Annotated in this window: 43 protein-coding genes (2 of these 43 cut by a window edge); 19 read left to right on the top strand and 24 right to left on the bottom strand. The window is 55.5% G+C overall.

Annotation, left to right across the window (positions count from 1 at the left end):
* Window positions 1-1,290, top strand: partial view of an arylsulfatase gene (locus RID21_RS10960; RefSeq protein WP_350188855.1) — the 3' portion only. 369 nt of this gene lie to the left of the window's left edge; 1,290 of the gene's 1,659 nt are visible here — the last part of the coding sequence; the start codon falls outside the window, past its left edge; the stop codon is at window positions 1,288-1,290.
* A 101-nt stretch (window positions 1,291-1,391) separates the two neighbouring features.
* Window positions 1,392-2,375, top strand: coding sequence for an HAD family hydrolase (locus RID21_RS10955; protein WP_350188853.1), 984 nt, complete (start codon window positions 1,392-1,394; stop codon window positions 2,373-2,375).
* A gap of 86 nt (window positions 2,376-2,461) precedes the next feature.
* Here RID21_RS10955 and RID21_RS10950 read toward each other — a convergent pair whose 3' ends face one another.
* Complete coding sequence (locus RID21_RS10950; protein ID WP_350188851.1) at window positions 2,462-3,373, bottom strand: hypothetical protein; 912 nt, start codon at window positions 3,371-3,373, stop codon at window positions 2,462-2,464.
* Between the two features lie 203 nt (window positions 3,374-3,576).
* Here RID21_RS10950 and RID21_RS10945 point away from each other — a divergent pair, with 203 nt between their 5' ends.
* Both RID21_RS10945 and RID21_RS10940 read left to right on the top strand, forming a co-directional pair.
* Entirely contained in the window at window positions 3,577-4,296 is a 720-nt protein-coding gene (locus tag RID21_RS10945; RefSeq protein WP_350188849.1) for a hypothetical protein, read from the top strand.
* An 11-nt stretch (window positions 4,297-4,307) separates the two neighbouring features.
* Window positions 4,308-5,363, top strand: a complete 1,056-nt coding sequence (locus RID21_RS10940; protein ID WP_350188847.1) for a hypothetical protein — start codon at window positions 4,308-4,310, stop codon at window positions 5,361-5,363.
* On the opposite strand, the gene RID21_RS10935 is transcribed toward RID21_RS10940, so the two are convergent.
* From RID21_RS10935 to RID21_RS10895, 9 genes are all read right to left on the bottom strand, one after another.
* Entirely contained in the window at window positions 5,349-6,599 is a 1,251-nt protein-coding gene (locus tag RID21_RS10935; protein ID WP_350188845.1) for a hypothetical protein, read from the bottom strand. The genes RID21_RS10940 and RID21_RS10935 overlap by 15 nt on opposite strands.
* Window positions 6,600-6,748: 149 nt before the next feature.
* Window positions 6,749-7,789, bottom strand: coding sequence for a hypothetical protein (locus RID21_RS10930; RefSeq protein WP_350188843.1), 1,041 nt, complete (start codon window positions 7,787-7,789; stop codon window positions 6,749-6,751).
* A 114-nt stretch (window positions 7,790-7,903) separates the two neighbouring features.
* Window positions 7,904-9,229, bottom strand: a complete 1,326-nt coding sequence (locus RID21_RS10925; protein WP_350188842.1) for a DUF1501 domain-containing protein — start codon at window positions 9,227-9,229, stop codon at window positions 7,904-7,906.
* Window positions 9,230-9,407: 178 nt separating this feature from the next.
* On the bottom strand, window positions 9,408-11,552 hold the full coding sequence (locus tag RID21_RS10920; protein ID WP_350188840.1) for a glycoside hydrolase family 71/99-like protein: 2,145 nt from the start codon (window positions 11,550-11,552) through the stop codon (window positions 9,408-9,410).
* 37 nt (window positions 11,553-11,589) lie between these two features.
* On the bottom strand, window positions 11,590-12,636 hold the full coding sequence (locus tag RID21_RS10915; protein ID WP_350188838.1) for an NHL repeat-containing protein: 1,047 nt from the start codon (window positions 12,634-12,636) through the stop codon (window positions 11,590-11,592).
* Window positions 12,637-12,666: 30 nt separating this feature from the next.
* Complete coding sequence (locus tag RID21_RS10910) at window positions 12,667-14,175, bottom strand: sulfatase family protein (protein WP_350188836.1); 1,509 nt, start codon at window positions 14,173-14,175, stop codon at window positions 12,667-12,669.
* Between the two features lie 36 nt (window positions 14,176-14,211).
* Window positions 14,212-15,648 carry a sulfatase family protein gene (locus tag RID21_RS10905; RefSeq protein WP_350188834.1) on the bottom strand — a complete coding sequence of 479 codons (1,437 nt, stop codon included), beginning with the start codon at window positions 15,646-15,648 and terminating at the stop codon, window positions 14,212-14,214.
* 212 nt (window positions 15,649-15,860) lie between these two features.
* On the bottom strand, window positions 15,861-18,065 hold the full coding sequence (locus RID21_RS10900) for a serine/threonine protein kinase (protein ID WP_350188832.1): 2,205 nt from the start codon (window positions 18,063-18,065) through the stop codon (window positions 15,861-15,863).
* A gap of 146 nt (window positions 18,066-18,211) precedes the next feature.
* On the bottom strand, window positions 18,212-18,403 hold the full coding sequence (locus RID21_RS10895; RefSeq protein ID WP_350188830.1) for a hypothetical protein: 192 nt from the start codon (window positions 18,401-18,403) through the stop codon (window positions 18,212-18,214).
* A gap of 99 nt (window positions 18,404-18,502) precedes the next feature.
* On the opposite strand from RID21_RS10895, the gene RID21_RS10890 reads away from it, so the two are divergent.
* Entirely contained in the window at window positions 18,503-19,333 is an 831-nt protein-coding gene (locus RID21_RS10890; protein WP_350188828.1) for a hypothetical protein, read from the top strand.
* Window positions 19,334-19,436: 103 nt separating this feature from the next.
* On the opposite strand, the gene RID21_RS10885 is transcribed toward RID21_RS10890, so the two are convergent.
* Both RID21_RS10885 and RID21_RS10880 read right to left on the bottom strand, forming a co-directional pair.
* Window positions 19,437-20,576 carry a WD40 repeat domain-containing protein gene (locus tag RID21_RS10885; protein ID WP_350188826.1) on the bottom strand — a complete coding sequence of 380 codons (1,140 nt, stop codon included), beginning with the start codon at window positions 20,574-20,576 and terminating at the stop codon, window positions 19,437-19,439.
* Between the two features lie 35 nt (window positions 20,577-20,611).
* Entirely contained in the window at window positions 20,612-21,130 is a 519-nt protein-coding gene (locus RID21_RS10880) for a GNAT family N-acetyltransferase (protein ID WP_350188824.1), read from the bottom strand.
* A 192-nt stretch (window positions 21,131-21,322) separates the two neighbouring features.
* Between RID21_RS10880 and RID21_RS10875 the strand changes: the two genes are divergently transcribed.
* From RID21_RS10875 to RID21_RS10855, 5 genes are all read left to right on the top strand, one after another.
* On the top strand, window positions 21,323-23,902 hold the full coding sequence (locus RID21_RS10875; RefSeq protein ID WP_350188822.1) for a plasma-membrane proton-efflux P-type ATPase: 2,580 nt from the start codon (window positions 21,323-21,325) through the stop codon (window positions 23,900-23,902).
* A 50-nt stretch (window positions 23,903-23,952) separates the two neighbouring features.
* A complete protein-coding gene (locus RID21_RS10870) occupies window positions 23,953-24,807 on the top strand; it encodes a polyphosphate kinase 2 family protein (RefSeq protein WP_350188820.1) in 855 nt (284 codons plus the stop codon).
* Window positions 24,808-24,953: 146 nt separating this feature from the next.
* On the top strand, window positions 24,954-26,591 hold the full coding sequence (locus RID21_RS10865) for an arylsulfatase (RefSeq protein WP_350188818.1): 1,638 nt from the start codon (window positions 24,954-24,956) through the stop codon (window positions 26,589-26,591).
* 209 nt (window positions 26,592-26,800) lie between these two features.
* Window positions 26,801-28,357, top strand: a complete 1,557-nt coding sequence (locus RID21_RS10860; protein WP_350188816.1) for a UxaA family hydrolase — start codon at window positions 26,801-26,803, stop codon at window positions 28,355-28,357.
* A gap of 554 nt (window positions 28,358-28,911) precedes the next feature.
* A complete protein-coding gene (locus RID21_RS10855) occupies window positions 28,912-30,555 on the top strand; it encodes a hypothetical protein (protein WP_350188814.1) in 1,644 nt (547 codons plus the stop codon).
* A gap of 91 nt (window positions 30,556-30,646) precedes the next feature.
* On the opposite strand, the gene RID21_RS10850 is transcribed toward RID21_RS10855, so the two are convergent.
* On the bottom strand, window positions 30,647-32,380 hold the full coding sequence (locus tag RID21_RS10850; protein WP_350188812.1) for an arylsulfatase: 1,734 nt from the start codon (window positions 32,378-32,380) through the stop codon (window positions 30,647-30,649).
* Window positions 32,381-32,546: 166 nt separating this feature from the next.
* Here RID21_RS10850 and RID21_RS10845 point away from each other — a divergent pair, with 166 nt between their 5' ends.
* Complete coding sequence (locus tag RID21_RS10845) at window positions 32,547-33,164, top strand: hypothetical protein (protein ID WP_350188810.1); 618 nt, start codon at window positions 32,547-32,549, stop codon at window positions 33,162-33,164.
* A gap of 30 nt (window positions 33,165-33,194) precedes the next feature.
* On the opposite strand, the gene RID21_RS10840 is transcribed toward RID21_RS10845, so the two are convergent.
* Window positions 33,195-33,491, bottom strand: a complete 297-nt coding sequence (locus RID21_RS10840) for a hypothetical protein (protein ID WP_145041735.1) — start codon at window positions 33,489-33,491, stop codon at window positions 33,195-33,197.
* A gap of 536 nt (window positions 33,492-34,027) precedes the next feature.
* Here RID21_RS10840 and RID21_RS10835 point away from each other — a divergent pair.
* Window positions 34,028-35,089 carry an Ldh family oxidoreductase gene (locus RID21_RS10835; RefSeq protein WP_155366838.1) on the top strand — a complete coding sequence of 354 codons (1,062 nt, stop codon included), beginning with the start codon at window positions 34,028-34,030 and terminating at the stop codon, window positions 35,087-35,089.
* Window positions 35,090-35,182: 93 nt separating this feature from the next.
* Window positions 35,183-35,467: a hypothetical protein gene (locus tag RID21_RS10830; protein ID WP_228030387.1), complete on the top strand. Its 285-nt coding sequence runs from the start codon at window positions 35,183-35,185 to the stop codon at window positions 35,465-35,467.
* Window positions 35,468-35,490: 23 nt separating this feature from the next.
* On the opposite strand, the gene RID21_RS10825 is transcribed toward RID21_RS10830, so the two are convergent.
* The 5 genes from RID21_RS10825 to RID21_RS10805 form a co-directional block, all read right to left on the bottom strand.
* Window positions 35,491-37,197 (bottom strand): serine/threonine protein kinase, encoded by a 1,707-nt coding sequence (locus RID21_RS10825; RefSeq protein ID WP_350188808.1) that lies wholly within the window; start codon window positions 37,195-37,197, stop codon window positions 35,491-35,493.
* Between the two features lie 272 nt (window positions 37,198-37,469).
* The gene (locus RID21_RS10820; RefSeq protein ID WP_350188806.1) at window positions 37,470-38,489 is read right to left on the bottom strand and encodes a DNA-binding transcriptional response regulator; all 1,020 of its coding nucleotides are present in this window, start codon (window positions 38,487-38,489) and stop codon (window positions 37,470-37,472) included.
* A gap of 73 nt (window positions 38,490-38,562) precedes the next feature.
* Entirely contained in the window at window positions 38,563-39,435 is an 873-nt protein-coding gene (locus tag RID21_RS10815) for a dihydroorotate dehydrogenase electron transfer subunit (protein WP_350188804.1), read from the bottom strand.
* Between the two features lie 38 nt (window positions 39,436-39,473).
* Window positions 39,474-40,460 (bottom strand): pseudouridine synthase, encoded by a 987-nt coding sequence (locus tag RID21_RS10810; protein WP_197993529.1) that lies wholly within the window; start codon window positions 40,458-40,460, stop codon window positions 39,474-39,476.
* A 114-nt stretch (window positions 40,461-40,574) separates the two neighbouring features.
* Window positions 40,575-41,627 (bottom strand): sigma-70 family RNA polymerase sigma factor, encoded by a 1,053-nt coding sequence (locus RID21_RS10805; RefSeq protein ID WP_350188802.1) that lies wholly within the window; start codon window positions 41,625-41,627, stop codon window positions 40,575-40,577.
* Between the two features lie 666 nt (window positions 41,628-42,293).
* On the opposite strand from RID21_RS10805, the gene aceE reads away from it, so the two are divergent.
* From aceE to RID21_RS10785, 4 genes are all read left to right on the top strand, one after another.
* Window positions 42,294-44,987, top strand: a complete 2,694-nt coding sequence (gene aceE / locus RID21_RS10800; RefSeq protein WP_350188800.1) for a pyruvate dehydrogenase (acetyl-transferring), homodimeric type — start codon at window positions 42,294-42,296, stop codon at window positions 44,985-44,987.
* A 70-nt stretch (window positions 44,988-45,057) separates the two neighbouring features.
* Window positions 45,058-46,386 (top strand): 2-oxo acid dehydrogenase subunit E2, encoded by a 1,329-nt coding sequence (locus RID21_RS10795; protein WP_350188798.1) that lies wholly within the window; start codon window positions 45,058-45,060, stop codon window positions 46,384-46,386.
* Window positions 46,387-46,445: 59 nt separating this feature from the next.
* Complete coding sequence (lpdA, locus tag RID21_RS10790) at window positions 46,446-47,873, top strand: dihydrolipoyl dehydrogenase (RefSeq protein WP_350189019.1); 1,428 nt, start codon at window positions 46,446-46,448, stop codon at window positions 47,871-47,873.
* 92 nt (window positions 47,874-47,965) lie between these two features.
* Window positions 47,966-49,066, top strand: coding sequence for a hypothetical protein (locus RID21_RS10785; RefSeq protein ID WP_350188796.1), 1,101 nt, complete (start codon window positions 47,966-47,968; stop codon window positions 49,064-49,066).
* Here the strand turns inward: RID21_RS10785 and bioA are convergent, their stop codons facing one another.
* From bioA to argH, 5 genes are all read right to left on the bottom strand, one after another.
* Window positions 49,067-50,434 carry an adenosylmethionine--8-amino-7-oxononanoate transaminase gene (gene bioA / locus RID21_RS10780; protein ID WP_350188794.1) on the bottom strand — a complete coding sequence of 456 codons (1,368 nt, stop codon included), beginning with the start codon at window positions 50,432-50,434 and terminating at the stop codon, window positions 49,067-49,069.
* A gap of 105 nt (window positions 50,435-50,539) precedes the next feature.
* Entirely contained in the window at window positions 50,540-51,532 is a 993-nt protein-coding gene (locus RID21_RS10775; RefSeq protein ID WP_350188792.1) for a malate dehydrogenase, read from the bottom strand.
* 244 nt (window positions 51,533-51,776) lie between these two features.
* The gene (locus RID21_RS10770) at window positions 51,777-52,955 is read right to left on the bottom strand and encodes a TFIIB-type zinc ribbon-containing protein (protein ID WP_350188790.1); all 1,179 of its coding nucleotides are present in this window, start codon (window positions 52,953-52,955) and stop codon (window positions 51,777-51,779) included.
* Window positions 52,956-53,051: 96 nt separating this feature from the next.
* Window positions 53,052-53,852: a tRNA pseudouridine(38-40) synthase TruA gene (gene truA / locus RID21_RS10765; protein WP_350188788.1), complete on the bottom strand. Its 801-nt coding sequence runs from the start codon at window positions 53,850-53,852 to the stop codon at window positions 53,052-53,054.
* Window positions 53,853-53,885: 33 nt separating this feature from the next.
* Window positions 53,886-55,265 carry an argininosuccinate lyase gene (argH, locus tag RID21_RS10760; protein WP_350188786.1) on the bottom strand — a complete coding sequence of 460 codons (1,380 nt, stop codon included), beginning with the start codon at window positions 55,263-55,265 and terminating at the stop codon, window positions 53,886-53,888.
* Between the two features lie 268 nt (window positions 55,266-55,533).
* Here argH and RID21_RS10755 point away from each other — a divergent pair, with 268 nt between their 5' ends.
* Both RID21_RS10755 and RID21_RS10750 read left to right on the top strand, forming a co-directional pair.
* Complete coding sequence (locus tag RID21_RS10755) at window positions 55,534-56,208, top strand: hypothetical protein (protein WP_350188784.1); 675 nt, start codon at window positions 55,534-55,536, stop codon at window positions 56,206-56,208.
* Between the two features lie 119 nt (window positions 56,209-56,327).
* Window positions 56,328-57,671: the 5' portion of a DUF1501 domain-containing protein gene (locus tag RID21_RS10750; protein WP_350188782.1), read on the top strand. It continues 57 nt past the right edge of the window; the window shows 1,344 of its 1,401 coding nt (coding positions 1-1,344); the start codon lies at window positions 56,328-56,330; its stop codon lies beyond the right edge, outside the window.

Here is a 57,671-nt window from a genome sequence, read left to right as displayed (position 1 = left end):
TCCATCCTCAAACAGGCCAACTACCGCACCTACTTCACCGGGAAATGGCACCTGGGAGAAGCCGACCACGCCCTGCCCAATGCGCACGGCTATGACGTGATGGAGCACTGTTTCCTCTACCACCTCAACGCCTACACCTATGGTGATCCAGAGCGGTTCCCCGACATGGATTTCAAGCTGCGGGTGATGTTCAATCTCGTCACAAAAGGGTCCCTCTCAGGCAAAGCGGGAGAGGCGCCCAGACAGGACTGGAAAGTCGTCGGTGAATACATCGACACGCCGGAAAAAGGATTCGTTGGCGTCCCCTATCTCGATCAGTACGTCGAACAGTCGGGCCTGAAGTTTCTGGAAGATGCCGCTCAACATCCCGATCAGCCCTTCTTCATCAACGTCAACTTCATGAAAAACCACCAGCCCAACCTGCCGGCTCCCGAATTCAAACACAAATCCATCTCCAAAACCAAATACGCCGATTCCATCGTCGAGCTCGACACGCGCATTGGCAGCCTCATGGACAAACTCAAAGAACTCGAACTGGAACAAGACACGCTGGTCTTCTTCACCACCGACAACGGTGCCTGGCAGGACGTTTATCCGGACGCCGGCTACACACCGTTTCGCGGTACCAAAGGCACCGCCCGCGAAGGGGGGAGTCGAGTCCCCGCCATCGCGGTCTGGCCAGGTAAGATCAAGGGCGGTGTCCGCAATCACGACATCCTCGGCGGTCTGGACCTGATGGCCACCTTCGCTTCCCTCGCCGGTCTGGAACTTCCGCAAAAAGATCGCGCAGGCGAACCGATTTGCTTCGACAGCTACGACATGTCCCCCGCCCTGTTCGGCACAGGCAAGTCCAAACGGAATACCTGGTTTTACTTCACGGAGAATGAACTCGCCCCGGGTGCCGCTCGTGTCGGCAACTATAAAGCCGTCTTCAATCTGCGGGGGGATGGCGGACAGGCGACAGGCGGACTGGCCGTCGACACCAACCTCGGCTGGAAAGGACCGGAAAAATATGTCGCCACCGTGCCGCAGGTCTTCGATCTGCTCCAGGACCCGCAGGAACGCTATGATGTCTTCATGAACAACTTCACGGAACGCACCTGGACCCTGGTGACCTTCAATGCCGCCATCCGGAACCTGTTGCAAAGTTACGTCGATTATCCACCACGCAAAATGCAGCGCAAAATCTATCACGGACCAATGACCCTGACGGATTTCCACAAATTTAAATTCATCAGGGATGCCCTCAAAGAGGAAGGCATGAAATTTTCGATACCGTTCGGTAACTGATGACCTGTGCTGACCGATATCCATGCGGACCACCTGTACTTCAGAAAGCCCGTTACTTTCAAACAATCCCGTTTCCCTCATCCGCCAGAGAGCATAAACAAATGAGAATTCAGCCACGTCTTCGCTTACTGACCCTGGTCCTTGTTCTGACCTGCTGCGTGTTTCAGCTAAACGCCGCTGACCCGCTCCCTTCCTGGAACGAATCTGCTACCAAACAGAACATCATTCAGTTTGTCGAAAAGGTAACGTCCAAGGATTCTCCCGATTACGTCCCTCCGGAACACCGCATTGCCACCTTCGACAACGATGGCACCCTCTGGACCGAAAAACCGCAGTACTTCCAGGTTTTCTTTGCCATCGATCGGGTCAAAGCCCTCGCCCCCCAGCATCCGGAATGGAAAACGGAGGAACCCTTCGCTTCGGTCCTCAAAGGTGATTACAAAACCGCCTTCGCCGGGGGAGAAGCAGCCGTCCTGAAACTGGTTGTCGCCACGCACACTGGCATGACCACCACGGAATTTGAAAAGATCGTCAACGAGTGGAGCAAAACCGCCCGGCATCCGAAAACCGGACGTCTCTTCACCCAGATGGTTTATCAGCCTATGCTCGAACTGCTGGCCTACATGCGTTCTAAAGGCTTTAAAACGTTCATCGTCTCGGGAGGTGGAATCGAATTCATGCGGCCCTGGACTGAACGTGTTTATGGCATCCCCCCCCAGCAGGTGGTCGGCAGCAGTGTCAAAACCAAATTTGAAATGCGTGAAGAGGGCCCCGTGCTGATTCGTCTGCCGGAAATCAACTTCATCGACGACAAAGCCGGCAAACCGGTTGGCATCAACTCGCACATCGGCCTGCGTCCTATCGCTGCCTTCGGAAACTCCGACGGTGACATCCAGATGCTCGAATGGGCCACCGGCGCTTCCGGTGCCCGCTTCGCCCTGCTCGTGCACCACACCGATGCCAAACGCGAATACTCCTACAACGTCGGTGCCGTACAGGCGCTGAAAGACGCCAGCGAAAAAGGCTGGACCGTCGTGAATATGAAGGACGACTGGAAAGTCATCTACCCGCCCCTCAAGAAATGAACTCCGTGGAATCATCAATCCCGTCGGTCCCTGCTGCTGAAACAGTAGAGGGCCGGCGTTCAGTTCATCGCATCAGCGTAATCGAGTCAGACACTCTCGACCGCCGGTTTCGGTGCCTGCGCTTCCTCGCGCACCGTTTCCGGCAGCATTAACACGGCCCCCAGAAAAAAACAGATCGCCCCCTGCAGCGTAAAGGCAACCGCGACAGTCCCCATCCACTCGACTGTCGGACCGGGAAGCGAAATCGCAAAACAGGCGGAGACCATAAAGCCCACGCAGCCCAGCAGGTTGATCACCACAATCCACCACGAAAGATTCTCCGATCGCCAGCCCCAGTAATGATGGCAGATCTCAATATACGCCAGGTAACCGGAGGCCAGAAACAGCACCGAGCCCGCAAAGTTGGGAACCCACACCAGAAGATCAGTCTGGAACCACGTGAGCCCGGGCCACAGTGCATCGAAGGTATTGATGTTAAACAGGATCGTTCCCACAAACTGCAAGGCACAACTCAACCAGCCCGCCTTCCACGGCTTCCACCCCAACAGACGGTATCGTTTCCCGAAATGATCGGGCTCGTCCGGCAGTGGCCCGGCATTCGCGGCCTGGTAGAGTTGCAGATAGGCGGCAGTCGTAAAGGGAAGCGAACCGGCAAAGTAAATCGCATTCACTTGAGTTGAACTCAATGCCAGCGCGTTCGCCAGCTCGGGTGCAAGTAACAGCACACTCGCCGTCGCAAACAGCAACGACCCGAATGCGAACAGACTTCCAATCCACCAGTTTAGCTCGCCCGGCATCCACAGACAGCGAATCAGCAGCTGGCCAATCGCTTCCGCCAGACCGATTTCACGGGCAATCAGAGCCTTGCGGTGCTTACGTGACAGCCACTCCCACAGAGTGCCGTCGGCGTGACGAAACAGACGGCGCGTAATAAACGGCCCCGCCCCCTCCTCTTCTAAACACTCCCACCCTTCAGTTTTCTGACGCGATTCAGACATACCCGCAGTCTACTGCAGCGCATCCCAAAATACGAATGCAGACCGGATGATGATTTTCAGATGCGCCAGTGATAATTTTCTTGACTCCCTGAAAGCGGCAATCAACAATGGCGAAATACACATCGGAACAAAAGTCGAGTCATGAACAACGTTCGTTTTCCTGTCTTTCCTGCACGTCAATTCAATGTAGAGCTGGATTCCCCATGAATGATGAACTCACGCCTGAAGCACTCGTACCCTCCGAATCTGCCACCGATATCACCGCGTCTGAGCATGACCCGACGGTCATGGTCTGGTCGACCAGTTCGGGTGACAGCACCCTGCTGCACGTGATGCAGATCGACCCCACGGGCATTGCCTGGCTGCTCGATATCAAAAAGCCGAAAGTCCTCGAAGAACTCGTAGGACGCATCAACGCACAACCGGATGAGGCAACCGCGATCATCGCCGCAGAATCCAAGGGAACCTTCCTGCCGCGCGCAGAGCTGGCCCGTATCACCTACACGGAAGGTCTGCAGCAGCTCACCATCATCGACCAGGCCGGCAAAAAACAGAAAATCACCGAGGGTAACGAAGGCGAACACAGACAGATTTTCGAAGCGGTCCGTCATCATCTGGGAGGCACCGCCGGTGAAGAAGAAGCCGATGCCTGGTCTGTCCTGCAGGGGCCCCTGCTCGGCCTGGTACTCACGGCGGCCATCGGCGGATTCATGATCTTCCTCTCCACCGAAGCCGATCCGAGTCGCGAATTCTCGGGACGCCGCAGTGGCATGAAAAAGCTGATCAACTGGCTGGGCTACACCATCGGCCCCACCTGGATGTCGATCATTGTCGGCGGCATCTTTCTGGTCATCTTCGCTTCCATGATGCACTCACTCATCAAACGTCCCCTGCGGGAATTCCTGACCTTCAGACCGGTTTGAAGGAGAATCATATGCTCCGTTTACTCTCAACAGTTGTCATCGTAACTATCTGCACACTGCAGTCAGTCGTTCCGGGATATGCGGAGGAACCCCTGACCGACGCCGCCCGGGCCAAACGGACGCAGGAACTGAGCGGTGGATTGAGGATGAGGCGAAAGTTTATCTTCCACACCGGCTATCTCTTCATCGGCGATCTGGCCCACGCTCACCGGAGCGGCAAACCACGCCTCCCGCTGACCGACAACCAGGAACAGACCATCGCCAGCCTGGATCGCCTGATCTTCCTGGCACAGTTGGAAACCTTCAGTCGGGACGCCGATTACCTGGCCGGCAACCCCCGGGACTTCACCGCCTACCTGGAACGGAGCAAAACACGTCAGGCTCAGGCTATCCACCACGGTCAGTTCATGACGTTCACCGGCCTGCTCTCCCCCACACAAACCCGCTACAGCCTGCAGCACTACATTGCAGTCCGTAAATGGCACGCTTTATACGTTGACCTGACCCAGGAACTCTTTGAACTGACAACAACTCAGAAACGTCAGCTGCAGCAGGCGCAGACGAATTACAACAAGAGTACCAAACCTCTGTTCCTCGGCTCAATGCGGCCCAAAGCGGATCAACGCGACATCCAGGCCGGCATCGATCTGTACAAGGAAGAATTTCGCCGTGCAACGCGTGCTGTCCTGACACCGGCCCAAAACACAAAATACAATGCACTACTCATTCAGCCACAACAGCCCGAGGTTCTGCCTGCCACGCCCCCACTCTCAAATGACGATCAACAGCGCCTGGCACTGGAATCGCGTTCCCCAATCTTCCGCAGCATCCGCCAGCAACAGAAGCAGCTCAACCTCTCTGTCAAACAGCAGGAATTCCTGCAGCAGTTGACCCAGGTCACACAACGCGGCTTACTCTGGATCGAAACTTCACAGACAACAGAGGCGAAACAGGACCTCCCCCTCGTCTCTCACAGCCAGGTAGCATTCCTGAAACACGCCGAACAGGTCGCCCTGCAGGGCATCCTCTCCGAACAACAGGCACAGCTGGTCTTAGACGCCAGCTGACACAGACTGCTCACGTTCAATCCGTTCCTGTCGACGAACCAGGTACCAGCCCAAAAGAAAGGTTGAGATCCCCACACAGGGAAACAGATATTTGAGAATGCCGGGACCAAACAGGCTCCCCAGATAGTAGCCATTCAGGTACGGAATCCCCTCGACCTCACCCTGCACGCCCCCCTTCCCGTCAGTGGTAAAACGAACGCCGTTAGTATAGTTCCTCACCTCCACCCCTGCAGGAAAGGTGAACGCCAGGTCTTCGGAAGTCACTGTCCCAAATGAGACAGACTCAACCTGAATTTCCAGTGCGGATCCTCCGGCTTTGGCCGTAGGCAACTCGGTCCCCTGAAGTAAATACAGTCGCTGCGGAAACCAGATCCCCTGCTGCTGTTCTGCCTGCTCAACACGCATGGCCTCAAACCAGCGCAATTTTCGACCTTCGATGCGTTGATCAAACCGCTCCAGCCGATAAGCCAGCGGAAGAAACTGACGCGCGGGATCAAAATTCACGCACATGATACCCGTCCAACTCTGCCGACGTTCGACCTTGATTGGATACGAAATCGAAATCGTTTTCCGATCACCAATCTGCCCCGACTTAATGCTTGGTGACGCCTCCAGATCTACCTCAGCTGTCTCTAATGCCTGCACCGCATCCTGAATGAAGAAAATCCGATGCTGCTCCGATGTCCCACGCCCCCAGCGTGTCAGCATCCCAGCCGGATTCTGTCCTTCTTTGAGGTGCGATATCTGCCCCCGCGACTGGGACTCTTCCTTCCCGTTAACCAGAGTTGCAGACCGAACTTCGCCCTGCTGCACATCACAGACTTTGATCATCGTGGCGTCTCGGATCTCCTCGTGCTCGGGGGTTTTCGGCACCGTGAATGTGAAATCATCCCGGAACGATTCGCCCAGGCGACGGGTCCGACCTTCAGCGCGTAAGATGATCTCATCAGCAGGATCCGGGATTGATCCCTGGTACGGAAAGGCAACCAGATCGGCGTGTACTTTATATCTGCGACTGCGGGCCTCGTAGGAAATATTCTCAAACAACCGCAACCGTTGTTCCAGGGCCTCAATCAGCACGGCCCGCTGCTCCTCCACCGGCAGCGCAAAAAACGCATCGGCGCTCATCGCAGGAATCTGAGGCAGCACAGCCTCCTCGGCCGCCACAGCTCTGTCACCACAACACAGACCCAAAGTCCCAGCCAGGATCAGCAGCAGCATATTCCAGCGTAACATCACATCCGCCTTTCGAGAGAATCACCAACTCAACAGAACAAGCAGAGATTGAATCTCTATGGTACTTTTGAACCGTCTGCATTTTCAAGCGGGATTATTCAGTGGAGCGTCTTTTCGAAACAGCATGCTGAGAGTAGCGAGCCTCACCTTCACTTCCGTACCGCATCATACTGCGTCAGATACCAGTTCTCCACGAGCTGATCTGATCGGACGAGGTATGAAGTCCAGTTGTCACCGCTAATTTCGAACTGCGGACCGCTGCTCCCTGGCGGATGATATTCCAGCAGGTACAGGTAGTGCGGCGACAGCGCAAAACTGACGCCGCCGTCAGGAAGCTGTTCAACGTCCGCACCGAATTGTTCGTAGGTTCGATACTGCGTCTTTCCCAAAGGGGTGAGTTTTCCTGGGCGTTTTTCATGCGCAAAATACCTGCCAATCTCTGGCAGTGTTCCAGGTCTCGTAGGCCACTCCTCTAATAACGGTTCCAGCGCTCTTTGAAACCGGGGTAAATCATTCGAAATACGGTATCGCGCCGCGTACCAGAGCAGATTGTCCTGCTGAGATGTGATAAACACGAGGCCACAGACAACCAATGTGAACCCGAGCAGATAGGTTTTACTCGTGCCCCTCAGAATGACGTGCATCCCAGCCAGCAACAAAGCAACTGCACTCCCACACATGATGAAGATCATCGCAGCAATTCGGGAACCGAGGACCGAAAAAGAATGCGTCCTCTGGTAAAATGAGGGTTCTTCCGTAACTGGAATCATCAGATCACTCAATGAGCTCAGCTTGAGATATCCCTCCCCCATGTCATCTGGGATACTCAAATCAACCCGTGCCCAGGTATACGCGGATTGAAAACTGGCATCCCACCAGAGCCAGACAGGCACGATGAGCAGCACCAGCCAGAGAAACCCCAGTGACCATTTGGAAGTCCTGACAGTAACCTTTCGAACCACCGCGAGCAGTCTTTTCACTTTCGCGCGGAAATTGTGTGTTGCCCAGACAAAGAGAACAATCCCAGCCAGACAAATCAGGCCCCCCTCCAGCCGGTATACCCGAAAACGCGACCATCCGTCCGCAAACATCCACACGGCAACCACTTGCAGAATCAGCCGCACCAAACGTCCCGACAACGGGATATGGCCGCACTCCTTGCAGACGTCGGACTGGATAATGCGGAACACCACCCTCCGGTTGCCGCCACATTTTTCGCATTTCAAAACCATAGTTTCGAAAACGAAAACGCCCGTCGCGGGATCAAACTAATTCAGAATTGCTGAAGCAAGATCATTGTCAGCTCAAATCAGCTCGCTGATCAACTCCCGGCGTTCCAGGATGTACCGCGGGCGGCCACTGTGATCCAGGAACGTGGTCGAGGGATCGATGCCCAGGTGGCGGTAGAGCATCGCCAGCACATTCTCAGGGCGATACGGCGCGTCGATAGGCGTCCCGCCTTCTGCGTCGGAGGCACCAATCACCTGGCCGGTTTTGATGCCGCCGCCCGCTAAAGCGACGCTCATCACACGGCCCCAGTGATCGCGGCCCGCGTTCTTGTTGAATTTCGGCGTCCGACCGAATTCGCCCATCGCTACCACCATCACCTTTTTATCGATGCCGCGGGCGTGCAGATCTTCCACGAGTGCCGCGAAGGCGCGGTCGTAGGGAATCGCTTTCTGCTTCATCCGTTTGACCAGATCACGATGGTCGTCCCAGCTGGGGCCGGTCACCCGTACCGATGCGACGGTCACCCCGTGTTCCACCAGGCGGCGGGCCAGCAGAATATTCTGGCCGAAGGAGTTCCTGCCGTATCGGTCGCGCGTCGCCTCATCTTCCTGGGAGATATCAAAGGCATTCCGCGCCGCATCGCCGGCCACCATCTCGAAGGCTTCCCGGGTGAACTGATCCATGGCATCGCCCACGCCGTTGTTGTCGATGATCTCGCGTGTGGCGTCAAACCCCTTTAGTAACTGCTTGCGGTCTTTGAGACGTTCTGAAGTCAGACCGCGTAACAGCGTCAGGTTGGGCACCTCAAAGTTCTTTCGGTCTGCATCGCGGGCGGTAATGAACGGGTTATACCCCTTGCCCAGCCAGGCGGCGCGACCAAATCGCATGTCGCGAGGCAGTGAAACGTACGCGGGAATTCCCTGTTCGTTACTGCCGCGGACCTTGGAGGTAATACAGCCGATGCTCGGCATTTCATTTTCGTTACTCTGTCGATCGCGCAGATAATACCCGGTCTGCGTCAGGTGACTGCTGGTCCGATGGCTGCCCGAATTGTGATGAATCGAGCGAATGACCGCCAGCTTATCCATCACCCGTGCCTGCTCTTTCATGAACTCACTGAACTGCACGCCTGGGACAGAGGTGCTGATCGGATTCAGCGGCCCACGATAATCGGCAGGTGCATTGGGTTTCGGATCGTAAGTCTCATGCTGCGTCGGTCCCCCCGCCAGTTCCAGAAAGATGATCGCCGTATTGTCCTGCTTTCGACCGTTCGTCGAGGCAGCCTGGGCTTTGAGACGCAGAATTTCGGGGAGAGACAGCCCCATCAGGCCGGTCAGACCTGCTTTAATGACTGAGCGTCGCGAGATTCCATCACAAAATTCAGAGGTTCGTCGAGACATTCCTGCTCCTTTCCCGGGTGTGTCAGGTGGGATGGTTGCGGGGGTCGGCACTCATTGCCGACAGGTGGGAAGGCGCTATTGTACACGATCCACGGCCATACATCAACAGCAATGCATATATCCAGCATAGTCTTCGACTTGTGATTCAATAGAGAGGACAGAGAAACTGCAGAGAAACTTACTTCAACCCCGCCGGTTCCCCCAGCACCTGAATACTCAGCAGATGATGCGACGGCATTTTGGTGCCGCGTTCGACCACGGGGACTTTGCCATCCTCTTCCAGATCCGTTTTCATCAACTTCCAGAGCACGCGTTTGTCACGAGTGATTTCAAACGCCTGCACGTCGTTATCCATCCCTTTGCGATGATGATAGTCGGAATTGATCACCACCAGGTTCCCGTTGTTCCGCACCTGCACACCCACCGGATACAACAGTTCAAAACCGAGGTCGTCCCGCTTGTCCAGAATCCAGGTGATCTTCCCCTCGGGATCGACTTCGATAATCTGATACGACGTAATACAGGGAATCAGCGTCCGCCCGTTTGCCAGACGGATCGCCGTAAACGGGCGGTCTTGCGGTTTCAAGTCGTACCGCCAGACCTCTTGCCCCTTAGAATCCAATTCCAGTATCACCTTGTTGTCACGATACGAAATCAGATACGTCCCCTGCGGCGTCTTGCGTGCCTGCATATACCGGTTGTGAACATTCTTGCCGCCATCGGGCAGATCAATCGACCACGTTACGTTCTGCTGCCGGTCCACTTCCAGCAACTTCTGATTGCCGCAATCCAGAATCAGCACCTTTCCATCACCCAACGGCTGACAGGAATTGATCTCCTGCTGCCCCTTGATCGGGGGGACTTTGTACTCCCACACCGTCTCTTTCGCCTGATTGACTTCCCGCACGCCGAACCGGTGCGCAAACAGCACATTCCCGTTCGGCAGCTTCCAGGCATCGTAGACGGTTTCAATGCCGGGCTGCTGGTAATGCCAGACAATGTCATTCTGCCCGTTCAGTTCCAGAATCCCTTCCCCATAGCCGATCAGGAGCCGACGTTCATCTTCCTTTTTCACGGGGGCCTTTTTGCCGACCCCTTTCATCAGCCGACTCGCCTTGCCGGCCAGCTTGAGATAATGATCGCTGGGCAACCCTTCGTACGTGACAAACTTGCCCCCGTTCCCGGTCGGCGGGTGATTGGTACATTTGAAAATCGCCGTCGCTTCGTCCACTTCATCGAACATCGCGATATACAGCATCCCACAGCCAATCCGCTCGGCCGCCTTGATCTGGGACCAGAGGAAATCCCCCTTCCGCCGCGGAATCTGATTCAGTTCCCCGCCCTGCAGGTTGTGCCAGCTGAATCCCGGAAACGCAACCGGCAGGAAATCGAGCCCCTCTTCTGCGCACCATTGACGATCCGGCTGCCAGACCCGTTCCGCATGCCGATTCGCCTCTTTGGGACTCCGATAGCGACCCACCGACCAGGGACTGATTACATCAGCGGCTTTGATAATCTCCTTCAGCAGCGGATCGTCAACCGCATCCCGCGTCCCCTCGCGCCAGTAGGACGGAACGCCCAGCATCACCGCGCAGCCGTTCCCCTTGAACAGTTTAACCAGTTCGAAACATTCCTGGAGTGAATACGGCCGATCATCACTGAAGCCGATACCCCACACCGCGACCAATGGTTTCCCGTTGTGCCGCTGGTATTGAGTATCCTCGGCCACGCGCTGTATCTCGCGCAGTTCCGTCCAGTCGTCAAAGACGCGCTCGACCTCGCCCGCCTGCAGACCACTCAGGTCATACATCACGGCGAACGTGCGTCCCGACTCTTTGGCTCCCTCGCGAACATGGTTCAACACCAGGTTCTTATTCTGAAGCAGTCTCATATTCGACAGCCCGGAAGCAAATCGCTGCAGGAAGGCCCCATCGATCCCGTATTCCTGCATCCAGCGAAAGTGTCGCAGCACGGTTTTACGATTCGCACTGCTGAAAACTTCCGCCCGGCTGCCGTCATCATGACGAAATCCGGTCGCATAGCGTTCATCGGCATCCAGTTCCGAAATATCGGGCCACAGATCCACGGTCACATTTCCCGGACCGAACTGCTTATGCCCCAGCCGGGCCCAGTGCTTCCAGCCCAACCCGGAGCCATCCTCAGGACAGTTAAACCAGCCCTGGTAACCCACCATGACTTTTCCGGTCAACGTCCCGGGATCGACCGGCTGCACAGCCTTCTCATCCTGGGCAGCCAGCGGTTGCACCAGGCAGGCCAGCAGACTGACCAGCAGCATAACAAATGGAGCAGCGTTTCGATTCATATCTCTATTTCCAGATCCTGTTCGGATAAACTAACAATCAGACTTCAGGCACCAGCTTGACCGGATACGTATTTCCGGACGCAAACTGCGGCACATAAATGGCTCCGTCCGCAGCAACCACCAGGTCATGCGGATGCCGGAAGAAGCCCCCCTGTTGCGACATCGGCTGCAACTTACCATTCACGTACTGCGGAGCCGTCCCGCCGATATTCGACACAATTTTATAATCGCGATCCAGCACCGAAATATACCCCTTGCTCTCCCGGTCTTTCGGCCAGTTATCCGCCAGATGGGGCACAAACATGTGTTCGCCCACAATCTGGATCATCCGCGGATTCGAACCGGGCAGCGATATCTCCTCGATCAGCTTCCCTTCCAGCGTGAGACGCTTGATCGTCTGCTGATCGCTCATCGCGATGACCAGTTCGGGCGCCCCCGGACCACGCGTATCAACCACGCCCCCGTGCGGTCCCCAGTGGGCGATGCCCCCTTCCGGACCGCCGAAGTAATCCAGCAACTTTCCCGCACGGTTGTAACGCAGGATGTAATCTTTGCCGTAGCCGTCGAGTACGAAAAAATCCCCGTTCGGCAGATGTAGCGTCCAGGCGGGGCGATACTCTTTCTCATTAGCATATTTGCCCGTCGACTTGGGATACGACAGCTCCATCAGAATTTCGCCGTCCAGCGTCGTCTTGAAGACCCGGTGCAGATTCAGATCGGTAATGAACAGCACCTCCCGACCCTCTTCCTGCACAATTTCCAGACCATGGGCTCCGGGAAACCGCGTCCCCCATTTCTGCAGCAGCTTCCCGTCCCGGTCATACACGATCACATTATTCGCACAATGATCGGTAAGTAAATAAATCCGCCCCCGTGCATCGACCACCATCGCACTGCAGTTCTTCACCGGCGTCCGCTCATCCAACACACCCCACCCGGCGACAGGCCGATAACGAAACTTCCCTTGCCCGAATACAGGCAGCGGCCGTTCATCTGCAGCCAGCCGCCCCGCCCCCAGCGCACAGGCTCCGGTGAGCAGACTCTGACAAAGAAAATCGCGTCGATGCAGTTGATGGTGGTACATGATTAATCCTTTTAAATTCAGATGCTTCTCTCATTTACCTGCAGCACGCCAGCGTTTCATCAAATTAATATTCGCTTCCAGGCTCTTCGCCTCAGCCGGATTCCGTTTGCGACTCTTCGCCAGGTAGGGCGCCATATCACTATCGTACATCGCCTCCGCTTCAGGAAAACGACCCCGGTCGTCCGTCTCGAGTTCCCAGTGGGTCAGCAGACATCGCATTTGTGCGACCTGCTGCTTAAATGCCGGGTCGCCAGCCAGATTGTGAATCTCCCAGGGATCTTGAGTCAGATCGTAGAGCTCTTCTTCCGGCCGCGTCTCAGCCAGGTGCAGAGACTGCACCGCATTCAACTTTCCCGCAGCATTTAATTCGCGCAGCACCGGCATGAACGGTTTCCCGTCCTTATATTTACACGGCTGTAGATACGGGCGTTGAGGCAGGTAATTACGGATATACTTGAAATTGCTTTTGCGGATACTGCGGATATGGTCTACGGTTTCATCACAACGGTCGCGGGCTGACACCACATACGCACGCGGCTTTGCCTGCGAACCAAACAGGGGACGTCCCTGCATCCACTTCGGAATTTCGATTCCCGCCAGTGCCAGACTCGTCGCGGAAAGATCAATCTGAGCAATCAGATCATCGCGTACTTCTCCCGCAGGTAAATACTCTGGAGCCCAGACAACAAACGGGATTTTCACCCCTTCCTCATAGAGGAACTGTTTGCCACGGGCATGACTGATGCCATGATCGGTCAGAAAAAAGACAATGGTATTGTCGAGTACATCTTCTTCTTTCAACTGCTGGAGGATGTTTCCCACCTGATAATCGGTGTAGGACACGGAGTTCAAATAGGCAGCCCAGTCTTCGCGGATCACGGGATGGTCCGGGTAGTACGGCGGCAGCGTGACTTCGTCTGCCGTTACGAGCTGTTTCAGACCGGCTTTGACTTCTGCATACCAGCGATCGACATTTCGCAGTTTCCCTCCCTGAAGTTGATACTGCGCAAAGAACGGTTGGCCGGGCGCCCGTTTTCTCCAGTCGAATCCATCATAGAGATCCGCTTTCTGGTAAACGAAGTTGTAATCTTCTTTTCCCGGGCGGGTCCCCTCCGGGTTGGCATTCGTGGTGAAATAACCGGCTGCACGAAACAGCTCAGGGATCGTCTGCATCCCTTCCGGCAAATGAATCTTTAATTCTCCCCGGGAGCTGCGATGATGATGCGCACCAATTGTGGTCTGATACATCCCCGTGATCACCGCTGAGCGAAATGCAGAACAGACCGGAGCCGTCGCATAAGCATTACTGAAGATGACCCCTTCCCGCGCGAGTTGATCGACCTGCGGTGTCTCAACCAGTTTTTCTCCCTGGTAACCAAAGTGACACGACATGTCGTCCACCAGGATCCAGACGATATTCGGCTTTCCCTCTCGCTTTGTACCAGGGTTCCTCACGGACTCTTCCGCCCGCACAGGAAACACCACAATCCATGTGAGCAATAGCAGAAACAGTAAGCCTTTGATGGGAGCGCGCTTCACGTTTACTTCTTTCTGGTCTGACTTCAGAAACAACCACTAATCATTCGGGTTCACAATATTCCGCCAGTCCGGGTAGTTGGGCCGCGCCCCTGCATTCGGACCTCCCTTGACCGGCGGCGGGGGGGGAATGGTCGACAGCGTCTGCTGCAGCATCCCGCGTGCCTTCTCTCCAACAGCTCCGGCCTGGCCTGCGGCGATGTTCTGACTCTCGGTCAGATCGACGGGCACATGGAAGAACCGCCCGTCGCGGTACAGTTTGAAACCCGCGTTCCGTACATACTGATCCCCCTGAAACCGGCCCCAGTAAGGCTGGTAGTGATTCAGTACCCACTTCCGGGGCTCTCCCGCTTGGCCATTGAGCTGAGGCAGAAAACTGCGTCCGTCGATGGGATCGTCTTTCCCCAGCTTGATCCCGGCCATCGCGGCGAACGTGGGATAGAAGTCGGTGAAATCAACCAGATCATCCAGCACCACACCCTGCGGCGTGTGTCCTTTCCAGTACGCGACCAGCGGCACATGCGTGCCCATGTCGGTAGTCGAACCTTTCCCGCCATGAATCGTCTGTCCGTTCCACTGTGAGGTAATTCTGACATTGGTGCCATTGTCGGCGGTAAACAGGATCAGCGTATTCTCCAGTTGGCCGACATCCTCCACCTGTTTAACCAGCTTCCCTACAATTTGATCCAGGTAATTGACCATCGCCACAAAGTTGGCTTTCCGGGCCGCTTTCCCTTTGGGCTGTTTGTTCGCAGCCTGTGTTCGCGGTGCCGATCCAATCGTGTCGGGCGTGGGCACAAACGGATTGTGCACCAGCGTACTCGGATAATAGACAAAGAACGGCTGATCCTTGTTCTTTCTGATGAAGTCACACAGGAAGTCCGACATGATGTCCGGGCCGTACTTCCCCTGGTTGTCTTCAATCGAAAAATATTTGCCGTTCTGTTCCAGCGGCGGGCTCCAGAACCGCTCGCCGCCCCCCTCTTTGACTTTCACCCCCGTCGTCACCTGCCACAGGCAATACTCATCAAAGCCCGCTTTGAACGGCCGCGTATTATCCTTGCAACCTTCCGCCTTGTGATACAGCCCGTTCAACTGCCACTTCCCCGCGATCGCCGTCTTATACCCCGCCGACTGCAGCAGCTGACCGAAGGTTTTCTCATTGGGATTCAGATAGCCGAAATGCGTGTAGTTGCGAAAATTGTATTTCCCCGTCATCAGCTTCACGCGGGACGGCGTGCAGAGCGGCGTGGAATAACAGTTCGTAAACCGGATGCCCTGCTTCGCCAGTGCATCGATGTGCGGCGTCTCGTAATCTTCCGCCCCGTAACTGCTAAAACATTCCCAGCTGACGTCATCCGCCATGATCAGAATAATATTTGGCCGTCGGGCTGTGCTCGCAGACTGGGGAACGGCTGCTGAGGTCGTCTCTGCCGCACAAAACACAAAACACAACATCAATGCAAACTGCTTCATCTCTGTTTCCTGTCCTGTAATCAACGGTCGCCGCGTTTCATTCAGCAGCGACGATTATGAAGAAAGCAATCGTAGTCTGTTATTGCTATGCTAGCTGGAAGCAGTAGACGAGAACAGGAACTTTCCTGTTTTTCATGTCTTTCGTAATTCAGGATCATTCCGCGCTTCACACGGAATCCACGTGAGATGCACAATCAGTGGAGTCAGCCCCCTCAGGGGGCAGCAGCCTCCGTCTCTGTATGCGGTGTAGGCAACAGCGGGAAGATCCGGATCCGTTCATACTCCACCTTCGTAATCTTTTCTCGGTTATTATTCAACGCCCCGACCAGCACACTGTACTTACCGATGTCAAAATCGAGCGTAAATGGTTCTCCACACTGTTTCCCATTTAAGAACACGGTGATCTTGCGGCCTTCGATCAGAATCAGTAACTGATCGATCTGGTTCACCCCGCGGGTCGGTGCTTCTTTCTCCAGTAGTTTGTACCCGGGCATCAACGTATTCTTCCGGTCCCCGAACAGAGAAGCTCGGGCGGCCATTTCCCCATTCTTCAATTCGATGAGAAAACCGATATCTTCAGAAGTATGCAGATTCACCAGCCAGCCGGCACCTTCCAGCAGCTTCACATCCACTTGAATCAGCCCCGATCCGTTCCCGTCGGCCCAGGGCCAGGCACCATCATGGAAACCCGAATTCATCTCGATCAACATACGACCGTTCCGAAAGGTAACATTTGAAACGCCAATCTTGTCCGGACCACGTTTAAAGTCAAACTCCTGAACCATGACCGGCTTCTGTCGCATCATCGCCAGCAGTCGGGCCAGCACGGAATCGGGTTCATTCAGGGGAGGACTTTCGCTGGCAGGTTTTGCCACTGGTTTTTCAACAGGTGGTGCAGTCTGATCCAGCACTTCGATGACCAGCGGTTCGTTCCCGTTTTCCGCAACCACAAAATGAAACTGATCATAGCCTTTGACGATAGTCCCGTTGTGGGTCACTGTCACTTCATGCGGGCCGATCGCCAGTTCGACCTCACCCTGCTTGCCTGAAAATCTGACTCGCTGTTTTCCATCGATGGTCACCACGGCTGACGGATCATCAATCGTCACCTGCACGGTCCGCTCACCGGCACGGAACAAAAGGACGATCGCCCCCAGCAGAAATACGATCGGCAGTGCAGCCGCCAGCAACACCGCCCGACCTGACACAGAACCATTCCGGAAACCAAACCAGTCAGACACCGGTTGCCGCTCCGCTGTCGTAGATGACTTTCGCTTACTTTTGGCTGCAGAGGTCTGTCCTGATTTTTTAAGGAAGGCAGTCAGCGCATCGACGACTTCCTGCATCGACTGATAACGATCGTCCATTTTCTTCGCCAGCATTTTCAGGCAGATCGCTTCGAGTTCGGGTGCCACTCCCTCTACCTGACGGGACGGGGGAACGGGCTCTGCTGTCAGAATTTGTCCGATCAGAACCACGGCTGGTCCCTGGAATGGCAGCCGGCCTGTGAGGAGTTCGAACAAGATGACACCCAGGTTGTAGATATCACTCTGAGGCCCCACTGCATCAAGGTCACCGGTGACCTGTTCGGGAGACATATACGCCGGCGATCCCATCACCATACCGGCAACCGTCAAACGTTCCGCTTCCTGCTTACCCAGCTGACGGGCCAGTCCGAAGTCCATGATTACGGGCTCGTTATCTTCATCCAGCATAATATTCGCCGGCTTAAGATCGCGGTGGATCACTCCCTGCTGGTGTGCCGCTTCGAGCGCCAGGGCCAGCTTGCGCATCACGATCCCGATCTTCCGCTGCGAATTGATTTTCCCCTGGGCGATACAAGTCGCCAGCGGCATCCCGGGAATAAAAGCCATGGAGATGTAACTCACCCCCTCCTCGCACCCGACATCATAGACAGGACAGATCCCCCGATGTCGCAGTGTGGCCGCGGAACGCGCCTCACGATAAAAACGCTCCAGCATCATCTCGGCTGACTCGGAATCATCCAGTCTGGGCACTTTCAACGCCACCTGCCGTTCCAGTTCCAGGTCCTCCGCCAGGTACACGGTTCCCATCGCCCCCTGCCCCAGCACCTTTTCAATCTGGTAGCGACCGAAACGCCCCTGCAACAGCTGGCTCTCTGTACCAGACTCAGAATGACCGCCCTGCCCATAATGGGCCGTCTGCTCTGCCTTCGCATTCCACTCGGAAGCGTAACACTGCTCCGATGCGGTGGGTCCGGCAAGTTTTTCGATCAGTGCCACGTCAGCCAGATAAGCTTCGAGCTCTGCCTGCAGATGCGGATGATCCATCACCAGCTGTTGAGCATCAATTTTCTCCCCCTGGTCGATCTTCCGCATCAGACTGGCAATAATCTGATCCAGATCACCTTCCATCAGCTCGTGCTCTTCCAACATGGTCACCTCGCAGTGAATGGCCCTCAGCATCAGACAGCAACTATTGCCTGAATTTAACGGTCGCTTAACCTGTGTCTCGTTTCTTTCTCTACTTTGAAATGGAGAGATTCTCCCAGGCCCCGGAACCAGAAACTGCCCGGGCCGAATCAGTCATTATGCACAAACGTCTCGCCCATGGAAACCGAATTCTCAGTTCGCAGACCGCGTCCACATCCTTTCAGGCGGAATGCTTCGCGAAACCGGGCGGTGAAATATCCTGTTTTAGAAAAAAAGCCGGAAAATGGCAGGTCGGCAAACGGCATTGATTCAATCGCCGGCACCTGAAACAATGTCCCCACACACTCCCCATCAACTGGTCAACCTGATGCCCGAGGTATACCTTGCGACCTTTCATCTCCCCCTGCTCACTTTTGATTTTGCTTCTCTCCCTGGTCGGCATGTCTGGCTGTTCAGACTCTGCCGATTCCGTAGCCACCGATCCCCCGCTGCCCGTTGCCCCGGCCAGTGACAATCAGGTTCCCGACGATCATTCATTACCGTTAGCTGAGTACCTGGAAGCCGGAGTCCCCGCCCACGATCGCAACTGGACCGGCAGTGACATGCAGCAGGCAGCCGAAGCCCTGGGCAAGCTGACCAAAGAGGACGCTGCGCTGCTCCCGCGTTACCAGAGCCCCCAGTCCGGCAAGCTCTTCGACCGGATCACCTCAGCCGAGAATCTGGACCTGTATCAGAACGAGGGTTCTCCCATCGAGGTCCGTGTGCATGAAGCCATCCTGCTGATGCAGTCCAGTAATCAGATTCTGGTCCTCTATGCCACTGCATTTGCAGACCAGAAAGTCGCCGACAGCGAACTGATCGAAATGATCGGCTCCACTTTGCGTTTATCCGCCACCATTGTGCAGCTCATCAACGAATTTCTGCCCACGCTGGACGAGAAGGATCCCACCTACCCCACGCGCATGGAAAGCCTGGACAACGTGCGAAAAAATCTGGCAACGGTGGTGATCGCCAATCTGAAAGTCCCGACCGAATCACACCTCTATCGCACCTCGGAACTCAAAAGGCTCCTCGGCTACATGCAAGACACTTACCCGGTAATCCTGCCCGCTCTGCCAGAAGCCAGCCGCGCCGAAGCCCTGCAACGCCTGCGGACATTAATCGAAGATCCAGAAATGCAGCACCTGCAGCCCGAACTAAAATCACTGCTCAAAGCCGTCGAAACGTCTGCCGAACAGGCTGAGTCTGCACAGCAGGAGCAACAGAATTAAGTGGCGTCTCATATTTCATTAATCACAGACTTGTGATCTGACGACAGAAGCCCTTCAATACTAATTGAAGTACGACTGGCATTTTATTCTGCTCCAGCAACGCTCATCTCCCTGCATCAGGCTTGAGCAGAATCAAAGTCCCATGAGTGCTGGCAGCCAGCATACCTGTTTTGTCAGCAAGATCGATTGTACCGACAGGAATCCCCAGTTCGATCTCCGCCAGCCGTTTGCCTGTAGAAATCTCCCACACACTGAGCTTGCCTTTAAGAGGAATGCTTTTAACTGGCTGAGGAAGTGCGTTCTTTTTTAAACTGGTGGAAGGTGGAAGAACCAGAAAGCCTCCCCCGGTCGCCAGCAACCGGTTATCACCTGAAAACGAAATCGAACCGACAAAGGTTTCAGTAGGTTGAATCGTATGTAGTTTTTTTGCCTGGTTCAGCTCCCAGATTTCAATTCCCTCCCCTTCATTGATTCCCAGCAGCTGGGCATCGTGGGAAAACTGAATCGGGGTCAGATCTTCGCCAGTTAAAGTAAAGCTATCAATGGTTCGCTTTTCAGAAGTTGATTCTCGAATTTTCCGACGGGAGTACGTCCCATCCAACTGCTCTCGCCAGAGATAAACATCATGGTCCCAACTGACTCCTCCCCCTTCCTCTTGTGTTTTAACTTTACGTGCAAATCCGACCAACTGAGTTGTCTTCCCCGGAATGAACCGAATGGCCCGAACATCCTTTTCTGCAGGCTTCCACAGATGCTTAAAAGTCTTATCCCTGATCTGCCCCAGATAAACTGTCCCCTGCTTTAACAAAGCGAGGGTTTCACCATCCGCAGATAGAGCACAGGGCCCCAGTAACTTATTCCCTGTGTCGAAGGACCAGATTAACTCCAGTCTGGTAAGATCCCACAGGGTAGCTTTTCCATGATCGTGAGCACATAACAGTATGCTGCCGTCACCTGAAATGACTGCTCTATCAGCATATTGCAGAAAAGTAATTGATTTCGCCCCCCAACGGGATCGATCAAGATCATACACATATACCCCTTCCACAGTCACAACTGTAATCCGTCTGTTATCTTCTGAAAAACGGATTACTAAGGCTTGTGGATACTGTTTTCGGGGTATTTTAAGTTCTGAGACAATGGCATAAGAGTGCTTTGTTTTTCCTGAAACCGGCTCTGCTCCCAGAACCAACTGAGCAGACAGCCCCCCCAACAACAGGATCATCATCCAATGGAACCGCATAGATACTCCTGTCTGTCAGAGAAAAACGAACTTGATTACCCCTGATAATCAATCGCACGAATCCGAAACAGACAGCTCTCCATCCCCGAACCATCGGTTCGGCTGCCGTCGCGAACACCGCCGATCTTTTCCACCGCCCGCTGCGAACGAATGTTTTCCGGACCGATCAGAAAGATCACCGAATCCACAAACTGAAATGCGTGCTGCAGCATCAGCTGCTTCATTTCGCCGTTGTACTGTCCGCCCCAGTGCGAACGTGCCAGGAAAGTCCAGCCGATCTCCACTTCGGAGGCACTCTCGTTATATCCGTGGTAGCGTGAAGAACCGATCACGGCACCGGTCGCCTGATCGATCGCCAGCAACGCCCCGCCCGATTCCATCGCGTCCCGGAAGAATTTCTGAAACACCTCCGGCTGGTAACGGTCAGACGCCGGATGCTGTTCCCAGATCAACGGATCAGAGGCGACCGCAAACAATGCGTCATAATCGTCCTCCTGCAGCGGACGCAGTTCCAGCAGCCTGCCGGTCAGTGTGGGTTGTGCCTCGAATACCATCTATCTTACCTCTCTGACTTTCACTCTGATTCAACTTCAAGTTGACAAAAGCATCATAGTGAGACACCTCAGATTCGGATAGACAAAAACAGTCCACAGACGTGTCGGTCGAATTTCGGGATGCTATACTGAAATGAAACAGCGAACGTATCGGACCATCTTCCCCCGTTGATGTTTCGGAGAGCACCCGAGATGAGTACTACCCAGCCCGCCTCCCGCAATCGTTCAGACAACTCACCAGACCTGGAACGGGAAGAACTGGACGCCGTCTTTCAGCAGCTCCAGACATCTCCCCAGGGACTGACCTCCACCGAGGCGGCATCACGCCTGGCACAGTACGGCCGCAACGAACTGGAAGATCACCAGCTCAGCGATCTGCAGAAGTTCCTGCGTTATTTCTGGGGACCGATCCCCTGGATGATCGAAGCCGCCGCCCTGCTCTCCGCACTCATTGGTCACTGGCCCGACTTCGGCATCATCATGGGCCTGCTGATCTATAATGCCGGCTCCGGATTCTGGCAGGAACGCAAAGCCAGCAACGCGCTGGCCGCCCTCAAGGCAGGCATGGCTCCCCGGGCCCGAGTGCTCCGCAACGGCCAATTCGCATCCATCGACGCCGCCGAAGTCGTCCCCGGCGACATTATCCGTATTAAACTCGGCGAAGTACTCGCCGCCGACGTCCGCTTCATTGCAGGTGACTACATCAGCATCGACCAGGCGGCTCTGACCGGAGAATCCCTGCCTGTCAGCAAGAAAGTCGGCGACAGTGGGTACTCGGGCAGCATCGCCAAGAAGGGGGAAATGACAGCCGTCGTCATCGGTACCGGGAACAAGACCTTCTTCGGCCGCACCGCCAGCCTCGTCGCAGCGGCAGGCGCAGAAGCCTCTCACTCCCAGAAAGCAGTAGGCCAGATCGGCGACTTCCTGATTTTCCTCTCGATGTCCCTCGCCTTTGTGCTGATGGGTGTCGAATTTTATCGGCAGGTTGTACTCCGGGATGACTGGCACCTGGAAGAGCTGGTCAACATTCTCCGCATGGTGCTGGTCCTGCTCATTGCCTCCATCCCGGTCGCCATGCCCACCGTTATTACCGTGACCAATGCCCTGGGCGCCCTGGCACTCTCCCAGAAAAAAGCGATCGTCTCTCGACTGGAAGCCATTGAAGAGCTGGCGGGCGTCGACATCCTCTGCTCCGACAAGACAGGCACTCTGACCAAAAACCAACTGAGCCTGGGAGAGCCGATTCTGTTCGCTTCCACCGATCCCCAGGAAGTCATCCGCGCCGGTGCCCTGGCTTCCAAACGGGACGACGACGATCCCATCGATCTGGCGGTCATCGCCGGTCTGCAACAACCGGACACTCTCGATCAGTATCAATTGCAGAAGTTCGTCCCTTTTGATCCGGTCAGCAAACGTACGGAAGCCACCCTGACCGACTCCGAGGGAACTTCCTGGAAATTCACCAAGGGCGCTCCGCAGGTCATCATTGAATTATGTCACCTCGACCCGGATACCCAGCACCGCGGCGAACAGTCCGTGCTCGACCTCGCCGAGCGAGGCATGCGGGCTCTGAGTGTTGCCCAGTCATCGGACGACGGACAGAGCTGGACGTTTCTCGGCATCCTCTCTCTGCTCGATCCACCCCGTGACGATTCCCAGGAGACCATCCGCCGTGCCCAGGAGCATGGACTGGGCGTGAAGATGATTACCGGCGACGACGTGGCCATCGGCAGCGAAATCTGTCGTCAGCTCGGCATGGGCACTCACCTGCAGCCCGCATCCGACCTGTTCACAAAAGAGATGGACATGAGCCACCTCCCCGAGTCGATCACCGCTTGCGTCGAACGGGCCGACGGTTTCGGGCGGGTCTTTCCCGAACACAAGTACGGCATCGTGAAAGCCCTCCAGGACCGTGGGCATGTCGTCGCGATGACCGGCGACGGCGTCAACGATGCCCCCGCCCTCAAGCAGGCGGACTGTGGTGTGGCCGTCAGCGGCGCCACCGATGCTGCCCGCGCCGCTGCGGACCTGATTCTGACCGAACCCGGACTCTCCACAATCGTCGATGCCATCGATGAAGCCCGCAAGATCTTCGAACGCATCATCAACTATGTCCTGTTCCGGGTCACCATGACCCTCGACATCATGTTCGTTGTCGTGCTCTCCACCATCATCTTCGGCTTCTCCCCCTTAACGCCGGTCATGATCGTCTTCCTGGCACTCCTGGACGACGTCCCGATTATGACCATCGCTTACGACAATACGCTGCTGCCCCCGAAACCGGTCCGCTGGAACATGCGACGCCTGCTGTTGATTTCCAGTTTCATGGGGCTGCTCTCAATCGTCCAGACCTTCGGCCTGCTCCTGATTGGCGAGGAATGGATTACGAACCCCGACTGGATGTCCCGCATCAGTCTCAATCACGATCAGCTGCAGACCATCATATTCCTGCAACTTGTCGCCGGGGGACACCTGCTGCTGTTCGTCATGCGTTCGCGGGGCGCATTTTTCATGCCCCCCTGGCCGGCCCTTCCGCTGTTTTCAGCCATCGTCGGCACACAGATCCTGGCCGTACTGATGTGCGGTTTTGGCTGGTTCGTCACGCCCATCCACTGGAAGCTGATCGGCCTGGTCTGGCTCTACATGCTGGTCTGGATGGTTCTGCTCGATCTGGTCAAGCAGGTCATTTATCGCAAAATATCAAACCACGAGAATGGTCGTCCGCCCTGGTATAAACGTTTTTTACACAGTCGCAGCGCAGGTCGAAAATAAGTTTTTGACTCTCACCGCAGCAGCCGTCTGTCTATCAAGGAAAGCACGTCATGGATTACATCAGCAGATTTCGTGTCGAACCGGGCAGCCAGGTCGATCTCTCTAAGATCGATGCCAGCTTTAAAGACCATCACGAATCGCATCAGCACGCCTTGCCCGAAATCGATGCGTATCGCCAAAAGCTCGCCGACCTGCAATACCTGATGTATGCCGAAAACAAACGATCGCTGTTGATCTGTCTGCAGGGCCGCGATGCAGCAGGCAAAGACGGCACCATCAAGCACGTACTGGGGGCCATGAACCCGCAGGGCTGTAAGGTCGCCGCCTTCAAAGTACCCACCAGGGAAGAAGCCGCCCACGATTTCCTCTGGCGTTACCATCGGGCCACACCCGCGAAAGGTGAAGTCGCGATCTTCAACCGTTCGCATTACGAAGATGTGCTGGTCGTTCGCGTGCATAACCTGGTGCCTCAGGATGTCTGGTCGCAACGCTACGCGCACATCAATCATTTCGAACAACAGCTGGCGGACAGCGGGACACACATCCTCAAGTTCTACCTGCACATCGATGCGAACGAACAACTGGCCCGCTTCAAGCAGCGAATCGACGATCCCGCCCGCCACTGGAAAATCAGCGACAGCGATTATTCAGAGCGTCCCCTGTGGGACGAATACACGACAGCCTTCGAAGCCGCCCTCAGCCAGTGCAGCACACCCCACGCTCCCTGGTTCATCATTCCCTCCAATCACAAATGGTTCCGCAACCTGGCAATCTCCCGCATCGTATCCGAAACCCTGTCAGCGCTGGACATGAAGTTCCCGGCCCCCACGGTCGACATCAATGAGATCCGACAGAAGTACCATCAGATTGTGAATCAGGGCCATCAAGAATCATCTTCATCCTGATCGGACAGAAAATCCTGGATTGCGGTTCCGATTGTCAACTCCCGTACGTCGGAGTTGACGCCCCCTCAGATGCAATCCACAATTAGGTTTGACCGTATTATTCACCTCCGTTGGTACTCGCGAGCGCTCAAGCGCAGGACAACTGAATGACCATGCTCCGATTCTCTCCCCTTTCTGCGTTCAGATGCAGCTTCAAATTCACGGCACTGTGGTTGACTCTCTGTTGTCTGATTCTGTCTTCAGAACGTTTGAGTTATGCAACACGCCCGAATATTGTCCTGATCATGGCCGACGACCTCGGCTTCTCGGATCTCGGCTGCTACGGTTCGGAAATCAAAACGCCCAACCTGGACCAGATGGCCAACGAGGGACTGCGATTCAAACGCTTTTATAATGCGGGACGCTGCTGTCCCACCCGGGCCTCGCTGATGACCGGCCTCTATCCGCACCAGGCAGGCATGGGCTGGATGAACCGCAACGATAACCTTCCCGGCTACCAGGGAGAACTGGGTAAGAACTGTGTCAGCATCGCCGAAGTCCTCTCCGCCGCCGACTATCGCTGTTATCATGTCGGCAAGTGGCATCTGACCTATCGCATGCGGGAAGCCAATGAAAACTGGCCCCTGGGCAGAGGCTTTGATCGCGCCTATGGTACCGGCGGTGGGGGCAATTATTTCGCACCCCGTCCGCTCTATGAAGACAATCAGCTGATCAAACCACCCAAAACGGGTTACTATATTACTGATGCCTTCAGTGACCGCGCGGTCGACTATCTGAAAGATCACGCGGAGCAGCACAAAACAGAACCCTTCTTCATGTATCTCGCTTATACGGCTCCTCACTTCCCGCTGCACGCACTTCCGGAAGACATCGCCCGCTATCAAGGACAGTATCAGGGCGGCTGGGATGCCCTCCGCAAAAAACGACACAAGCGCATGCAGCAACTCGGGCTGATCAACTGCCCGCTCTCTCCCCGCGATCCTGACGCCCAGGCCTGGGAGAGTCTCTCGGAAAAAGAGCGCGAGGAATGGGATCTGCGCATGGCCGTCTATGCAGCCATGGTGACCAGCATGGATCGAGGCATCGGCCAGGTCCTGAAGCAAATTGACCAGATGGGTCAGAAAGACAATACCCTCGTGCTGTTTCTCTCCGACAATGGCGCGAGTGCCGAGTACATCGACCGGGGACACCAGCCCGGCGCGATCACCGGTACCCGCGAATCGTTCCGCTGTGCTGAAGTCGGCTGGGCCAACAGCAGTAACACTCCCTTCCGCTTCCATAAAATGTGGGTCCACGAAGGGGGCATCTCCACGCCCCTCATCGTCCGCTGGCCCAACCAGATTCAGCAGACCGGAGGCTGGACCAACCAGGTGGGACACATCATTGATGTGATGGCGACCTGCGTTGACATTTCCGGTGCGAAATATCCCGCCACCAAAAACGATCAGGCCATTTTCCCTTACGAAGGCAACAGCCTGCTCCCTACTTTTCAGCATCCGGAAACAGCAAAGTCTCGCATGCTGTACTGGGAACACGAAGGCAACAAAGCCATTCGCCAGGGGGACTGGAAACTGGTGAAAGAAAACGGTCACAAGTGGGAGCTCTACGATCTGAGCCGGGACCGCAGTGAACTGCATAATCTGGTGAAAAGCGAACCGCAGCGGGTGGAAACCATGTCCCGCGAATGGGATGCCTGGGCCGAACGTGTCGGCGTCGTTCCCTGGGACGATCTGCCTCCCCCCGGCTACAGAAGTAAGGGGCCGGACTTCTACCGCAAGAAATAAGTGCTGGCTGTCCGTCTGCTGTGCCCCTGTCAGGCTCTATACGAGGCGGCGATCACACAGGAAAACAGCAGATCACTTGAATCTGCACGCCCGAAACGGGATAGTTGAAGAAATGTGACCTCAAGGTCGTCCATCAACCGGCTGGTGAGACCGCCACTCCTGCCTGCGTTGGTTTTTCCAACCTTATCAATAGAGAATGTCAGCCTTTCATGTCCACAGTCGCCTCTTCGCCGTTACTGAAACTGCACCCGGAAGATAACATCGCCATCGCCCGTAATTCTGTGGCAGAAAACCAGGAATGTGCGATCTCCGACACCGAGAACGTGACCGCCCGGGAAAGCATCGATCTGGGACACAAAGTCGCCATTCAACCCATCGCAAAAGGGGAACGGATCCGTAAGTTCGGTCAGGTCATCGGTTTCGCGACCTGCGACATCGAACCGGGCGACTGGATTCACAGCCACAACCTGGCAGCAGGCGAACTCAGCCTCGATTACGCGTTCTCCAGCGACGTCCCTGCACCGCCGGCACCTGTTGAGGGGCGGACCTTCATGGGCTATCGCCGTCCGAACGGCAAAGCAGCCACTCGTAACTACCTGGCGATCATCAGTACCGTCAACTGTTCGGCCACCGCATCCAAGTACATCGCCCGGGAACTGGCCCAGACCTCGCTGGCCGACTATCCCAATATCGATGGCATCATTCCCCTGGTTCATAAAGGGGGCTGTGCGATGCAGTATGATGGAGAAGACCACCATCAATTGATGCGGACTCTGGGGGGATTTGCGAAGCATCCCAACATCGGCGCTTATGTCATTCTAGGTCTGGGTTGTGAAACGGGGCAAGGCTCCTTCCTCTCCGACAATGAAGGATTGGTCCAGTTGCAGAACCTGAAAGAGCCTGATCCCATGGAGCCGCTGGTCCTCAACATCCAGGATATCGGGGGGATCAGAAAAACAGTCGACTACGTTTCAGACGTGCTCAAAGACTATTTACCGAAGGTCAACAATGTCAACCGGGAGCCGATCCCGGTTTCCGAGCTCATTCTGGGCACCGAATGTGGCGGCAGTGATGGGAACAGCGGGGTGACCGCGAACCCGGCGCTGGGAATCGCCAGCGACCTGCTCGTCGCTCACGGCGCAACCTCCATCCTGGGAGAAACCTCCGAAATCTATGGCGGAGAACACCTTCTGACACGGCGCGCCATCACGCCGGAAGTCGGTCAGAAACTGATCGACCGCATTAAATGGTGGGAAGAATACACGGGCAAATTCGGAGTGGTGATCGATAACAACCCCTCACCAGGTAACAAAAGAGGTGGACTGACCACGATTTATGAAAAATCACTGGGAGCCATCGCCAAGGGGGGCAGCACCGCCCTGCGTGCCGTCTACCGCTTTGCGGAACCGGTCACCGAAAAGGGCTTCGTCATTATGGATACCCCCGGCTACGACCCCGCCTCCGTCACAGGTATGGTGGCTGGAGGTGCGAATGTGGTCTGCTTTACCACAGGCCGGGGCAGCTGCTTTGGCTGCAAACCGGTCCCCAGCATTAAAATCGCCACCAATACCCCCATGTTCGAACGCATGCAGGATGACATGGACCTCGACGCAGGTCGTATTCTAAATGGCACCTCAGTGGAAGAAGTGGGCCGCGAAATCTTCGAGTTAATCATTGAAGTCGCGAGTGGAAAAAAGACAAAAAGTGAGGCCCAGGGCATCGGCGATGAAGAATTTTGCCCCTGGAGTATTGGTCCGGTGCTCTGATTTCCCGGATTTGAGCAGAATTCCCGCTCCCGTTCGTTCCGGACCTCTTCCAGGAGCGTTCCGAGCGGGTCTTTTGGCCCAGCATTCATCTTAACGTCTTATGAAATAACCAGTTCCCTGGCTTGCTCTATCTCTCGGATCAACCTGGAAATCAGCCAGGCCGACTTTCAAACGCCCGCCACAACTATACATTAAAACACCCAGATGCTTCCTCGATACAACCGCTAGAACTCTTGAAACAGGAAAATTCGGCATCTCCCGAATAATCGCTACAGTTTACCAGAAGCCCTGTCCGATATAACCAGCAACAGACTCCGCGCATTTCCGTTTTAGACGCGCGGATTGTTATCAGGTTTCCGCTGTTTGTTTGTAAGGACGTATAGATGCGGCTTCTTCATTGGCTAGCACCGGTTTTGAGCATCGTTCTGATCTCACACGCATACTCCACAGTACACGCGCAGGGATTTCCTCCAGCTGAAATGCAGACGCGTATGATACAACCTGTATCATATAACCCTGCCAGCTTCCCGGGATATCCCCAGAACGCTCAGGCCATGCCTGCACCCGTACAACCTGGATTCTTCCAGACTGCGGCAGGCAGCAATGGTTATCCGACTCCACCGGGAGTCCCCATGAATGCCGGACCCGAGTCGCCGTTGAGTGCGTTCCCTCGGATCTCGCCGTTCGAGCACCAGTTCCAGCAGCACCGTGTTGATAGTAACGGTCTCTGGTCTTACCGGGCTAGTAATAACGGTAAGCGGCACTTCCTGAGTATGGAAGCGTTGTTCGCCCGTTATCAGAACCCGGGTGGAGCCCTGATCGGTAATGTCGGTACTCAGTCTTACCTGGGCATGGTAGAAGATGAACTCATCGACGCCACAGACGATGAAGTCTTTGATCAATTCAGTGAAAATACAGGACTGCCTTACTTCGATCAGAAGTACTTCAATAATGTACCAAAACTGAATGCTCCCGGTTTCCGTCTCCGCTGGGGCTGGTACAACGATGATGAAAGTGGATTTGAATTCACCGGCTGGTGGATTTCCCAGGCTGATTCAGACTGGTCCGCGATTGAACAATCGACTCACAAACCAAATCCGGCGAATCAGGCCATTATGGATATCCTGCTCTCTCCGCCCAACTTTATAGACCCTGCAGGTACCGGTGTGGTCTCTTCGATCCCTGGTGTGACTACTGCTCAGGTCAACGAAGTGCTGCAGAACGAACTGATGAACCTGGGTGGGCTCCCACTGGATGACGGTACCATTGACGGTGTCACCGTACCTTACGACTTGGATTTCCGAGTCAAATCAGTCAGCCAGGCCTGGGGTACCAACGCCACCTGGTTGTCGACTCCGATTGTAGACAAGAAAGCCCTTAAGGTTCGCGGTCTGGCCGGTGCCCGCTATATGCAGGTACGCGAAGGCTTCAGCTTTGTCGGTCGCGACAGCGGTCTGCTCTACAGTGATGCCACCAACATCGCCGGTATCCGTCCTGACCTGAAACTCTTCTCGCTTCCCACCGGAACCGACGAAAACCAGGACGGAATCGTGGACAACGCAGGGGTTGTTGAAGATGACAGTACTGGTGGGGGAACCACGGGTACCTCAACCGCCTTCTTCGTTGCTCCTGTTGACCCGGTAACTGGTCAGCCCGTTCAGCCCTACACCACCTGGGTCAACAACACCGTTGATACTCATCTGGCTGGTCCTGAAATTGGTTTCCAGTTCGATCTCGGTGGCGACAAGTTCAAGATCTGGGGTCAGACCAAAGTCGGTATCATGGCCAACCAGGAAAAGATTAAATTGAACGGTAACAACGTCGGTATGGGCATTCGGGCCGACCCGGATGACATCGATCGTCCCAAGGCTCTGATCGACCCGACCCCGGCAGATCCAAACCCGAACGCCTTCAGCGATTCACAGACTCATACCCACGTTTCACCCATGTTCGAACAGTCGATCTTCATGGAAATGGCCATCTTCGACAAGGTGCCTGTCCTCAAACGCATGAAAATGCTGGAAGAAGCGAAACTGAAAGTGGGTTACACCTACATCGTTGCCGGCGAAATCGCCCGCCCTTACGACAGCATCCGCTGGCAGGGTATGCCGACCCGCGGCCTGTTCCCCTCGATCGATGTCGAGCGTGAATCATGGAGTGTCGGTACCTGGAGTGTCGGTCTCGACTGGCTCTACTAAAATCGGATTGAATTAACGAACCATCTCAAACGGTCGAGAATCACTCTCGACCGTTTTTTTATGCGCCTGACACTCGCTGCAGCCCGACCGCTCAATCCAGACGCTTGAGTATCACATCTCCCCGCGTACTGTTGTCGCCGGGATAAACACGATCGGCTCCCTCTTCCTGAAACCAGATATCCAGCATGCCGGTCCCCGCCTGCAACTCGAAACGGGCCGAGGTCTGATCTGCCGACAGAAATTCATGGGATCGCCCCCCCTGCCAGTTGACAGTCAACTTGCCCGGTTTGGTATCAGCGCCCCGCTGAATTTCCACCTCATAGCGTCCGGGAGTCTCTACCTGAACCATCCAGCCCTCTGAAGTTCCTTGCGTGAAGGTTCCATCCTGGTACCGACATAAGGTGGTGGGGTTCTCTTTGCCGCTGTTGATCACAATCAGTCCCGGCTGAAAATTGCGGGACTGTTTCACATCAGCAAACCAGCGTTCATAGTCCTTCCGTAAACCAGCGACGATGTCGGGCTCTGTGGAGATCAGATTCTTCATCTCCCCGGGATCGCTGGTCAGATCGTACAGTTCCAGTACCGGTTCGGCATCGCGCATCAGGTTTTCTTCTCCGAAGGTGCCGGGATACCCCACCAGTTTGTACCGTTGTGTCACTACGGCACAGTTTTGATAACGCTGCGGGGTCAATCCTCGATGTACCTGGAAGAACAGTTTCCGCTCAGGCAGTGCCTTGACTTTCCCCGTCAGCAGGCCAGTCAGATCGATGCCATCCAGTTTTAATGATTTCGGTTTTGGGGTCCCCGTCATGTCGAGCAACGTGGGCAGAAGATCGATGTGTGCGGCGATCTGAGCACTCTGTGTCCCCGCAGGAATATGTCCGGGCCAGGTCGCCACAAACGGCACGCGGATCCCCCCTTCATAAACCCACGACTTCCGCCCTCTCAACCCCGCGGTATAACGTTTCTGCTGAGGACCATTGTCGCCCAGAAAGATCAGGATCGTGTTCTCTTTCAGTTTGGTCTGATCCAGATGTGCCATCAGACGTCCCAGATTTTCATCGAGGTTTTCCACCATCCCATACACGCGGGCCGTCGTTTCATCCAGTCCCTGCTCTTGATAAGGCTTCCAGTAGGAGTCCGCAATTTCGAGTGGCGTGTGCGGGGCGTTGGTCGGCAGATAGACAAAGAATGGTTTCCCCGCCTTGGTCTGTCGATCCATGAACTCCAGGGCAGCGTCAAAAAACAGATCTGTGCAATAGCCCTTGCCCTGCTCTCGCTGACCGTTCTTCCACAACCAGGGATCAAAATAGCTGTTGGGTTTGTCGGGAGCCTGACCGATGCCGCCACTTCGATGCACCAGCGACTCCGCAAATCCCTGATCCTGCGGCCGCATCGGATAATTGTCCCCCAGATGCCATTTTCCGAAGATGCCCGTCGCGTAGCCTGCTCCCTGCAGCAGCTCGGCCAGCGTGGTCTCCTCTCCGTACATCTTCGCACCTCCGCGAGAGGTGTGTACGACTCCCGATCGATAGTAATAACGTCCGGTCATCAGACTGGCCCGGGTCGGCGCACAAACCGGACTGCAGTAGAAACGTGTCAGCTCCATTCCCTGACGGGCCAGATCGTCCATGTGCGGTGTGCGGATCTGCGCGTTGCCATGAAAGCCGACGTCTCCGTAGCCCTGGTCATCGGTCAGCAACAGAATCACATTTGGCTGTTTTCCCTCTGCTGCAATCCCCTTATGTGAGAACCCGCAGATCAGGAAAACCAGCAGACCACACGGAATCAGTCCCCGGTTTCTCTGTAACAGTGCTCGCAGCATCACGTTCCCCTTCACACGCTAAGCAATATCAGCGAGACCACTTACCCCCATTCAAGCTTAAGAAAGCACGCGGGCAGGCGACGCTGGTTGAAAAAACAGTTGTCCTCTTCGGCCTGAAATCATACGATAGAACAAAGCCAATCGTGTGACTCGGGAGGACGTACTGATGAATCGTAAACTGATCTGCCTGTTGATGTGCTGCGGAATGCTGGCTCTGATGAGTCTTCCCGCTCACGCACAGGTCCTGCGAATTCAACAACCCATCGTACAACAATTCTCGGTGGGAACAACAGTCACCGTGCCGGATCGAGGTACCGCTCTGTTGGGAGGCGTCAGTTCCGGACGGATCCACTCCCGCCAGGTTGGCCCTTTTCGTCGTGGCTCAATTTATGGACAGGAATTCCAGAGCACAACCAGCAGCGTCAGCGTCTATATTCACGACTTCGAAGCCATGGACCGTTACCTGCTTAACTCCGCTCCGCGCAGTATTCGTGAAGCAGCCGCCCATCCCAGTGATCACTGGCGCGATCAACTGCATGCCCCTGTGGCGCACAATCAGCCCGGCTCCTCAATCGCGCGAGAAAAGCAGGCTGCGTCGCAAGCCAGAACACAGGCCAAAGCACAACGGTTTTATGAACTGGGGAAGCAGGCCGAACAGAAACATGCCACGTCGAACATCGCAATCCTGCACTACACCGCCGCCGCCAAATATGGCAGCCTGCCGGCACAACAGCGACTCAAGGAACTGAAAGCCGAGTCGACCTCGATTTCAGCGACAGAGTGATCTCTGGCAGTGATGATGCTTTGAGGGGACCTAGGCGGCTTCTTCGTCGGCAAAGATGCGATTTGGCAGATTCACTTTCGCGTAGCGTTCGCCACGGGCATCGTAGAAATAGATCATGTTGGAGTCAGAAGCCCAGATGGCTCCCAGGCGAACCGAACGGGGACCGTTAATCGAAAACTGAAGTCCACATCCCCGACCCCGGCGTTGTAAAGCCATTTCAGACATCGTGAACTGCTCTTCAAGCAGGTTCTCTTTTTCACACAGTGTTTTGTGGATGTACTGACGTAGATCGTTAAGTGACTGGATATTATCGACACTGATGCTCATGCACGCTACCTCTTGCAAAGATTCTCGTTCACCTGTTTTTTCAGGTCTCTTCCCTGATTGTCAAAGGGGACCATTCTCGAATCGACAGGTTGACCTCACGAGTATCGTCCAACCGCAGAGGCATCTGTCACAAGAGTTTGTGTGCCGTTGTCTTTGTTAAAATTTGAGAAGATTATGGAGTTCCACTATTCGTTATCAGGACGGACTTTTTCCCTGTGCGATCCGCATTTTTAGAATTCCGACTGATGAATGACACAGCTGGCAATTCACTTAAGTCGTTTCCTGCCCCCTCAGAGGCATGGAATACCATGCCGCTTTTATCTAACCGGAACACTCCTGCTACATTGAAGTGCCCTGCTCAACGTGGTTGCCGGGCTGCGTACTGATTTTTCTGCTCAACAGGAAAAATCGGACGATTCACTAAATTTACCGGATCTGGATTTGTTTGTATGATGAAGGTCAACGTCAGCTTTACATCAGTTATGGCATGTAAATTTGCTCATTCAAACATCCATTAACATAGAGGGTCATCAGAAGTGCCTGTTATCTCTGCCGAGTCGCTGCAAAAATTTACCGAAACGCTCATGCTCAAAGGCGGCGCCACTGAAGAAGAAGCGCGCATCGTTTCCAAAAGCCTGGTCGACGCCAACCTGCTGGGGCACGATTCCCACGGCGTGATGCGTCTTCCGTTCTACATGGGCCGTGTCAAAGAAGGCATTCTCAAAGCCGGTGAAACTCTGAAGATCCTGAACGAAACACCGGCTGCAATCAACGGCGACGGCGGCTGGGGATTCGGTCAGACCGTGATGCATGACCTGATGAATCGCCTGATCGAAAAAGCGGGCAACCTGGGTGTCTCTGTCGGAACCCTGAAACACGCTTCGCACATCGGCCGCCTGGGAGAATACGCGGAAATGGCTGCCGCCAAAGGCATGGCATCCATCATCTGCGCCAACACACACGGCTCCGCCCCCCGCGTGGCGCCAGTGGGAGGCAAGCGTCCCCGTCTGGGAACCAATCCGATCTGTATCGGCATGCCCGGGGGAGAAAAAGGTCCCTTCGTACTCGACTTCGGCACTTCTGCCACTGCAGAAGGTAAAGTCCGCATCAAGAAAATTGCCGGAGAACAGGTTCCTCCCGGCCTGATTCTGGATCCGGATGGCAATCCCACTACCGACCCCAACATGCTCTACGGCGATCCTCCAGGGACAATCCTTCCCATGGGCGGCGATCAGGCCTACAAAGGTTTCGGTCTGTCCTTCATGGTCGAAATGCTCTGTGGTGCCCTCTCGGGTGGACAGTGTGCCTTCCCTGATCCTCCACCACCAAAGGGGAACTGTGTGTTTGTGGTCGTGATCGACCCGACTCACCTGGGTGGTCAAAATCACCTGTTGAACGAGATTACCAATCTCGAAAAGTATGTCCGCAGCGTGCCTCTCAAGGACGGCGTTACAGAAGTCTTTCTGCCGGGCGACCCGGAAAAGAAAACCGCTGCCACCCGTAATGAAACAGGCATTTCCCTCGATAAAGGGAACTGGGAAGCACTGACCAAACTGGCTGAAGAACTCGACGTTCCCGTTCCGGAAGTCCAGGACTGATCAGCCATCGATGACACAACAGCCTCGCGAATTGACCAGACAGTTCGTGAGGCTGTCTGATTTCAATCAGCCGACAAACCGGGAGCTTTAGCCATGGCGAATGAAATGGATCCGAATTCGAACCAGCCCGCTCCCGAGCAGGATGCGCGGCTCTATGTGCCCATCAATGATGCGGAAAACATCACGATTTTCGTGAAAACATCCTCGTCCAAGGAGTACTGCTTCTCCAAGTTTCCGGGCGAGGATCATTTCCACCTGCTGATGCACGGCGAGATCGTTGTCACCAACGGTCACGACCTGTATTGCGTCGACTGTGCCCTTCGGCACGGCTTTTTGACCCGCGATCGCCTCAACTGGCAACATAAGTCCCGCAGTTAGAACGCTGGCGATCCAGGTATCAATCAGACATTAACGGGGAGTACCGTCGTCGCTTTCAGATAATCGGACGCAAATTCGTCATCTTCGGATACATGCTGTACCATATGCTCGGCTTCAGACCACCACTCGGATGCCTGGGCCTGGGTCCAGCTATTGACCTGTAGCTGTTCCAGAGCCTCCAGCAGTTCGGCAGAGTTCTGGTAACGATCGTCCGGCTTCTTCTCCAGGCATTTCATAATGATCTCTTCCAGTTCAGGAGAGACCTCCGGATTCAGTTCCCGCAACGGTTTCACGGCCTGGCTCGCATGGGCGAACATCACCTTCAAAGCGTTATCCCCTTCAAAGACCGGTTTCCCGGTCAGCAGGTAATAAGCGCTCGCCCCCAGTGAGTAAATGTCGGACCGCGGTCCGGGACTGCCATCTCCGGTGACCACTTCAGGACTCGTATACAGCGGAGATCCCACCACGGCCCCTTCCATGGTTAACTCCAGCGAAACGTCATCGGTACGATGATACTTCACCAGACCAAAGTCGAGCAGTTTGGCCACATCGAACAGACCGCCACGCTCGGCTGAGAAAATGTTCCCCGGCTTGATATCGCGGTGAATCAGTCCCTTCTGATGTGCTTCCGCCAGGGCAGAACAGACCTGTCTGAGCAGGTACACAACCCGCTCCTGGGGCAGAGGTCCAAACCGCTCCACGATTTCCTGCAGGTTCAGTCCGGGCAGGAATTCCATCGCATAATAGAATGTCCCCTCTTCGGTATGCCCGTAATCGTAAATCTCAATTGTGTTCGGGTGCGTCAGGCCAGCGGTCGCCTGTACTTCGCTTTCAAACCGCAGCAGGACGTTTTCGTCATCGACCTTATCCCGCCGAATCAGCTTGATCGCACAGGGACGCTTCAGCAACCGATGCTCGGCCAGATAGACTTCGCCCATCCCGCCACTGCCAATCTGCTTGCGGAGCGTGTACATCCCCACGCTTTTCAAGTCGAAGGCTTCACGCCTCAAACTGTCAACCCGATGCGAACCATAGACGGCAGTGCTCCCGGCAATCAGCAGCAGGATGATTATCTCCGACAAACCGCCGCTATACAGTACTTCTGACACCTGAGGCACCTGCATCCCGGTCATGATCGCGCCCACAATCGGGCTGATGACCATCAGGCTCACCACCGAGATCACTCCCTTCAGCGAATTCGGTATAAAGATCCCGTAAGTGAAGATTAGTATCACCCAGGGGAATGCGGTTCTCAGGGGAAATTCAAAAGCGACTTTACCCAGTAAAACCGGATCGCAGGCGCAGAGCTCACTGAAGTGCCACCAGATGAAAAAACAGGCAGGTGCACCGAAAGTGATCGCTTCGCAGATCCGCAGGCGGTATTTACAGAGGCAGGGCTTCCACCACAGAAAGGCGGAGACGGAGAATAGAATCACCGCCAGAACGCCATCCAGCAGCAGCATCTGACTGTCGTGGGGGTTCTTGTACTCACCCAGCCAGAAACCGCGGATCAGGAATGCAGTTGCCCCCAGGCCTAACAGCAGGGAAGCCATCCGCAGACGCTGGAGCAGCAACGTTCGTCCCTGCTCCTGAAACATACTGCCTGAACCGCGAGAGACGACCCCGGCATGCGGACAGAATTTGCCGGCATCTTTTCTGATATCCTTGGAAATCAGAGTAGGCATCGATTGCGTGTTAGCAGCAGAATGGGGTGTTGGTTTTGAACTCATCCTCAAAGTTCCCCGGCAGAAACCTGGATTAGACAGGAGCATCGCTGAATACCGTCCTTGAGCGCCTCGTTGTCAGCCGCAGCGATCTGTCATTCCTGTCAGGTTTTCTTAAGGCTCGTACCGTCTGTTCGATATATCAAATAAACTGAACGTGGAGGGCAGCATATTGTCAACTATTATAGGTACTCGGAGATACGATTGACAGTAGTTTTTCTCCGGGAAGCTCAAATATGCGTTGGAGGGTATAAGCTGTTACAATCACGTAACTTATACTACTCAGACAATCTCTTCTGGTAACACTCCCCCAGGTGGACCATCATCTCCAGGGCCAGCAGGTCCGCACGCGACATGACATGCCGTGAACTTCGGTTCCCCAGCCCCCGGACAATCGTCTCCACACACTCCAGATGAAACTCCAGTACCTGACGCGAGGTCAATCGGGCTGCCGCCAGCAGTTCTGCGATCTGGATGATCTCATCCTTCAGACTCCCGGAGCCCATGATGACATAAGTCCGCAGCAGCTCATGATAGTATTCCGGGATGTCAGCAGGAATCTGTGCATCCGACATGGACACTTCGGGAACACTCTGTTCAGCCGCTGCTTCTCCTGCAGGCAGTTCCAGTTTTCCCGGGTAGACCAGTGTCTGCAGCTGTTCGACCATCGAGCGCTGCTGATTCAGCAACCGCTCGGCTTCATCCCGTTCACGGACCAGGCGACGATGATTTTCAACCTGCAGACGATGATGGTCTTCCTGCAGTTGCTGAACCCACAATGCCCGTTGCACATAATCCAATAATGCGGGTGAGTCCCAGCCGGCGGGGGAAACCAGCAGTTCTGCCTGGAATTCACAGGCAGCCAGAGACAGTCGATCATCGGGGACGGGGGAAATCAGAACAATCGGCTCATCACAACCACTGACGCGAATCGCCTGCAGCAGTTCGCCACAGTGATGACGTCCCTCAACATCGGCCTGAATCAACAGACAATCGTAGCTGTGATTGCTCAGCAGTTTGAGCATCTCTTCGGCATTCGAGGCCCACTCCAGTCGGGGCTCTTCACAACCGATGGCATCCAGCCGTAATGCAAAGCCCACCCACTCGGGGCGCTGATTGCTCACAAACAGCAGACGAAAGCGGGGGGGGATCACGGAAGAATGATTTTGCTCAGAGGAGACCCGAGAATCATCTGTCGGGGAAAGTCGGTCTGACTGCAGAGACCGGGACTGTCTTTCTGCGAAATCCGCGAAAGCTGCTGCCCCTGTCTGGTTGTGTTCATCATCCTGCACGTTCATGTCCCGACCTGAAATCAGCCTGAACTATAGGGTTTTCCGTTCAAAACTGTCAATACGAGGTCGCGTTCCGCGTCTAAAATATCAGCTGCTCGGCGTTAAACACGGGCCCTTCTACGCAGGTTCGCCGATAGTCCCAGTCGTCAGCACCGACGCGGACTTTCGCCACACAACTGAAACAGGCGCCAAAGCCACAGGCCATTGGTGTCTCCAACGACAACCAGCAGGAAATCCCTGCGTCCTGGGCGAGCTTGCTGACCGCTTCCATCATCGGTTCCGGTCCACAGCAGAAGATAGTCTCGGGTGGCGCATCGCTTTCAATCCGCTGCTTGAGCAGATCGGTGACATAGCCGGCATGTCCAAACGAGCCATCATCGGTAGCCACTTCGACTTCCAGGCCATCGAGGCGAAAATCATCCAGTCCCGCGAGGTAAGCTTCCGAACGCGCCCCGTAGAGCAGGCTCACCCGCTCGGGAAACGCTTCCAGTTTCCGCGCCGGCTCACCATAAGTACGTTGCCCCAGTGCTTCTCGGGCGGTCGCCAGAAACGGCGTCTGTCCGATCCCCCCCGCCACCATGACCAGCGAACCGGAACCGGGCTGCGGGAAGCCATTCCCCAGCGGTCCCCAGATTTCGACCTGATCACCGGGTTGCCAGTGCGTCATGCGGGATGTCAGTTTACCAACTACCACGTAGCCGAAGTCCAACCCGATCGGCTGTCCCGCTTCATCCAGGCAGGTATCGTAGAGTGCGAAGGGACGCCCCAGCAGCGGATCGTTCACGCCCGGCTCGCGGACCATGAAGAACTGGCCCGGCAGAATCACCCGCGCGATTTCGGGACAGTGGATTCGCAACCGCCACGTATCCTTTGCCATCTGGACCTGTTCGGTGACGGTCGCTGCCACATACTGGGGGGTTGCACAATCGCTGAATGCGTGAGTCTCTGTCATGTTTGCTTTCCTTGCCGGCGCTCAGTGGTGCCCGTTCATCAATCGCCGATAATACGGCGTCCAGTGGACTTCTTCTGAGCGGGTTTCTTGGGAACCGCAGAGGCCCCTCGTTTTCCTTTATTGCCGACAGACCGTTTTTTTCCACCTGTCTCTTTGTCTGAAATATTTTTTCCCGCACCACGCCGGGCCGGTTTCCCGCGACTGGGAGCCGCTTTCTTCTTGCTTTTGCGCTTGCGGAGATCGGGGGAATGCTGCTCATTCAGCATCTCCCGCAGTTTTTTAAGTTCGGTGTCCGACAGCCGTCGGTATTCGCCCGATTTGAGTTTCCCCAGGTTCAGCGGACCAAAGCGGACGCGAATCAGCTGCATGACTTTATGGCCGATGCGGGCCATCATTCGCCGGATCTCACGGTTCTGTCCTTCGTGCAGCGTCATTTCCAGAAAGGTACTTTTCCCCTGCTTTTTCAACGGTTTTAAACCGGAAACGCGGAAGACACCTTCTTTGAACCGCACCCCTTTTCGCAGTTCGTCCAGCTTTTCCCGGGTCGGATGACCGGCGACCTGCACATGATAGGTTCGTGCGACGCGATAACGCGGATGCGCGAGACGCTGAGCCATCGCACCGTCATTGGTCACCAGCAGCAGGCCTTCACTGTTTTCATCCAGCCGACCGACGGTAAACAGCCGCTGCCCTTCGCCGGGGAACAGGTCAATCACCCGTCGCCGGCCCGCCGGATCCTGGTTCGTACAGAGAAAACCAGACGGTTTGTTCAACAGAAAATAACGACGGGGTTCCATGCGGGCCCGCTCGCCATCCACAGTGATGACCTGCGTTTCGGGATCGATGCGGGCTCCCAGTTCAGTCACGATCTCCCCGTCGACGGTCACACGTCCGGTTTCGATGTATTCTTCACAATGACGACGGGAACCCAGACCGGTCGCTGCCAGATATTTCTGCAAACGAATCAGGTGGCTGTCGTCTGTGGGGGAATCGGATTCGGACGGGGTGGGGTTATCGGAACTCATGATCTTTCAACTATGGTAAAATTTTCAGGTCAAAACAGGCCTGCTGGCCGCGTACCTTATACCACAGCAGAGAGATGATACCAATTATGCAGAACCGATTTCTTGGCAGGGAACTCAAAGGATTTCAGAAATATCCGGTATTTCCAGACTCTGCTCCTCAATCACGTCCCGCATCCGCTGCAGCGAGCGGATGGTCAGTTGACGCACCCGTTCGGTACTCACGCCGAAGTCTTCCGCAATTTCGCGGAACTTTTCCGGCACTTCAGCCGGCGGCAGTCCAAAACGTCGTTTGAGAATCTGCTGCTCGCGCTGGTCCAGGGAACACAGTACCTGATCGAGGACCTGTTCAATCGACTTATGATAGGTTTCCTGCGAGCGGAGTGTCGAACGGATATCACTCAGTCCTAACGCGAGGGTCTCAGCCCCGTTAACAAAGTTCTTGCGGTACTTACGCCCTTTTTTCGTAGTACGAAACAGATAATTTCGCACGGCCCAGGTTCCGTAAGTACTGAACCGGTTGCCGCGATCGATATCGAAAATCTCCACCGCCCGAATCAAAGGCATATAGCCGTCACTGACAATATCTTCGAATGAATTTGCCCGATCGGTCAGATTTTTGGCAATCGAGACCACCAGCCTCAAATTCGCCTGAATGATGTAGTCCCGCAGGCTGTTCGCATCTTTCAGTTTCTGTTCAATCCGGTCCAGCACGCCAACGCAGGGTGCTTTGAGATCAACCTGTTTCTGCAGCATCGCCGCGCGATACTTCAGATAATTCATCCCGCGGAAGAGAATGATTTCCTGCTCTTTGCTCAACAGGGGAACCGCATACAGACGCGTCTGCAGCAGACCCGCATCGCTGGTCAGGTCATCCTCGGTATCTGGCTTGAGCTCCGCGCAGAGTTGTTGCAGGGGAATCAGCACCTGATCCATGGCTTCGGGTTGATCGAAGCGTTCGCTGTGAACGTATTCGATTTCTTTCGAGCACAGACGCTCAGCACGAGCCTGTAATTCACGTGTCACACAGACTTTTCGCATCCGCGCCGCCTTTTTGACCGCCAGCAGTTCGCACTGGCAGGACTGCGACTGATCCAGGTGCACAGCACGTTCGCCCAGATCGGAAAATGTGTCCAATTCTGATGCGGGATAACTTGGTTCGTATGACATATATCCGAGACTCACTGAGAGAAATTTTCTGGCATATCGATTCTGTAAAACAGAACCTGCGGGTCCTATCTTAGAGAATTGGATCCAATAAAACAATTTTAACAATCTAAATTGCTTAAATTGGACAATTTTTATACAGACGTTTCACATCGATCATGACTGATGTATTTCCTCCCCATCCAGAGAACACATTAACACAAGCACACAGGAACACCACGCGAAATTCCAGTCAGACTCACGCCCTCTCACCTCAAAAGCCGATCATAACAACAGGGATACTCTTCCCGGCCCGCCTGAAAACACACGAAAACCCTGCCTCATTTCCTTCAAAAAGCCTGTCTCCGGCGCCGTCTCAGCTATATATGACGTTTGCTATGTCTATTAAAGAGTTTAGACCGGTTGCTATCACTCGCAAAACCGAGGGAAATCAGCTAACATTTCGATTAACGAGATCAGTCACCGCTTTCGCGATGTATTCCAATCTGAATCTGCGGCGGGATGGCCTCAAAAAAGCCCCGGTTTAGTTCCCTTAACAGCGGTGCATTCCTAGAATTGTTTTATTACTCAGCTGCGTGATTTCTTCCAGATCGTGAACTGGAAAGTGATCTGAGAGAAGTTACGCTCAACGAACGAATATACTCAGTCAGGTTGAAAGAACCTTATCTCATGGCAGAACAGACAGTTACAGGTGCAGTGCCTGGAGTTGATCCGGCAGAACTGGAAGAATGGTTTGAGTCACTGGATGATCTCATCATCCGCTATGGAAAGGAACGCGTACAACACGTTCTGGCTACTCTTCAGGAACGTGCCTATCGTCAGGGCGTGACGATGCCTTTCACTGCCAATACGCCTTACATCAACACCATTCCCCAAGATGATCAGCCGATCTTCCCCGGCAACCGGGAAATCGAGCGGCGCATTAAAAGTATCATCCGCTGGAATGCGATGGCGATGGTCGTTCGTGCCAACAAAGATCATGACGGCATCGGCGGTCACATCTCCACCTACGCGTCTGCAGCCACCCTCTGGGAAATCGGGTTCAACCACTTCTTCCACTCACGGACAGAAGACCATTCCGGAGACGTCGTCTACTTCCAGGGTCACGCTTCTCCCGGCGTCTATGCCCGGGCATTTGTCGAAGGGCGGCTGACCGAAGAAAACCTGCAGCGGTTCCGCCAGGAACTCCCGCGCGGTGGTGGACTCTCTTCCTACCCGCACCCCTGGCTCATGCCTGATTTCTGGCAGTTCCCCACCGTTTCGATGGGCCTCGGTCCGATCATGTCCATCTACCATGCTCGCTTTCTGCGTTACCTGCACAACCGCGGCATTATGGATACATCACAGTCGAAAGTCTGGTGTTTCGTCGGTGATGGCGAAACGGATGAGCCCGAAACACTGGGGGCGATTACCCTCGCTTCCCGCGAGCATCTGGACAACCTGATCTTCGTCATCAACTGTAACCTGCAGCGTCTGGACGGACCGGTTCGCGGGAACGGCAAGATCATCCAGGAACTCGAAGCCGCCTTCCGCGGTGCAGGCTGGAACTGTCTCAAAGTCATCTGGGGCAGCGACTGGGATCCCCTGCTCTCCGAAGATGAAGACGGCCTGCTCGTCAAACGCATGGGCGAAGTCGTCGACGGTCAGTATCAGAAATACGTCGTCGAATCCGGGTCATACATCCGCGATCACTTCTTCGGCGAAAACCCCGAACTGCTTAAGATGGCCGAGCATCTCTCTGACGAACAGATTAAAAAGATGAACCGCGGCGGTCACGATCCGGAAAAAGTTTACTCGGCCTTCAAAGCAGCCACGGAACACACCGGTTCGCCGACAGTCATTCTCGCCAAAACCATCAAAGGCTACGGTCTGGGTGAAGCCGGCGAAGGCCGCAACGTGGCGCACAACGTGAAAAAAGCCAACGAAGAAGAACTGCGCGACTTCCGCTCCCGCTTCGGTATTCCCATTCGCGACGAAGACGTCAAGAACACACCGTTCTACCGTCCCGAAGAAGGCAGCCCCGAAATGCAGTACCTGCAGGAACGGCGGAAAGAACTCGGCGGTTACCTGCCCGAACGGAAACCCACGGAAGAACGTCTGGAAACACCCACACTGGAATCGCTGGGTAAGTTCATGGACTCCATGGCCGGCAAAAAAGGTTCCACCACCGGTGCCCTGGGCATCCTGCTGGCCACCCTGCTGCGTGACAAAGTCGTCGGCAAACGTATTGTGCCGATCATCCCCGACGAAGCCCGTACCTTCGGTATGGAAGGCCTCTTCAAGCAGTGCGGTATTTACGCCAGCCAGGGACAATTGTACGAACCGGTCGACCGCGATCAGCTGATGTACTACAAGGAAGCTAAAGACGGCCAGATCCTCGAAGAGGGGATCAACGAAGCCGGTGCGATTTCCTCGTTCATCGCTGCAGGAACCGCGTACTCGAACCAGGGCGTGAACATGATTCCGTTCTACGTTTACTACTCGATGTTCGGTTTCCAGCGTGTTGGCGATCTCGTCTGGGCCGCCGCTGATTCCCGTACCAAGGGCTTCCTGCTCGGCGGTACTTCCGGCCGCACCACCCTCAACGGAGAAGGTCTGCAGCACCAGGACGGGCACAGCCACATCATGGCTTCTACCGTTCCCACCCTGCACGCCTACGATCCTGCTTACGCTTACGAGCTGGCGGTCATCATTCAGGACGGCATGCGACGCATGTATCAGGAAGGCGAAGAGATCTTCTACTATCTCTCCGTCTACAACGAAAACTACGAAATGGCTCCGATGCCCGAGGGCGACGACGTCGTCGATGGGATCATCAAAGGGATTTACAAATTCCGTTCACTGGAAGCCGACAAACCAGCCGTCGACGCTCGTCCGCAGCTGTTCGGCAGTGGTCCGATTCTCCGCGAAGTACTGCGGGCCCAGGAAATCCTGGCCGAGAAATACCAGATCGCTACCGATGTCTGGAGCGTCACCAGCTACAACGAGCTGGCCCGCGACGTCAAAGATGCGGAACGTTACAACCGTCTGCACCCCGATGCAGAACCTCAGAAATCCTTCCTGGAAACGACCTTTGAAGGCGTCGCAGGACCCTTCATCGCTTCCAGCGACAATATCAAAGTTATCGCCGACCAGATCCGTGAAGGCATCCCCGGTAACTACTGTGTACTGGGAACCGATGGCTTTGGTCGCAGCGAAACTCGTGAATCGCTCCGCCGTCACTTCGAAATTGACGCAGAGAACGTGGTGCTGGCAACACTCGTCGAACTGGCCGACGAAGGCAAGTTCGATAAATCGAAGTTAGCCGCCATCATCCAGGACCTGGGCATCGATCCGGAGAAAGTCAATCCCCGGCTGGCCTGATCCCGGTGCACCTGACCCTGTGACAACGGTTCAAACCAAACATTACCATCATCAGATAGAACGATAAGACATGGCTACTGAATTTAAACTTCCAGAAGTAAGCGAGGGCGTGGAAACCGCCGATGTCGGACAGATCTCTGTTGCCGTCGGCGATACCGTCGAACAGGGACAGCTCCTGATGGACATCGAGACCGACAAAGCGGTCGTCCCTCTTGAATCACCCTATGCAGGTGTGATCAAAGAACTGAATGTCTCCGAAGGAGATTCCGTCGCGATCGGCACCGTGCTGCTCTCCATTGATGAATCCAACGGGGAAGCCCCTGCTCCTGCGAAGGAAGAAGCCAAAGCAGAAGCACCCGCTGAAGCGAAAGAAGAAAAACCAGAACCGGCAGAATCCACATCGGCTCCCGCAGCCGAAAGCAAACCGGAACCGACACTGTCTGCACCTGCCAAGTCGCAGCCTCAACCGGCTGCCGGTTCTTCCGACGACAAAGCACCTGCTCCGGCAGGTCCCGCGACCCGGAAAATGGCCCGCAAACTGGGCGTCGATCTCTATCAGGTCGCTGGTTCCGGCCCCGGCGGTCGTATCACTCAGGAAGATGTGGAAAACTACGTCAAGAACCTGATCTCCAACGGCGGTTCCTCAGGTGGCGGTGGTGGCATTGCCGTGCCGCCCCTGCCCGACTTCAGTCAGTTCGGGGAAATCGAACGCAAGAAGCTCAACAAGCTCTCTCGCGTTTCTGCCCAGAACCTGAGTCTTTCCTGGCAGGTCGTGCCCCATGTCACTCAACATGACCTGGCGGACATCACCGATCTGGAAACGGCCCGCAAGCTCTTTATCTCCAAACCCAAGTACTCCGGTCCCAAGGTCACCATGACCGCCCTGGCGATGAAAGCCATCGCCATCGCGCTGCACGAGTTCTCCGTCTTCAACTCCAGCTTCGACACGGAAACAGAAGAGATCATTTACAAGCAGTACATCAATATCGGCGTCGCCGTCGATACCGAAAACGGACTGGTTGTTCCCGTGGTCAAAGATGTTGATAAGAAAAACATCATCACCATCGCCAATGAAATGAACGAACTGGCCGTCAAGGCCCGCGATCGTAAACTGGAAATGAGTGACATGCAGGGCGGCACCTTCACCATCACCAACCTGGGTGGTCTGGGTGGCACCTCGTTCACACCGATTGTGAACTATCCCGAAGTCGCCATCCTGGGCATGTCCCGCTCACGCCATGAATTCCAGCTGATCGACGACAAACCGGTTTCGCGGCTCATGCTGCCTCTGTCGCTTTCCTACGATCACCGGGTGATCAACGGTGCCGACGCTGCACGCTTCATCGTGCGACTCTCCGGCCTGCTGTCTGATCCGTTCAACCTGCTGGTCGACTGCTAAGCCCAGAGACATTGCTACCACGTTAAAGCATCAATAAACAAAGAAAGTTAATGCACATTATGTCTGGATCTGCAACCAGAGAAACCGATATTGTTGTCATCGGCGGTGGTCCCGGCGGTTACCCGGCAGCGTTTGACGCAGCCGACAAAGGGTTCAAAGTCATCATGGTCAACGACGACGTCGCCCCCGGCGGCGTCTGCCTGAACCGGGGCTGCATCCCTTCCAAGGCACTGCTGCACGTGGCCAAGCTGATCAATGAAACCAGGGAATCCTCTGACTGGGGCGTCACCTTCGAAAAACCGAAGATCGACCTCGACAAGCTCCGCGAATTCAAAGAGAAAGTCGTCACCCAACTGACCGGTGGCATCGGACAGCTCGCGGGAGCCCGCAATGTCGAAATCGTCAAAGGCTTCGGTCGTTTCAAAGATTCCCGCACCGTCGAAGTCACCAGACACGACGGCACCACGGAAGCAATCGGCTTCAAGTATGCCATCGTTGCCACCGGTTCTTCACCCGCGGTTCCCCCGGTCTTCGATCTTGATGATCCCCGGATCATGGATTCCACCGGTGCCCTGGAACTCGCCGACATCCCCGAAAAACTGCTGGTCGTTGGCGGCGGCTATATCGGTCTGGAAATGGGCAGCGTCTATGCCGCCCTGGGCTCAGAAGTCACAGTCGTCGAAATGACAGGTGGTCTGCTCCCCGGTGCCGACCGCGATCTGGTCAAACCGTTGCAGAAACGACTCCAGGAAAGTTTCGCTGCCATTCACCTGAATACCAAGGTCGAAAAACTGACTCCCACTGACAGCGGCATCGTCGCCGACCTCAGTGGTGAAGGAGTCGAACCACAGCAGACTTTCGACCGCGTGCTGATCTCGATCGGCCGACGTCCGAACAACAAAGGCATCGGACTGGAACACACAAAGCTCGAACTCGACGAGCGTGGTTTCATCAAGAACGATTCCAATCAGCGGACCGCCGAATCCCACATCTTCGCCATCGGTGATATCGCCGGCGAACCGATGCTGGCTCACAAAGCAACCCGCGAAGCCAAAGTCGCCGTGGAAACCATCGCCGGTGAACCGGCTGAATTCGATAACATCGCGATTCCCGCTGTCGTCTTCACCGACCCGGAACTGGCCTGGTGTGGCGTCACCGAGCAGGAAGCAAAAGATCAGGGACTGGATGTCGAAATCACCCGCTTCCCCTGGGCCGCCTCCGGTCGTGCTCAGACCCTGGCCCGCACGGAAGGTCTCACCAAAATCATTTTCGATAAGAAAAAAGGACGCGTACTCGGTGTCGGCATTGTCGGTTCGGGGGCAGGCGAACTGATCGCCGAAGGGGTGTTGGCCGTCGAGATGGCTGCCGTCGCCGAAGATGTCGCCGAGAGCATTCACGCTCACCCGACTCTCTCGGAAACCCTGATGGAAGCCGCGGAAAGCTTCCTCGGTCAGGCGACCCACATGTACCGACCAAAACGAAAGTAAACTTCGAACAGGGCAGCATTCGACACCACGAAGTCTGACTGTCGAATGCCTGCCTGCCAACGGGAACTTAACTCAAGAAAGGGCGTTTCTGCATGCGATTTCACAATCGATCTTCAACGCCCTCTTACTTCAGTCGTCGAGATCAGGTCCGGCTCTTTCGTCTGGTGGCCGCCCTCGGAGTGATCCTGCTGGCGATCCTCTACGCCTCCCGTGAATCAACCTGGTACTGGCTCACCGGTCCCCCGACAGAACAGCGACAGGGAGAGCAACAACTCGATCCCGATCGCGACGTCGATTATAACGTCAAAGAAGACTCAAACCTCAGACCAGGTGAATTCCGTTCTCAGCCGGAACCGGAAGTGGATATCCCGGCGTCGGTCAATCCGCAGCTGGAAAACGGCGAATACGATGTCCGCGTCGATCCCCGTCTGCTCAAACAGGTCACCGACAGTGTTTCAGGCATTCGACCTTACGAAGCCAACGCCCTCTATTATCTCCTCGCGAAAGCAGCTTCGATTCCGCAGAACATTCTCGAACGCTCCGCCGAACCCGCCCCACCATTCGTGGTGGTCATGAACGAGTCCAGTAAATACCGGGGCGAACTGATGACCGTCAAGGGGCAGCTCAAACGCCTGGTGCCTCTCAAGCCGGAAGAGAATAAGTTCGGCATCAAAACCCTCTACGAAGGCTGGTTCTTTTCCAAAGATTCCGGTACCCATCCCTGGCGATTTCTCTGTACGCAGTTACCCGAGGGCATTCCCACGGGCCCCGATCTCCAGGAGATGCCTTCCGTCCAGATCACGGGTTATTATTTCAAGAAGTACGGCTACCCCTCGCAGGCAGGCAAGCTGCAGACGGCACCCCTGTTGATTGCAGGCCAGATCCGCTGGTTCCCCGCTTCCGAGACGCCACAGGCTCCCAGCTCTTCCGGAGCCGTGAAATACATCGTCATTCTGTTCCTGGTGATCAGCATCACCCTGGCTTTTCTGATCTGGCGATTCACCATCAACGATCAGGAATTTGCCCGCAGTAAGACCGCTAAACTGATGGAACGTCCCGACATGTCGATGGACGATCTGAAAAACATCAAAACCGTCGATATCGGCGAGGTGCTCAAACAGCTGGGAGAGCAGGCGGACTCGGATTCAACCGACGAGCCCGGCAAGACCGACCCCGACTCTGACAAAACCTGATCAGGCCACCTGCAGGCTGATTGCTTTATCGATGGCCGCGAACACCACATCGCACAACTCGTGGATCTGGGCGCCCGGCATACCCGGCGCGGGCATCAGAATCACCACGTCTCCCAGCGGTCGAATGATAACACCCTGCTCGCGTGCTGCCAGGGTCACCTGGTGCCCCATGCGGCGGTCGGCAGGAAAGGCTTCACGGGTTTCCCGGTTCGCCACCAGTTCGATCCCCACCATCGTTCCTTTGTGACGAACTTCTCCTACGTGCGGATGATCTTTCAACTCCGCCAGCCGGTCAGCAAGGATCTGCTCGTTCGCTTTCACGTTCGCCAGCGTGTTCTGAGAATCGAACAGCTCCAGCGTCGCCAAAGCGGCCGCACAGGCCAGGGCGTTCCCCGTATAGGTATGCCCGTGGTAAAACGCGTTGTAGTCGGTATGCTCACCTTCAAACGCCGCCGCGATTTCATCGGTGGTCATCGTGACCGCCAGGGGCAGATAGCCGCCTGTAATCCCTTTGGCCAGACAGAGGAAATCGGGCGTCACCCCTTCCTGCTCGCAGGCGAACATGGTCCCCGTCCGCCCCAGCCCGACTGCCACTTCGTCGGCAATCAGCGGAATGCCATAGCGGGTTGTGAGCTCCCGTACCCGTTTTAAATAACCGGGCGGATGCATCTGCATGCCGGCGGCTCCCTGCACCAGCGGCTCGATCACAAACGCCGCCAGCCGTGTATGGTTTTCTGCCAGCAGTCGTTCCAGCTCCGCGTAGCAGTGTGCATGATACTCAGCTTCGCTCATCCCTTCAGGACGATGATAGGCCGCCGGACAGGGCATCTGCACCGAATGGAACAGCAGTTTCCCGAAGATCTCGTGAAAAATGGAAATCCCGCCGACACTCACGGAACCAATTGTGTCACCGTGATAAGCGTGCTGCATGCAGGCAAATAGATCCCGCGACTGGGCATCAGGCTTTGGTTTCTGATTGTGATACTGAAACGCCATCTTGAGGGCAATTTCAACCGCGGTAGAGCCGCTGTCTGAGTAAAAGACTTTGGTCAGCCCTTCCGGCGCCCGTTTAACCAGTTCTCCCGCCAGCTCGATGGAGGGCACGCTTCCCAGCCCCAGCAGTGTGGAATGGGCAATGCGGTCGAGTTGATCCCGCACAGCCTGATCCAGTTCCGGCACGCGATGCCCGTGCACGTTACACCACAGTGAAGAGACGCCATCCAGGTAGCGTTGTCCTTCGACGTCGATCAGGTAAAACCCGTCCCCGGATTCAATCAGGGGGACGTTTTCCGCACGATGCCCCTGCATCTGGGTAAACGGATGCCAGAGGTGTTCGTTATCGATTTGGCGTAATTCTTCAGGCTGCATGAGCGTCTCACATCGAGAAATCAGAAAAAACAGTAAGTGTAAAAAGAGAAAGAGCCACGCCGGGAGATCGTGACTCTTTCACTAAGACTGAAACGCGAAACCGAATTACTCCGGCAGCAGGTCGCGAACGACGTCCCGTTCTTCCCGCAGTTCCTGCAGGGTCGCGTTGAATTTTTCCATGGCGAAGTCATCGTGCTCGATGCCTTCGACGATCTTCCAGGTGTTGCCGTCGCTGGTCAGCGGGTAACCGAAGATCAGACCTTCATCCACACCGTAGCTGCCATCACTGCAGACAGCAGCACTGAAGCTCTCGCCCAGCGGGGTAGGAGTGATGATGCTCTTGATCGTATCCAGGGCAGCATTCGCAGCGGAAGCGGCGCTGGAAGCACCACGGGCCTGGATCACAGCCGCACCACGCTTCTGGACAGTTTCGATGAATTCGCCCCGCAGCCAGTTGTGATCTTCGATGATTTCCGGAACCGGGTTGCCGTGAATAGTAGCGTGATAGAAGTCCGGGAACTGAGTCGCGGAGTGGTTACCCCAGATGTTCATGTTCTTGATTGCGGTCACAGGCTGACCGGATTTTTTGGCGATCTGGGTGACGGCCCGGTTTTCGTCCAGACGGGTCATCGCGTACCAGCGATCGCGGGGAACCTTGGGAGCATTGGCCATTGCGATCAGGCAGTTGGTATTACAGGGGTTTCCGACAACCAGAACCCGCACGTCATCGGCAGCAGCGTTCTGAATCGCCTGTCCGGTGCTGGTGAAGATCGGACCGTTAACCCGGATCAGATCGCCCCGCTCCATACCTGCTTTACGCGGTACACTGCCCACGCAGATCACGAAGTTACAGTCAGCGAATGCGTCTTCCAGATGATCACTGTCTGCTTTGACGACACCTGCCAGGGTCGGGAAAGCACAGTCTTCCAGTTCCATTTCCACCCCGTCCAGAGCGGACAGAACCGGAGGAACTTCGACCAGATGCAGGATTACCGGCTGATCGGGGCCAAAGATCTGCCCGGAAGCCAGACGGAATAACATGGCGTAACCAATCTGGCCAGCTGCCCCGGTAACTGCAACTCGAATCGGATGATTCATCTCTTTATCGCTCCTTAACTTATGAATGTGGCTCAGTGAACCTGTCTCCAGGTGGAAGTTCGCAGATTTATTCTGTTTTTTGTACCTCCACACTGCCGGATCGGCAACCGACTGGGGGCATCAGTTTCCAATTTCTGAAGACTCGCCACAAATGCGATGCTCCCGCACGTCACAGCTTGTGAAAATGGACGATTTCTACCCGTTCTGCCCCCTGACGAACGCCTTCATAGACGGACGAACGCGATCATTGATTGAACAGATACGTGCCACCACCGATGCCCAGGGCAGCGGCCAGGCAGGCCAGCGTGATTTTAATCCAGCTGTAAGGCCGTTCCCCATTCACTTCTCCCGTCGCTGCATTGACGGCCACCTGGTACAGTTTGCATTTATACTTGTAGCTCATCAGCCAGAGCGGCAACAGCAGATGTTTATAGGTAATCGCATCATACTGGCTCTGGACCGTATCCACCCGCTGGGTGTCCCCACCGATCCGGCTGCAGACTTCCGAATACAGGGCATCGTCCATCCGCTGCTTCCCCAGCACAAAACCGTCTTTGAGCTCGACATCGTATGTCCGGGCCGTGAAGCCCGCCAGATAAGCGTGTTTGAAAGGGACCAGCAGATGCATGGGGAACGGCTCCAGAGCCCGAATCAGCGGTCGCGGCAGACCCCATGATGCGAGAATCACCACATCGTCAAAGAATCTCTGGAAGTTGCCGGAGGCGGGATACCAGCGGGTCCGGCGTTCGCGCCGTCGATTCTTCCCGGTCCCGACCGTCACGTAATAATATTCGCCCCGTTGTCCGGAGTAATACGTGCTCGTCAGGCTGTCAAAAGTGAAGTAAGGCAGATAGACGCCATGAAACTGTCCCTCGGCCCCCTTCTCCACAAAATCATTCGGTGCAAACCAGAGTGACTTCACCCAGGCCTTGAGATTCAGCCGCGATCGATCTTCATCCACCTGAAACGGCAGCACCGCATCCACGGGCACCCGCTTCTCCGAAGTGTGCACTTTATCCAGCTGAATCGGCGAGGCACAGTAAGGACATTCCGAACTGGTCAGCGTTCCCACAAAGCGGAGCGTCGCCCCGCAACTTTCGCAGCGGACCTCCTGCTCCTCCTCCTCGTCTTCCACATCTAACTGTTGTTCGCGCAGCTCCTGCAGATGAGCCAGCATGCCGTAGAAATCCTGCTCTTCGATTTCCTTATCGGGATCGATGCCGATCACTTTTTCAAACCCGCAATGCTGGCACTTCAGCTTCTGGGTATGGATATCGAAGATCAGATCAGACCCGCAGCCTTCGCAGGGGAAGATATGCCCCTTTTCGCCATCAATCCGCTCCCCCTCTTCCCCGAACGGCTCTTCGAGGAAAATCGGCTCATCAGCATCATGCGGAGGCAGAGGCGGTGGTTGCGGACTCATAATTCCCTTTTGGTCTGATTAAAACTCGTGTTGGCGATCACCGGTCAAAGGTTCAACGTCAATTCAGGACGTCTGGATTAATCTACTTTGAAAAAATCAGTCGCCGTAGTCAACCTGAACCAGATAGAGCCCGCTTGCCGGCGCTGTGGCCCCCGCCTGGGAACGATCCATCGATTCGACAATCTCCCGTACTTTCCCGGGTGCCCAGCGTCCCACGCCCACTTCAAACAGGGTCCCCACAATCGCCCGCACCATATTGTACAGAAAACCGTCCGCGACAATATCGACCGTAATAAACTCCGCCGACGAATTCGAGGCACTGTGTGATAGCCCGGGATCCGTGCCCCACACCGGCCAGACCGAAGTCCGCTGTACCGTCAGTTCCTTCACCGTTCGTACGCTGGTCGCCTTGTTCGGGAAATGCGATTCAAAGCAGCGGAAATCATGTTTGCCTAAGAGATGCTGTCCCCCAACATGCATCTGCTCCGCATCCAGCGGCCGCCCGAACTCACAGACATAACGTTTCAGAAATGGAAAATTGACGCTGCTGTTATGAATCACATAGCGATACCGCTTTTGTACCGCCGAGTATGTTGCATGAAAGTCCGGGGCAACTTCGGCTACTTCCCGAACGCAAATGCTGTCCGGCAGAAACCGCTGCAGCCCCGTCTGGATATTCTTGCAGGGAATCTTCGACTCGGTCTGAAAACTGGCCACCTGCCCCAGCGCATGCACGCCGGCATCGGTGCGTCCCGCCACCAGTACCCCGGTTTTCTGCTGCGTCAGCTTTTCGATCGCCGCTTCCACACAGCTCTGTACCGAAACACCGTTCGGCTGGACCTGCCAGCCCGCATATTCCGATCCGTCATAAGCCAGTGTCAGTTTGATATTTCTCATGACCATTGTTTCGTCGGCACCAGTCAGTCTGACTTAGAGACCGAGCTTCTCTCTCCAGTAAGCGGTCTGCTCTTGTACCGGCTTTTCGCCCCCCGAACCGAAGCTACAGAGTGCCGCCATTGCGTTCCGGGCGCCCAGCACCTGGTAGATATCATCTTCGATCTCGGGACACGCCTGCTGCAGTTCTTCCAGAGACAGATCTGCCAGCCGGATATTCCGCGATTCACACAGCGAAACCAGTTTCCCGACGATCCCGTGCCCGGTCCGCATCGGCGTTCCTTTTTTGATCAGGTACTCCATCAGGGCAGTCGCATCGAGGAAGCCGTCTTCCAGTTTGGCGTTGATTGTCTCGACCTGCAGTTCTGCCCCTTCGACCATCGCAGCCGCCAGTTCCAGACAGGCAGCGACCGTGTCGTAAGCGTCGAACATTGCCAGCTTGTCTTCCTGCATGTCCCGGTTGTAGGCCATCGGCAGACCTTTCAACAGCACCAGTGTCTGCTGCACATCGGCAATCGGTCGGGCCGACTTACCGCGGATCAGTTCCAGCACATCCGGGTTCCGCTTTTGTGGCATGATGGACGAACCAGTGGTGAAGGCATCAGGCAGTTTGATAAAACCGAACTCAGTCGAGAACCAAGCGATCCATTCTTCGGCCCAGTTACTCAGATGAGTAGCGATCATCGCCATGCAGAAACAGAATTCAGCCAGGTAGTCGCGGTCACTCGAGATATCCAGACTGTTCCGGGCTACGTCAGTGAATTCCAGCAGTTCCGCGGTAAAGTGTCGATCAATCGGCAGTGAGCTTCCCGCGAGTGCCGCCCCGCCCAGCGGAGAAACATTCACACGGGTAAGACAGTCGGCCAGTCGCTGACGATCCCGGTCGAACTTCTCGCAGTAGGCCAGCCAGTAATGAGCGGCTTTGACCGGCTGTGCCCGCTGCAGGTGAGTAAAGCCGGGCAGCACCTGATCGGCGTCACGCTCACAACGTTCGACGAAGGCAACCTGCAGATCCTTGAGCAGGCTGTCAACGCGTTCGATGGCACCCCGGGTATAAAGCTTGAGGTCGGTCGATACCTGATCGTTCCGGCTGCGGCCGGTGTGCAGCTTGCGACCGATGTCGCCGATCCGTTCGATCAGCGCACTTTCGATGTGCATGTGGATGTCTTCGAGTTCAAAGCGGAATTCGAATTTCCCGTCAGCGATCTCAGCACCGATCTGATCCAGCGTTTCCACGATCTGTCGGCTTTCGTCAACCGTGATCAGTCCCACTTTGGCCAGCATCTGGGCGTGTGCCTGCGAGCCCTGGATATCGACAGCCGCCAGCCGACTGTCAAAACTGATTGATTCCGTAAACGCTTCAACGCGGGCATCAGTCTGCTGTTGAAATCGTCCTCCCCAGGCTTTTGCGGCCACGGTCTGTCTCCACTGCAAGTCGTTAAAATAGTTCGGTTTCGCTCGGACTCCGCATTCTCAAAGAGCCCTGCATAGGCAGAGTAATCTGCCAGACAGCATCCATCAAGCCGCCCACGCGCCCGGAGCCCGAATGACGCCATAATTTATCCCTTTTTCCGCATCGGGCCGGGAAATATGTTGGTAAATGGTCCAAAGGCCCCTCTAGGATGGAAAGTTGAGTCACTCTTTTTTGAACACGAGTCAATAACCTGAAGTCCTCCGAAGAGCCATGAAACTGAACCTGACATTGACCCTCGTCTGCGCCGCCCTACTGAGTGGCAGCCTGCTGCAATCTACCCGGGCCGCAATTGAAGCCCCGAAACCCAAACTGACGGACACAGAAAAGACTCCGCAACTCAAAGCACCAGGCAAAGCCGCTTCGGCCGATACCTGGACCATCGAGATCACTCCTGCCCCGGGTTTGAATTCCTACGCGACAAAACAGATTCAGGTTCCCTTGCATCAAACGCAGCCGGCCTCAGCCGAGAACGCTGCTGATACCATCGTGATTGTGCCTCGTGACATTCCCCAGATTCCTGAACAGGAATGCGAGCACTGCACAGCACCACACCGTTCGATTCAGCGAATGGCAGCTCAATACGGTTTCCGCAGCTGGCCCCTGGCCACCAACGGCTATTTTGCCAATCTGCAATCCGTGCCGGCCCTCTACATGTATAGTGACCTGATTCGCTCCAACTGGTTCGGCTCTCCCTATCACGGTCATTCCTTCTACTACAACGGCTATCGTCCCTCGTTCCGCTTTGGCTCACTGCAATACCGCGGCTTCGGAAATTATGACCGCATGTACAACCCGCGGGTCATCCCCTTTGGATATCAGTATTCCGGTTCCCGCGATTACTACCGGATTCTGGCTCTGACATCGATGCTGGCCAACCTTCCCTGATTGATCTGTTTTTCAGGCAACAGCACGACTGCTCTGGATCACATGTATTTTCGTTGATATAATCAGCCCGCAGCGATTGCGTTCTCCGTCACTCCCAGCCATTCCAGGGGGCCCGCGTGATGACTGAAATGACTACGGGTGGCATGTGTGCGCCACACCTGCTGAATCGACGACAGGCGATGCAGATCGGCGTCGGTCTGTTCGGCCTGAATCTGCCGCAGTTACTCCAGGCGAAACAGTCCGACGGCAAAGAATCGGGTAAGCAGGACATCTCCTGTATCTTCATCTTCCTGGCAGGCGGGCCGAGCCATTTTGAGACCTTCGATCCCAAGCCTGAAGCCCCCGCCGAAATCCGTGGTCCCTGGAAACCGATCGACACCAACGTCCCTGGAATTCAAATCTGCGAGAAGCTCCCCCTGTTGGCGCAGCGGATGGACAAGGTCGCGCTGATCCGTTCCTGGCAGGGAAAGAGCGGCTCACACAGCACCGGCTCTCAGCATGTCGCCAGTGGATTCAAACCGACGGGCAAACAGTATTTCCCCAACTTTGGTTGTCTGGTCTCGGCCCTGTACGGCAGCCGCGTTCCCGGCGTGCCTCCCCATCTGGGCCTGCCGGTCGCCGCCCGATATACCGATCCTCCCGGCTACCTGGGCACCGCTTTTTCCGCCTTCGATCTCAAAGGGGATCCCAGCAAACCGGAAATGGAACTGGGGGGCCTGAACCTGTCACAGGTCCGTTTCGAAAACCGACTGGAAATGCTCGCGCAGCTGGAAAATCTGAGCCGCCTGCAGGAGATTCAGAACTCGCAGTTCGAATCGGTCGACAAATTCACCGACGAAGCCATCGCCATGCTGACCAGCGGCGCAATGCAGAAAGCGGTTAACCTCGAAGAAGAACCGATACAGACCCGCAAGCGCTACGGCGATAACATTTACGGGCGACGCGTCCTGCTGGCCCGGCGCCTGGTGGAAGCAGGTGCCCGCTTTGTGACGATCAATCAAGCCGTCCAGGGGGGACTGTTCGGGAATGCCAAAACCAACGGCACCTGGGACAACCACGGCTGGCTCTTCGATTCGATGATGACCTTCTCCAAACCTCCCGCCGACCTGCCCAAAGGCAAACGCTGGCACAGTTACTCCGGCCCCGGAAACGTTCCTCAACTGGATACGTCACTCTCTGCCCTGCTGGATGACCTGGATGAGCGGGGACTGCTCGACACAACCCTGGTTGTCGCGATGGGTGAATTCGGACGCACACCGAAAATCAACGCCACCGCAGGCCGCGATCACTATCCGAATGCAGGTAGTGTCCTCATGGCAGGCGGACCTGTGCAACGAGGAACTGTGATTGGTGCCACCGACCGTAAAGGAAGTCTGCCCAGCACGCGTCCCTGGCGACCCGAGGACTTCGCGACATCCATTTATCACGCACTGGGCATCGACGCTCACCAGACTTATTTCCCC

Source organism: Gimesia sp., from assembly GCF_040219335.1.
In the GTDB taxonomy this organism is placed as follows: domain Bacteria; phylum Planctomycetota; class Planctomycetia; order Planctomycetales; family Planctomycetaceae; genus Gimesia.
Note: the sequence above shows the minus strand (reverse complement) of the source record. Positions and strands in the feature narration are given on the sequence as shown.

Coding starts and splice junctions, on each gene's coding strand:
- RID21_RS10955 (WP_350188853.1), top strand. CDS start 1,392: ATGAGAATTCAGCCACGTCTTCGCTTACTGACCCTGGTCCTTGTTCTG.
- RID21_RS10950 (WP_350188851.1), bottom strand. CDS start 3,373: ATGTCTGAATCGCGTCAGAAAACTGAAGGGTGGGAGTGTTTAGAAGAG.
- RID21_RS10945 (WP_350188849.1), top strand. CDS start 3,577: ATGAATGATGAACTCACGCCTGAAGCACTCGTACCCTCCGAATCTGCC.
- RID21_RS10940 (WP_350188847.1), top strand. CDS start 4,308: ATGCTCCGTTTACTCTCAACAGTTGTCATCGTAACTATCTGCACACTG.
- RID21_RS10935 (WP_350188845.1), bottom strand. CDS start 6,599: ATGTTACGCTGGAATATGCTGCTGCTGATCCTGGCTGGGACTTTGGGT.
- RID21_RS10925 (WP_350188842.1), bottom strand. CDS start 9,229: ATGTCTCGACGAACCTCTGAATTTTGTGATGGAATCTCGCGACGCTCA.
- RID21_RS10920 (WP_350188840.1), bottom strand. CDS start 11,552: ATGAATCGAAACGCTGCTCCATTTGTTATGCTGCTGGTCAGTCTGCTG.
- RID21_RS10915 (WP_350188838.1), bottom strand. CDS start 12,636: ATGTACCACCATCAACTGCATCGACGCGATTTTCTTTGTCAGAGTCTG.
- RID21_RS10905 (WP_350188834.1), bottom strand. CDS start 15,648: ATGAAGCAGTTTGCATTGATGTTGTGTTTTGTGTTTTGTGCGGCAGAG.
- RID21_RS10900 (WP_350188832.1), bottom strand. CDS start 18,065: ATGTTGGAAGAGCACGAGCTGATGGAAGGTGATCTGGATCAGATTATT.
- RID21_RS10890 (WP_350188828.1), top strand. CDS start 18,503: ATGTCTGGCTGTTCAGACTCTGCCGATTCCGTAGCCACCGATCCCCCG.
- RID21_RS10885 (WP_350188826.1), bottom strand. CDS start 20,576: ATGCGGTTCCATTGGATGATGATCCTGTTGTTGGGGGGGCTGTCTGCT.
- RID21_RS10880 (WP_350188824.1), bottom strand. CDS start 21,130: ATGGTATTCGAGGCACAACCCACACTGACCGGCAGGCTGCTGGAACTG.
- RID21_RS10875 (WP_350188822.1), top strand. CDS start 21,323: ATGAGTACTACCCAGCCCGCCTCCCGCAATCGTTCAGACAACTCACCA.
- RID21_RS10870 (WP_350188820.1), top strand. CDS start 23,953: ATGGATTACATCAGCAGATTTCGTGTCGAACCGGGCAGCCAGGTCGAT.
- RID21_RS10865 (WP_350188818.1), top strand. CDS start 24,954: ATGACCATGCTCCGATTCTCTCCCCTTTCTGCGTTCAGATGCAGCTTC.
- RID21_RS10860 (WP_350188816.1), top strand. CDS start 26,801: ATGTCCACAGTCGCCTCTTCGCCGTTACTGAAACTGCACCCGGAAGAT.
- RID21_RS10855 (WP_350188814.1), top strand. CDS start 28,912: ATGCCTGCACCCGTACAACCTGGATTCTTCCAGACTGCGGCAGGCAGC.
- RID21_RS10850 (WP_350188812.1), bottom strand. CDS start 32,380: ATGCTGCGAGCACTGTTACAGAGAAACCGGGGACTGATTCCGTGTGGT.
- RID21_RS10845 (WP_350188810.1), top strand. CDS start 32,547: ATGAATCGTAAACTGATCTGCCTGTTGATGTGCTGCGGAATGCTGGCT.
- RID21_RS10840 (WP_145041735.1), bottom strand. CDS start 33,491: ATGAGCATCAGTGTCGATAATATCCAGTCACTTAACGATCTACGTCAG.
- RID21_RS10830 (WP_228030387.1), top strand. CDS start 35,183: ATGGCGAATGAAATGGATCCGAATTCGAACCAGCCCGCTCCCGAGCAG.
- RID21_RS10825 (WP_350188808.1), bottom strand. CDS start 37,197: ATGAGTTCAAAACCAACACCCCATTCTGCTGCTAACACGCAATCGATG.
- RID21_RS10820 (WP_350188806.1), bottom strand. CDS start 38,489: ATGAACGTGCAGGATGATGAACACAACCAGACAGGGGCAGCAGCTTTC.
- RID21_RS10815 (WP_350188804.1), bottom strand. CDS start 39,435: ATGACAGAGACTCACGCATTCAGCGATTGTGCAACCCCCCAGTATGTG.
- RID21_RS10810 (WP_197993529.1), bottom strand. CDS start 40,460: ATGAGTTCCGATAACCCCACCCCGTCCGAATCCGATTCCCCCACAGAC.
- RID21_RS10805 (WP_350188802.1), bottom strand. CDS start 41,627: ATGTCATACGAACCAAGTTATCCCGCATCAGAATTGGACACATTTTCC.
- aceE (WP_350188800.1), top strand. CDS start 42,294: ATGGCAGAACAGACAGTTACAGGTGCAGTGCCTGGAGTTGATCCGGCA.
- RID21_RS10795 (WP_350188798.1), top strand. CDS start 45,058: ATGGCTACTGAATTTAAACTTCCAGAAGTAAGCGAGGGCGTGGAAACC.
- lpdA (WP_350189019.1), top strand. CDS start 46,446: ATGTCTGGATCTGCAACCAGAGAAACCGATATTGTTGTCATCGGCGGT.
- RID21_RS10785 (WP_350188796.1), top strand. CDS start 47,966: ATGCGATTTCACAATCGATCTTCAACGCCCTCTTACTTCAGTCGTCGA.
- bioA (WP_350188794.1), bottom strand. CDS start 50,434: ATGCAGCCTGAAGAATTACGCCAAATCGATAACGAACACCTCTGGCAT.
- RID21_RS10775 (WP_350188792.1), bottom strand. CDS start 51,532: ATGAATCATCCGATTCGAGTTGCAGTTACCGGGGCAGCTGGCCAGATT.
- RID21_RS10770 (WP_350188790.1), bottom strand. CDS start 52,955: ATGAGTCCGCAACCACCGCCTCTGCCTCCGCATGATGCTGATGAGCCG.
- truA (WP_350188788.1), bottom strand. CDS start 53,852: ATGAGAAATATCAAACTGACACTGGCTTATGACGGATCGGAATATGCG.
- RID21_RS10755 (WP_350188784.1), top strand. CDS start 55,534: ATGAAACTGAACCTGACATTGACCCTCGTCTGCGCCGCCCTACTGAGT.